The 57,671-nt window shown below is 57.8% G+C and carries 49 protein-coding genes and 3 tRNA genes (2 of these 52 cut by a window edge); 20 read left to right on the top strand and 32 right to left on the bottom strand.

Translation table 11 applies throughout. The features are described from left to right. The 4 genes from JAO29_RS17170 to JAO29_RS17185 form a co-directional block, all read right to left on the bottom strand. A protein-coding gene (locus JAO29_RS17170) for a pilus assembly protein TadG-related protein (protein WP_334269483.1) crosses the window boundary here: on the bottom strand, positions 1-441 show its 5' end (the start). It extends 1,359 nt beyond the left edge of the window; the window shows 441 of its 1,800 coding nt (coding positions 1-441); the start codon lies at positions 439-441; the stop codon falls past the left edge of the window. Continuing rightward, the gene (locus JAO29_RS17175) at positions 431-880 is read right to left on the bottom strand and encodes a TadE family protein (RefSeq protein ID WP_334269484.1); all 450 of its coding nucleotides are present in this window, start codon (positions 878-880) and stop codon (positions 431-433) included. Before JAO29_RS17175 ends, JAO29_RS17170 begins: the two co-directional genes overlap by 11 nt. A gap of 17 nt (positions 881-897) precedes the next feature. Next, positions 898-1,458 (bottom strand): TadE/TadG family type IV pilus assembly protein, encoded by a 561-nt coding sequence (locus JAO29_RS17180; protein ID WP_334269485.1) that lies wholly within the window; start codon positions 1,456-1,458, stop codon positions 898-900. Positions 1,459-1,704: 246 nt separating this feature from the next. Continuing rightward, positions 1,705-2,952, bottom strand: coding sequence for a hypothetical protein (locus tag JAO29_RS17185; RefSeq protein ID WP_334269486.1), 1,248 nt, complete (start codon positions 2,950-2,952; stop codon positions 1,705-1,707). 299 nt (positions 2,953-3,251) lie between these two features. Between JAO29_RS17185 and JAO29_RS17190 the strand changes: the two genes are divergently transcribed. The 4 genes from JAO29_RS17190 (at position 3,252) to JAO29_RS17205 (ending at position 10,302) form a co-directional block, all read left to right on the top strand. Next, positions 3,252-6,113: a TonB-dependent receptor gene (locus tag JAO29_RS17190; RefSeq protein ID WP_334269487.1), complete on the top strand. Its 2,862-nt coding sequence runs from the start codon at positions 3,252-3,254 to the stop codon at positions 6,111-6,113. A gap of 74 nt (positions 6,114-6,187) precedes the next feature. Next, a complete protein-coding gene (locus JAO29_RS17195) occupies positions 6,188-7,447 on the top strand; it encodes a YdcF family protein (RefSeq protein WP_334269488.1) in 1,260 nt (419 codons plus the stop codon). Between the two features lie 50 nt (positions 7,448-7,497). Continuing rightward, the gene (locus JAO29_RS17200) at positions 7,498-8,514 is read left to right on the top strand and encodes a hypothetical protein (protein WP_334269489.1); all 1,017 of its coding nucleotides are present in this window, start codon (positions 7,498-7,500) and stop codon (positions 8,512-8,514) included. 252 nt (positions 8,515-8,766) lie between these two features. Then, the gene (locus tag JAO29_RS17205) at positions 8,767-10,302 is read left to right on the top strand and encodes a protein adenylyltransferase SelO (protein ID WP_334269490.1); all 1,536 of its coding nucleotides are present in this window, start codon (positions 8,767-8,769) and stop codon (positions 10,300-10,302) included. 121 nt (positions 10,303-10,423) lie between these two features. Here JAO29_RS17205 and JAO29_RS17210 read toward each other — a convergent pair whose 3' ends face one another. The 3 genes from JAO29_RS17210 to JAO29_RS17220 all read right to left on the bottom strand — a co-directional run bounded on the left by JAO29_RS17210 (position 10,424) and on the right by JAO29_RS17220 (position 13,290). Beyond that, complete coding sequence (locus JAO29_RS17210) at positions 10,424-11,308, bottom strand: SDR family oxidoreductase (protein WP_334269491.1); 885 nt, start codon at positions 11,306-11,308, stop codon at positions 10,424-10,426. Positions 11,309-11,347: 39 nt separating this feature from the next. Continuing rightward, complete coding sequence (locus JAO29_RS17215; RefSeq protein ID WP_334269492.1) at positions 11,348-12,538, bottom strand: zinc-dependent alcohol dehydrogenase; 1,191 nt, start codon at positions 12,536-12,538, stop codon at positions 11,348-11,350. Between the two features lie 89 nt (positions 12,539-12,627). Beyond that, positions 12,628-13,290, bottom strand: a complete 663-nt coding sequence (locus JAO29_RS17220) for an SRPBCC family protein (protein ID WP_334269493.1) — start codon at positions 13,288-13,290, stop codon at positions 12,628-12,630. Positions 13,291-13,664: 374 nt separating this feature from the next. Between JAO29_RS17220 and coxB (JAO29_RS17225) the strand changes: the two genes are divergently transcribed. From coxB (JAO29_RS17225) to JAO29_RS17245, 5 genes are read left to right on the top strand one after another with little or no spacing between them, the layout of a single operon-like run. Next, entirely contained in the window at positions 13,665-14,675 is a 1,011-nt protein-coding gene (coxB, locus tag JAO29_RS17225) for a cytochrome c oxidase subunit II (RefSeq protein WP_334269494.1), read from the top strand. After that, the gene (ctaD, locus tag JAO29_RS17230) at positions 14,672-16,618 is read left to right on the top strand and encodes a cytochrome c oxidase subunit I (protein WP_334269495.1); all 1,947 of its coding nucleotides are present in this window, start codon (positions 14,672-14,674) and stop codon (positions 16,616-16,618) included. Before coxB (JAO29_RS17225) ends, ctaD (JAO29_RS17230) begins: the two co-directional genes overlap by 4 nt. Next, the gene (locus tag JAO29_RS17235; RefSeq protein ID WP_334269496.1) at positions 16,603-17,226 is read left to right on the top strand and encodes a cytochrome c oxidase subunit 3; all 624 of its coding nucleotides are present in this window, start codon (positions 16,603-16,605) and stop codon (positions 17,224-17,226) included. Before ctaD (JAO29_RS17230) ends, JAO29_RS17235 begins: the two co-directional genes overlap by 16 nt. A gap of 12 nt (positions 17,227-17,238) precedes the next feature. Next, positions 17,239-17,622, top strand: a complete 384-nt coding sequence (locus JAO29_RS17240) for a hypothetical protein (protein ID WP_334269497.1) — start codon at positions 17,239-17,241, stop codon at positions 17,620-17,622. Between the two features lies 1 nt (position 17,623). Next, positions 17,624-18,562, top strand: coding sequence for a cytochrome c oxidase assembly protein (locus JAO29_RS17245; RefSeq protein WP_334269498.1), 939 nt, complete (start codon positions 17,624-17,626; stop codon positions 18,560-18,562). Positions 18,563-18,622: 60 nt separating this feature from the next. Here JAO29_RS17245 and JAO29_RS17250 read toward each other — a convergent pair whose 3' ends face one another. The 13 genes from JAO29_RS17250 to JAO29_RS17310 form a co-directional block, all read right to left on the bottom strand. After that, on the bottom strand, positions 18,623-19,438 hold the full coding sequence (locus JAO29_RS17250; protein ID WP_334269499.1) for a GlcG/HbpS family heme-binding protein: 816 nt from the start codon (positions 19,436-19,438) through the stop codon (positions 18,623-18,625). Positions 19,439-19,457: 19 nt separating this feature from the next. Continuing rightward, positions 19,458-20,501 carry a cytochrome c oxidase subunit II gene (gene coxB / locus JAO29_RS17255; protein ID WP_334269500.1) on the bottom strand — a complete coding sequence of 348 codons (1,044 nt, stop codon included), beginning with the start codon at positions 20,499-20,501 and terminating at the stop codon, positions 19,458-19,460. Further along, entirely contained in the window at positions 20,502-21,035 is a 534-nt protein-coding gene (locus tag JAO29_RS17260; protein ID WP_334269501.1) for a c-type cytochrome, read from the bottom strand. It abuts the gene before it with no gap. Next, positions 21,023-21,868 (bottom strand): quinoprotein dehydrogenase-associated putative ABC transporter substrate-binding protein, encoded by an 846-nt coding sequence (locus JAO29_RS17265; RefSeq protein WP_334269502.1) that lies wholly within the window; start codon positions 21,866-21,868, stop codon positions 21,023-21,025. Before JAO29_RS17265 ends, JAO29_RS17260 begins: the two co-directional genes overlap by 13 nt. Beyond that, the gene (locus tag JAO29_RS17270; RefSeq protein WP_334269503.1) at positions 21,852-23,693 is read right to left on the bottom strand and encodes a PQQ-dependent dehydrogenase, methanol/ethanol family; all 1,842 of its coding nucleotides are present in this window, start codon (positions 23,691-23,693) and stop codon (positions 21,852-21,854) included. The genes JAO29_RS17265 and JAO29_RS17270 overlap by 17 nt, the downstream gene beginning before the upstream one ends. Then, positions 23,681-24,088 (bottom strand): c-type cytochrome, encoded by a 408-nt coding sequence (locus JAO29_RS17275; protein ID WP_334269504.1) that lies wholly within the window; start codon positions 24,086-24,088, stop codon positions 23,681-23,683. The genes JAO29_RS17270 and JAO29_RS17275 overlap by 13 nt, the downstream gene beginning before the upstream one ends. Beyond that, positions 24,085-24,498 carry a hypothetical protein gene (locus tag JAO29_RS17280; RefSeq protein ID WP_334269505.1) on the bottom strand — a complete coding sequence of 138 codons (414 nt, stop codon included), beginning with the start codon at positions 24,496-24,498 and terminating at the stop codon, positions 24,085-24,087. The genes JAO29_RS17275 and JAO29_RS17280 overlap by 4 nt, the downstream gene beginning before the upstream one ends. After that, positions 24,488-25,114: a cytochrome c oxidase subunit 3 gene (locus JAO29_RS17285; RefSeq protein WP_334269506.1), complete on the bottom strand. Its 627-nt coding sequence runs from the start codon at positions 25,112-25,114 to the stop codon at positions 24,488-24,490. The genes JAO29_RS17280 and JAO29_RS17285 overlap by 11 nt, the downstream gene beginning before the upstream one ends. Then, entirely contained in the window at positions 25,111-26,988 is a 1,878-nt protein-coding gene (ctaD, locus tag JAO29_RS17290; protein ID WP_334269507.1) for a cytochrome c oxidase subunit I, read from the bottom strand. The genes JAO29_RS17285 and ctaD (JAO29_RS17290) overlap by 4 nt, the downstream gene beginning before the upstream one ends. Positions 26,989-27,230: 242 nt before the next feature. Next, positions 27,231-29,549, bottom strand: a complete 2,319-nt coding sequence (locus tag JAO29_RS17295; protein ID WP_334269508.1) for a xanthine dehydrogenase family protein molybdopterin-binding subunit — start codon at positions 29,547-29,549, stop codon at positions 27,231-27,233. A 36-nt stretch (positions 29,550-29,585) separates the two neighbouring features. Next, on the bottom strand, positions 29,586-30,590 hold the full coding sequence (locus JAO29_RS17300) for an FAD binding domain-containing protein (RefSeq protein WP_334269509.1): 1,005 nt from the start codon (positions 30,588-30,590) through the stop codon (positions 29,586-29,588). A 52-nt stretch (positions 30,591-30,642) separates the two neighbouring features. Further along, positions 30,643-31,311: a (2Fe-2S)-binding protein gene (locus tag JAO29_RS17305; protein ID WP_334269510.1), complete on the bottom strand. Its 669-nt coding sequence runs from the start codon at positions 31,309-31,311 to the stop codon at positions 30,643-30,645. Positions 31,312-31,678: 367 nt separating this feature from the next. Further along, positions 31,679-31,754 (bottom strand) — tRNA-Thr (locus tag JAO29_RS17310). Positions 31,755-31,899: 145 nt separating this feature from the next. Here JAO29_RS17310 and JAO29_RS17315 point away from each other — a divergent pair. After that, positions 31,900-33,096: a glycoside hydrolase family 18 protein gene (locus tag JAO29_RS17315; protein ID WP_334269511.1), complete on the top strand. Its 1,197-nt coding sequence runs from the start codon at positions 31,900-31,902 to the stop codon at positions 33,094-33,096. Positions 33,097-33,147: 51 nt separating this feature from the next. Beyond that, the gene (locus tag JAO29_RS17320; RefSeq protein WP_334269512.1) at positions 33,148-34,386 is read left to right on the top strand and encodes a DUF5009 domain-containing protein; all 1,239 of its coding nucleotides are present in this window, start codon (positions 33,148-33,150) and stop codon (positions 34,384-34,386) included. A gap of 120 nt (positions 34,387-34,506) precedes the next feature. Here JAO29_RS17320 and JAO29_RS17325 read toward each other — a convergent pair whose 3' ends face one another. The 3 genes from JAO29_RS17325 to JAO29_RS17335 all read right to left on the bottom strand — a co-directional run bounded on the left by JAO29_RS17325 (position 34,507) and on the right by JAO29_RS17335 (position 39,366). Then, positions 34,507-35,985, bottom strand: a complete 1,479-nt coding sequence (locus tag JAO29_RS17325) for a glycoside hydrolase family 28 protein (protein ID WP_334269513.1) — start codon at positions 35,983-35,985, stop codon at positions 34,507-34,509. A gap of 437 nt (positions 35,986-36,422) precedes the next feature. Beyond that, entirely contained in the window at positions 36,423-37,586 is a 1,164-nt protein-coding gene (locus JAO29_RS17330) for a DUF6599 family protein (RefSeq protein ID WP_334269514.1), read from the bottom strand. A 133-nt stretch (positions 37,587-37,719) separates the two neighbouring features. Next, positions 37,720-39,366 (bottom strand): aminotransferase class V-fold PLP-dependent enzyme, encoded by a 1,647-nt coding sequence (locus JAO29_RS17335; protein ID WP_334269515.1) that lies wholly within the window; start codon positions 39,364-39,366, stop codon positions 37,720-37,722. 401 nt (positions 39,367-39,767) lie between these two features. On the opposite strand from JAO29_RS17335, the gene JAO29_RS17340 reads away from it, so the two are divergent. Both JAO29_RS17340 and JAO29_RS17345 read left to right on the top strand, forming a co-directional pair. Next, positions 39,768-40,625: an alpha/beta fold hydrolase gene (locus JAO29_RS17340; RefSeq protein WP_334269516.1), complete on the top strand. Its 858-nt coding sequence runs from the start codon at positions 39,768-39,770 to the stop codon at positions 40,623-40,625. Positions 40,626-40,701: 76 nt separating this feature from the next. Beyond that, positions 40,702-41,397, top strand: a complete 696-nt coding sequence (locus tag JAO29_RS17345; RefSeq protein ID WP_334269517.1) for a hypothetical protein — start codon at positions 40,702-40,704, stop codon at positions 41,395-41,397. 496 nt (positions 41,398-41,893) lie between these two features. Here JAO29_RS17345 and JAO29_RS17350 read toward each other — a convergent pair whose 3' ends face one another. The 4 genes from JAO29_RS17350 to JAO29_RS17365 all read right to left on the bottom strand — a co-directional run bounded on the left by JAO29_RS17350 (position 41,894) and on the right by JAO29_RS17365 (position 46,298). Then, positions 41,894-44,107: an N-acetylmuramoyl-L-alanine amidase gene (locus JAO29_RS17350; RefSeq protein ID WP_334269518.1), complete on the bottom strand. Its 2,214-nt coding sequence runs from the start codon at positions 44,105-44,107 to the stop codon at positions 41,894-41,896. A 204-nt stretch (positions 44,108-44,311) separates the two neighbouring features. Continuing rightward, positions 44,312-45,364: a YheT family hydrolase gene (locus JAO29_RS17355; protein ID WP_334269519.1), complete on the bottom strand. Its 1,053-nt coding sequence runs from the start codon at positions 45,362-45,364 to the stop codon at positions 44,312-44,314. Then, positions 45,361-46,167, bottom strand: a complete 807-nt coding sequence (locus JAO29_RS17360; RefSeq protein ID WP_334269520.1) for a DUF72 domain-containing protein — start codon at positions 46,165-46,167, stop codon at positions 45,361-45,363. The genes JAO29_RS17355 and JAO29_RS17360 overlap by 4 nt, the downstream gene beginning before the upstream one ends. A 56-nt stretch (positions 46,168-46,223) precedes the next feature. Next, positions 46,224-46,298, bottom strand: a tRNA-His gene (locus JAO29_RS17365). Between the two features lie 69 nt (positions 46,299-46,367). Between JAO29_RS17365 and JAO29_RS17370 the strand changes: the two genes are divergently transcribed. After that, a complete protein-coding gene (locus JAO29_RS17370; RefSeq protein WP_334269521.1) occupies positions 46,368-46,907 on the top strand; it encodes a DUF4112 domain-containing protein in 540 nt (179 codons plus the stop codon). Positions 46,908-46,948: 41 nt separating this feature from the next. Continuing rightward, positions 46,949-47,025 (top strand) — tRNA-Pro (locus tag JAO29_RS17375). Positions 47,026-47,074: 49 nt separating this feature from the next. On the opposite strand, the gene JAO29_RS17380 is transcribed toward JAO29_RS17375, so the two are convergent. The 4 genes from JAO29_RS17380 to tyrS all read right to left on the bottom strand — a co-directional run bounded on the left by JAO29_RS17380 (position 47,075) and on the right by tyrS (position 53,685). After that, entirely contained in the window at positions 47,075-49,231 is a 2,157-nt protein-coding gene (locus JAO29_RS17380; RefSeq protein ID WP_334269522.1) for an amylo-alpha-1,6-glucosidase, read from the bottom strand. 12 nt (positions 49,232-49,243) lie between these two features. Beyond that, positions 49,244-51,148 (bottom strand): malto-oligosyltrehalose trehalohydrolase, encoded by a 1,905-nt coding sequence (gene treZ, locus JAO29_RS17385; RefSeq protein WP_334269523.1) that lies wholly within the window; start codon positions 51,146-51,148, stop codon positions 49,244-49,246. Positions 51,149-51,398: 250 nt separating this feature from the next. Further along, positions 51,399-52,346 carry an oxidoreductase gene (locus JAO29_RS17390; RefSeq protein ID WP_334269524.1) on the bottom strand — a complete coding sequence of 316 codons (948 nt, stop codon included), beginning with the start codon at positions 52,344-52,346 and terminating at the stop codon, positions 51,399-51,401. A 91-nt stretch (positions 52,347-52,437) separates the two neighbouring features. Then, positions 52,438-53,685, bottom strand: a complete 1,248-nt coding sequence (tyrS, locus tag JAO29_RS17395) for a tyrosine--tRNA ligase (RefSeq protein WP_334269525.1) — start codon at positions 53,683-53,685, stop codon at positions 52,438-52,440. Positions 53,686-53,762: 77 nt separating this feature from the next. On the opposite strand from tyrS, the gene JAO29_RS17400 reads away from it, so the two are divergent. Together JAO29_RS17400 and JAO29_RS17405 are read left to right on the top strand one after the other, a co-directional pair. Further along, positions 53,763-54,173, top strand: coding sequence for a DUF3253 domain-containing protein (locus JAO29_RS17400; protein ID WP_334269526.1), 411 nt, complete (start codon positions 53,763-53,765; stop codon positions 54,171-54,173). Positions 54,174-54,664: 491 nt separating this feature from the next. Beyond that, entirely contained in the window at positions 54,665-55,099 is a 435-nt protein-coding gene (locus tag JAO29_RS17405; protein WP_334269527.1) for an MmcQ/YjbR family DNA-binding protein, read from the top strand. A 10-nt stretch (positions 55,100-55,109) separates the two neighbouring features. On the opposite strand, the gene JAO29_RS17410 is transcribed toward JAO29_RS17405, so the two are convergent. Beyond that, positions 55,110-55,517, bottom strand: coding sequence for a DoxX family protein (locus JAO29_RS17410; RefSeq protein WP_334269528.1), 408 nt, complete (start codon positions 55,515-55,517; stop codon positions 55,110-55,112). An 87-nt stretch (positions 55,518-55,604) separates the two neighbouring features. Between JAO29_RS17410 and JAO29_RS17415 the strand changes: the two genes are divergently transcribed. The 3 genes from JAO29_RS17415 to fabZ form a co-directional block, all read left to right on the top strand. Then, positions 55,605-56,408 (top strand): SDR family NAD(P)-dependent oxidoreductase, encoded by an 804-nt coding sequence (locus JAO29_RS17415; protein ID WP_334269529.1) that lies wholly within the window; start codon positions 55,605-55,607, stop codon positions 56,406-56,408. Positions 56,409-56,431: 23 nt separating this feature from the next. Continuing rightward, the gene (locus JAO29_RS17420; protein WP_334269530.1) at positions 56,432-57,283 is read left to right on the top strand and encodes a hypothetical protein; all 852 of its coding nucleotides are present in this window, start codon (positions 56,432-56,434) and stop codon (positions 57,281-57,283) included. 68 nt (positions 57,284-57,351) lie between these two features. Then, on the top strand, positions 57,352-57,671 hold the 5' portion of the coding sequence (gene fabZ / locus JAO29_RS17425; protein WP_334269531.1) for a 3-hydroxyacyl-ACP dehydratase FabZ. The gene runs 217 nt beyond the window's last position; the window shows 320 of its 537 coding nt (coding positions 1-320); it begins with the start codon at positions 57,352-57,354; its stop codon lies off the right edge, out of view.

Genomic DNA, 57,671 nt, shown 5'->3' on the forward strand with positions numbered 1-57,671 from the left:
CGATGCGGAAGAAGGCGGAGCCGTGATTCCGGACACGGAGGCTGGAAACGTCCATGAGACGGTATTCCAGGCTGAACTGGAGCTGGCCCCTGCCTTCGCCCCTGCTCCACTGTATCCATTGAATTTTGCGTAAGCGCACATGGCAGCCGAGGGCGATGACACACAGTCACTGGGGGTCCCAGGGGTAAAACCCATTGAGCTGAGTTGCAGGCCGCCGGCCTTTCCGAGCAGATCCATTGCGCCAGCCTGGCAAGCCGCATCGGCAGCTGTCTGTGTGCCCTGCCTGTGATACCAGAGGTTTGCGAAGTCCACTCCGAATGCAAGGCCGGCCAGAGTCAGGCATGAAAACAGCAGGATGAGTTCAATGATTGCCTGCCCTGCCTCGCTCGACCGCCCTGCACACCCGCGTTCCGCCAGCGCCTCTCTTTCTCTAAAAAACAATGCGTCCCCCGGCTGTCGCATACATGGAATACGCCATACTCGAGCTGCTGACGATCGGCAAATACCTGTATGTGGCGGTCACGACCACTCGGGAGGGGGGCGCCGAAGAAGCGTCTGGATACAACACCGTAACGTTGACGGCCTTGAGAATGTTCAGATAACGCCCCGCATTATTTTGTACGGTCGATATCACATTGGCCGCGCTTGAATCCGAGCAGCCCGCGCTGGGGCCACTGCAGGCAGCACTGTCCGATCCGTGGACAATGGCATATCGCACGCCGACACGAACCGAATCACTGAGCACAGACTGCGCATAAGCGTACAGGCAGAGTTGAAATGCGGCGAAGGTGAACGGAAGGGCAAGAAGAAGCGCGAGGGAGGTCTCTATCGAGCTGGACCCGAGAGGATCGCATAAGAGTCTTCTCAGATGAACAGACATGCGTACTGCCTTCCTCATCAGTCCATCACCCGCATCGAAGTATATCGATGGAAAGCCAACGTCGGAACCAGCGGAATGTTGAAAAATGTCAGTGGGATAGGTGGCTGCACCGTGTACGTGATGTCGACCCGGTTGAGCAGGAATGTGGGAGCTTCAGGATCGATCTGCGACGCCAAGGACGTATTCGTAGATACACTGGGCCCATAACTGACGCACTGCGTCGCATTGCCGGTGATTCCAACGACCTTGGAACAGACGTTCACGCTTGCGCCTGACACGGCATTGCTGCCCAGGTCTGCCACTGCGAGTGCCGCTACCGAAGAAACAGACGACGAAGGGCCGGCTACCGGGAGCGAAATCTGACCCGGCGACTGATAACCCTGGATGGAGTACTGGGCGGCATTGCGAGAAGACGAGATCAGGGTTGCACTGATGATAAAGAAATAGGCAAACTCGACCGCGTACGCTGCACAGAGCAGGACCAGTGGTAGAAACACGGCGACCTCGATCAGGCTGCCGCCGTCTTTGCTCCGCCCAAAGTGCGAAACAGCCGATCTGATTGTTCGATGAGAGATCATTCCCAAAAATTCTTCAATCACATGCTCTCGGCGCCCCGAATCAGATTCAGTTTGCCCGGCATTCACCTTATCGCTCTTCGTTCAAGGTCACTATTGCACCACAGCGGCATTGTCTTGCGGCGACGTGCTCTGGTAAATTACCCATCGCGAAAATCGCGCAACTTATGGTGTTTCCCTTTCCGCAAGATAGACCCCCAGTGCGTCCGAAGAAATAGTTCGTCAGCACCGTGGGAGCCTCTCGAGCCGCTAAGGATGGGTGCGGTAGGAAAGGATGTGAAAGGGGCCGGCGTTGCCGTTTACGCTATTGGACTCGACAAGGACCTCGAAGTGCGGCAAGCTGCCGTCGGGGCGTTTGAGTTGATTAAGGAAGGGAAGGAGGGCATCGTCGTTGAAAAGGAAATCGGTGATGGCCTCCGTGCCCGCCATGGAATTGCCTTCGACGATCAGGGCGTTCCCGTTCCGGTCGAGATTGGAGATAAAGGCCAGGACGCCAAGGACGTGGTGCTTTGGGTCTGAGGCTGAGGCAAAGTAGCGGTCAGGCTCTCCCGCCTTTGGCTGGCGATTGATGAAACTATAAATGTGATGGAGTCCGTCGTCCGAGCCGTAGAAGTTCATCTGGGGCTCGTAGAGCTCGACCCAAGGGTTGGCGCCGCGGGCTCCCGAGAGAATGATGTTGCCCTGTTTGAGTTCGTCCACGCCAAGATCGCGAGCATATCTCAGGATGAGGCGATCGGCGGAAGCAGAGGGAAGCTGCTGAATGCGGCGAAAGAGGTTAAGGTCGACAAAAGAGGTGTAGCGACGATTGGCGATATCGCGAATCTCGTCGGCTCGATCTCGAGGCAGACCCTGCAGCTCCTGATTGAAGTTGTGATCGAGATAGTCGGCCAGGGTAGTGTCCTTCTTTGTCATCCAGTGCAGAAGCACCAGACCGTTATCGGCGGCTACAAAGGTCGTTGGACGAGAAGACTGAAAGATGCGGCTCCAGAGAGGGTGGGGTGGCGGCGAAGCGGAACGCTGAATGCGATGATGGCCGGACCATAGAACAACGGAGAGGCCCACGATGGTGAGCCCCATGAGACAGCAGGGGAGGAAAAGAGGATTCGTAATCCACCGGGTCCCCAAAGACCTCTCTGCGGATAGTGGAAGCTCTTTGACGGGCGGAGAAGCGAACGAGTTCCTGACGATGTCCGACACATCCGGCGCAGTGCGGTCGAAGCGCACGATGTACTCGCCTTTGGGTACGGTCACACGAAAGCTGTCGTCGGGGAAGTCCGAGGCACACTGCTCAAGTCTCTGCCGCAGGCGCACCATATGTGAGCGGACGATGGTGTCGACACTGGGATCAAATCCGTCGCCACGTTCGAAGACGTCGACAGCAATATTTTGTTCGTTGAGAAGCGCGGTGCGTTCAAGCAGCGTCTGTTTCGCAAGATAGAGCAGGAGCTGCGACAGTCGTGAAGACTTGGAAAAGCGCGCGGAGTTGACGATCCGCAAGGTTGCCTGCCAACGCTCGTCTTCTATTAAGGAAGATGGCGCGTGCGATGACAGTTCTGGCAGAAGCGCTGGCACTTGTTAAGTATGGCGAATACTTATGAAATCTTTGTAAACCCCGATACGGGGCGAGTACAAAGCTGGTTTGTTTTCAGAGACTTCCGTCTTTGCAACATTGTGAAATCACATTGTTACGGGTGAATTGAGACTGTCTAGCGGACTGGTGGCTCTCTAGCGTTGAGAGCAGTAGAGCGCGTTGGCCGGTAATTCCGCCGGGCGATCGCTCGAATCGGAGAGCCAGCATGAATCGAAAACTTTGCCTTCTTTGTATCACCCTCTTCCTGGCGTTTTCCCGACTCTCACTCGGTCAGGCAAACGCTGTGGACGCAGCAGTCAATGGCTATGTGCTCGATCCTTCGAAGAGTTCAATTACCGGATCGCACATTACACTTATTAACGTTGGCACTGGAGTGTCGCAGGAGACTACGACTGACTCCAGCGGCTACTACCGTTTCCCTTTGGTGCATGTAGGCACGTACCGCTTGGAGGCCACGGCGGATGGTTTCCAGAAGACGACGCATGAGGGAATCGTACTCAGTGTGGGTCAGGAAGCCCGGATCGACATCTCCCTTGCGGTGGGGAATGCTTCGGAGACGGTGCAGGTAGATGCAGGGACGAGCCTGATGGATACCGGCACCTCGACAGTCGGAGCGGTTCTCGATCAGCATGAAATCGAGAATCTTCCGATCGTGTCGCGCAACCTGTTTAATTATCTTCTGCTCTCGCCGGGTGTGATCGGCATACCGACAAATACGTTCTCAACAACCCAGTTTACCTTCGGCGGAACAGAGCGTTCGCAATGGAACCTGGACGGTCTGGACAACACGCAGCATGGTTCCAGCCGGCAGATTCGATTGATTATCGTTACACCCGAGGCCGTAGCCCAGACCCAGACACTTTCCAGTGGCTATTCCGCTGAATTCGGTCGCGCAGCGGGTGGACAAATCAACGTTGTGCTTAAGTCTGGAACAAATCAGTTCCACGGTTCGGCGCTGGGCCAGTGGAGACCGCTGGATTTACAGGCGATTCCGACCTTGGCCCAGTCACAACCCGACCGTAGCTGGTGGGATGTCGCGTTCACGTTGGGCGGTCCCATCATCAAGGACAAGCTCTTTTTCTTCGGGCAGTTCGAAAATAATCCCTATACGCTTCCTCAGGCGATCACGATCACACCGGCCAATGCTGCCGCACTGGGGCTGGCGCCGGATCAGATTGGGACGGCACCCTTCGGTGAGACCTATCGCACCCTCGTCGGTAAAGTGGACTTCAACCTGAATGCGAAGAATAGCGGTTATGTGCGTTATGCGCGCTTTACCAATGAACAGCCTAACAACGCGAGCGGACTGAGCATTGCGGATCGCGGGTCGCACTATACCGATCATCAGAATGGCGGCGGAATGCAGCTGGCGACTGTGCTCTCCGATCATCTACTGAACGAGATGCGATTTGGAGTGATTCAACGTGACACGGGAAATTTCCCGTTGGTAAATGGGTCTCAATACGGCAACGCGTTAATCAATATCAGCAGCGTGGCCAACATTGGATACAGCCCGTTGACAACGACGACCACGACGGAGCGCAGCACGAGCGTGCTGGATAATGTCACCTGGACACGCGGAAGACATACTATCAAGTTCGGTGGTGAGTATGATCATGAGCTCTTCGCCAATCTCTCGGGAACAGCTCCCACGTTTACCTTCAGCGGCCTCGCATCCTCTGGCAGTCGTCCGGCGGTGAGTTCGCTGGATCAGTTCCTCGATACGGTTTCCGGCAAGATCGATCCGGCTACGGGGAAGCCATTTAGCTATACCTTCCTCACGACCAACAGCGGTAACCCGGACATTCGGATTGCCTTCAACTTCATTAACTTTTTCGCGCAGGACGAGATTCGTTTCAGCCAGAACCTGAGCATTAATGTAGGAGCTCGTTACGAAGCGATCCTGTTTCCGACCTTCGATGCACAGGCTCCCTATCCGCTGTCTCGAAGCATCCCGAACGACTACACCGACATCGCTCCACGCATCGGGCTAACGTGGTCGCCGTTCGGATCGAAGACAGTGGTGCATGCGGCGTATGGAATGTACTATGACGTTCCAGGGCTCGGCACCTTCTATAACGCGGCACAGGTGAATGGTCATCGCCTGTTGAGCTATCAGGTAGCAGGAGGAACGGCGGGAGCTCCGGTGTTTCCAAATACGCCGGATCTGAGCGGATCAGCTTTCCAGGTGAAGCCAAGAATCACGGCCTTCGACCCTGGCTTTCACAATGCATATCAGCATCAAGCGAACCTCCAGGTCCAGCAGGATCTTGGGCACAACTATCAGTTGACGGTCGGTTACCAGTTCGCGAGCCTGCGGCACGGGCTCTACTACACTGACACCAACCTGACTCCGAGTGGGACCAATCTGGCTGACGGACGTCCTGTCTTTCTGGGAACAAACAATAGACCCAATACCAGCTTCGGTGCAATCAACCTGATTCGCAGTGGAGCGAACACGAACTTCAATGGTGGATTTTTGAGCTTACAGAAGAGGCTCTCACACGGTTTTGAGTTCACCTTCAACTATATGTACTCCCATGCTCTGTCCGATAACATCGGCGAGGGCGGCAGCATCAGCGACCCAACCAACCTGCGGCGCGACTATGGCAACGCGGATAACGACACCCGACACAACCTGGTTATCCAGGGAATCTATCAGACATCATTTGCTTCGCGCTCGCTACGCTGGGCTAACGGTTTCGAGATTTCTTCGATGACGTTTCTCAACTCCGGCTATCCGATTAATCCGATCGCTGGCACCGACCTGAACCAGGACGGGGTAATCAATGATCGTTTGCCCTTCGTAGGCCGCAATAGCCTTCGTGGCAGCGGACTATCGCAGGAGGACGCACAGATCAAGCGGTACTTCAACTTCGGTGAGCGATTCCATCTGGCAGCGTTTGCCCAGGCGGAGAATCTACTGAATACCAACAACCTGAACTGCAACACGACCACCGGCTGCACCGGGGCGGTTATCAACGCGCAGAATGCAAGTAACTTCCTCACGCAGACCTCTGCGCGCACATCTCGTAATACACAGTTCGGACTGAGCCTGAAGTTCTAGGACTCGCAACCTGGCTGACGCAGAGGACCCGGGGTCTTCTGCGTCGTCATTCTTGTATTCGGGGAGTTTTTCGCATGCGGCTTAGATTCATTGCATCGTCGATTTTGATGACGACTCTTATGTTCACTTCGGCTGGACTGGTAGGTCAGGTCCCCCAAAAGCCTCTTCATCTTGAGCATGCAGTTCAGGATAAGAACTTCTACCTGCTGTCGGCGATCGAAGACAACTCCAGGGTATCGGCTGCACTTCTCGCTGATAAAGATTTGCAGGAGATCGCCCCAGAGCGGACGGAATATCTCAATCTTGCATTGCGATCCTGCAAGGGAGACGCTGTCTGCACAATGAGAAGTTTCCTTTGGACTGAGGAGGAGATCCGCATCGTCTCCTTCGCTCTTGAGCGGCTTTATCGGGATTCCCCTGCATTGCAGGAGATGGTTGACCAGGAGCTTCGTCCCAGTGGGACGTATATTCTTTATCAAAACAAGGGTGGAGCGGAGCTTCTGTCCGCCTCGTGGGAGATATGCGCTCGCGGTATGAATAATGTGATCGCTGTCTATGGCCAGGGCGCGGCTCCTCGCTATCCGCTGATCGATTCCATCTCGTTCGATGTGAACTCACAGGAATTTCGGCAGAAGATAACAGCTCTGGCACAGCAGCCGGCTGCGGAGTCTCCAAACTCGGAACTTTTCTTCGCCTCCTCCCTCAAGGCCGCGCTTGAGTTGTTGGCGATGAATCGCCGCGATGAGGCAGGGCGCGAAGAGCCGATGGAGACAGGAGGGAATGCCGCTGCGATCAAGGCTCTTCCCGGTGTCGCCTGGAAGAAGTATCCATATTCGGTGATCGTGGTTCCGGGCGCAGGACCGAGTGATCCTGATACGGCGCTCTCCGAAGCTGGCCGGGCTCGTACAAAACTCGCCGCGGAGGCCTATCACGCAGGCAAAGCTCCGTTCGTCCTGGTCTCAGGAGGCTACGTGCATCCTTCGCAGACACGTTTCGCAGAGGCTCTGGAGATGAAGAAGGCTCTGTTGGCGGACTATGGTGTTCCTGCGTCGGCGATCCTGATCGATCCTCATGCACGGCATACGACGACGAATCTGCGAGACGCGGTACGGGAGATCTATCGTTACGAGATTCCCATGAACAAACCCGTAATTGTGATCAGCGATAAAAGACAGATCGACGGGATTGCAAGCCAGGCCTTTCGGTACCGATGCCTGAAGGAGATGGGCTATCTGCCTTATAAGATTACCGACCATCCGTCCGACACGAGCGTGGTCTTTCTTCCGAAGATAGAGTCACTCCAGCAGGATCCCCTCGATCCTCTTGATCCATAAGCCGCATGTGTAAGGGATTTAGCTTTTCCAAGAACAGATTGGAGATGAAGATGAATGGTAAATCGTCGACCGCGATGCTGCTGATCGCTATGGTATGCCTTCCGCAGGCGGCTTATCCCTGGGGTGCTCGCGCGCACTCTGTGATTGATCGTACCGCTGTAGATCTGCTGCCGGACGATGGACCCGTCTTTTTGAAGAAGTATGTGGACTATATTGCAGGAACAGCGGGCATCCCGGATTCATGGCGTGGGGCGTCGGAACCGTTCTCGAAGATCGAAGAGGATCCTAATCACGGATGGTTCCGTGAACAGTTTGCCTTTATGAAGGTGATTCCTCGCTCCAGGTATGAGTTTGTGCTGGAGCTGTACCGCGAAAACCTGCGAATACGAAAGAGTGATCCTGAAGAGGCGAAGCGAATGAACGTGCGCTGGACAGGGACACTGCCTTATGCAGCGGCGGAGGTCTACGGACACTTGGTGGCGGACATGCGCCTGCTGAGGCGAGAGCGGGCGGCAGGCAGGGATACGGCGTTCCTGGAGCAGACCTGCGCTTTTTATGTGGCCTGGATGGGACATTACATCGGCGATGGGGCGCAGCCACTGCACGATACGATTCATCACGATGGATGGCAATGGCCAGATCCGAAGGGATATACGCGCGACCCCAAGATTCATGGGCGTTTCGAGTCGGCCTATGTGGATGCGATCGGCCTCACCGAACAGGACATCGCTCCCCGTCTGGGCAAACCGGGACATCTTCAGGGGGATGTATTCGAACTGATCCTTGCTCATCTCGATCAGGCGGGAGGTAACGTCGAGGCCATTTATCAGATGGATAAGCGAGGGGCCTTCAATAATCCGCAGGATCACGAGGCTAAGGAGATGGTCTACAGCCGAACTGCAGCTGGAGCCGGGATGCTCCGCGACCTGGTCTACCGAGCGTGGCTCGAGAGCGCGCTCTCGCCAGTCCCTGAGAAACCAGGTCCAATCGATGTGACCAATCCACATTACAATCCGGAGACGGGTTCGGCTCCCGCAACCATCTCGCCGGATGTGGCACCCCGGTAGGCGGTGCTCACGGGTATCCAGGAAGGATCCAGGCTCTACCCATGTCGAAATCTTCATCGTGAGATCGCCACCATGGAATTGGCAGGGTTAGTTGCTGTCAGCTGAATCACCGCACGAACATCTTCCATAAAGCGGAGGAAATCCTCGTCGCGGGTCCCTCCAGATGTTTCCCTTTCGGCCGCCAAATAGTCGGCCTGTAATCTGGTGCTGTCGCTCCCGAAGCCAAAGAGGCGATGTCGCATCCAATGAGATATGAACTCGCTGGATCATCTTTCGGTAACATCGTCACCTGACTCCCGTCAAAATGCCATCCGATTTGGCTTCGATAACAGTTATGCGCGATTGCCTGGGCACTTCTATGCCCGCCTTGTGCCCACACCCGTGTCATCGCCGCGTCTGATCAAGGTGAATGCAGAGCTGGCGAGGAGCCTGGGACTCGACCCTCATGAACTCGTGACTGACAGAGGGATCAACATCCTGGCAGGCAACAGCGTCGGCGAGGGATCAGAGCCTCTGGCGATGGCATATGCGGGGCACCAGTTTGGGTATTTCGTACCCCAGCTCGGCGACGGCCGTGCAATTCTGCTTGGCGAGGTCATCGGGCTTGACGGCGTACGGTACGACATTCAACTGAAAGGCTCGGGGCCTACGCCCTTCTCCCGCCGCGGAGACGGCAGAGCGGCACTGGGGCCAGTGCTGCGTGAGTACATCGTAAGTGAGGCGATGGCAGCGCTGGGAATTCCGACCACGCGAGCTCTGGCTGCAGTCACCACCGGAGATCGGGTGCTACGCGAGACAGCTTTGCCCGGTGCCGTTCTGACTCGGGTAGCAGCAAGCCATCTCCGCGTCGGGACCTTCCAGTACTTCGCCGCGCAGGACGATGTAGACGGAACGCGGATACTCGCGAACTACGCAATCGCGCGACATTACCCCGAGATCGCACAATCGCCGCGGTCATACCGGAATCTCCTCGATCGAATTATCACCCGTCAGGCAAACCTGGTTGCACAATGGATGCTCGTCGGCTTCATTCACGGAGTAATGAACACCGATAACACCTCGATCTCAGGCGAAACAATCGACTACGGTCCGTGTGCCTTCATGGAGGCATACGATCCCGATATGGTGTTCAGTTCTATCGACCGCCAGGGTCGCTATGCCTACAGCAACCAGCCCCACGCTGCACAGTGGAACCTGGTGCGTCTCGCCGAAGCACTGCTCCCCTTGTTCGAGCAGGAGGAAGGCAGCAAGGAAGCCGCTCTTGCCTCGGCGCATGATGCGCTTGGCTCCTTCGGACCTCAATTCGAGGCAGCTCGTATCTCAGGCTTTCGTCGCAAACTCGGCCTCTTCACAGAAGACGACGGCGACGCGGCCCTCGCTCAGAGCCTGCTGGACAGCATGGCGACCAACCATGCTGACTTCACACTGACCTTTCGAAGACTATGCGATGCTGCCGCAGGTGCAGACGATTCGGCTGTACGCGCCCTGTTTGCCGATCCCGTAGCTTACGATTCATGGGCAGCTGCGTGGCGAAGCCGCCTGGAGAAGGAATCCATCACGAATGAAGAGCGCGCGACTCGCATGCGGAGGGTGAACCCCATCTTTATTCCGCGCAACCATCTGGTAGAGGCTGTAATTACTGCAGCTGTCGAGAAGCAGGACCTACAGCCGTTTGAAAGATTGTTGGACGTCGCCGTGCGACCATACGAGGACAGAGCCGGCCTCGAGTACTATGCAACGCCCGCCACCCCTGAACAGTGCGTTCGCGAGACGTTCTGCGGTACGTAGTTCGACAGACCCGCCACACATGAGAATGGATGGTGGGTCCGTCGCATTCAGGCGGAAGAGCATTGCTTACGCTTTTCGCGCCGTCACCAATGCTCTTCCGCAGCCGCAGCAGGCTTAGTTCCTAATAGGGAGTTCGCCCACCGGTCGCAGCGTAGACTTCGCCGGTCGCGTAGCTGGCATCGTCAGAAGCAAGAAAGACGAAGATGCGTGCCAACTCGATCGGTTGAGCAGGACGCCCGAAGTCGGTATTACCTCCGAAGTTCTTTACCTTCTCTTCCGGCATAGTAGAAGGGATCAGTGGAGTCCAGACAGGTCCGGGGGCAACGGCATTGACGCGTACCCCCTGCTTCATGGCGAGGCCGGCGATGCTCTTGGTCATGCTCAGAATGGCGGCCTTCGTTGCCGCATAGGCTATAAGCTGTGGGCTTGGATCGTAAGCCTGAATCGACGTCGTGTTCAACACCACGCCACCGGGTGGTAGCTTCTTCAAGGCCGCCTGCGTCATGAGAAAAGTACCGAAGACATTGGTGCGAAATGTGTGCTCGAACTCCTCGGCTGAAAGCTCGTCAATCTTCTCATGCGACATCTGGTATGCAGCGTTGTTGACTAGGATATCGAGATGGCCAAACTCCTTGATTGCTGTCTCAACCAGCTTCTGCGGGGTCTCTGGATCACGCAGGTCTGCTGCCAGCTTGGCCACCTTCACGCCGGCTGCTGCGATCACCGATGCGGTGTCATCAGCGTCAGCCTGCTCCTCGGGAAGATAGGAGATCAGCACGTCGGCTCCCTCTTTTGCGAATGCGATCGCGACGGCCCGCCCGATGCCGGAATCACCGCCGGTGATGATGGTTGCACGCCCTTTCAGCTTCCCTGTGCCTTGATAACTGGTTTCTCCGTGGTCCGCAGCTGGATCCATCTTGTGGACGCTGCCAGGGTGCGTCTGCTGCTGCTGCGGGAACGGGGGCTTCGGCCCCATCTCACGGGGGTCGCGCGTGGATGTGTTCACGGTAATTCCTCCGGGTTGATGTATCTGGTTCAGTGCGGCTCAGGCGGCGGTTTCGGCCCAGGGATCAATGACGATCTTGGTAACGTTGTCTTTCTTGTCACGCCAGATCTTGTACATCTCCGGTGCCTCATCGAGCGTAATGCGGTGCGAGATGATTGAGCTCGGATCGATCTCCCCCTTCTCCACACGCTCCAGCAGAGGCCGCATGTAGCTATGCATATTGGTCTGGCCCATCTTCATCGTGATGCCCTTGCCAAACGCAGCGCCGAAGTTAACTTTGTCGAGCATCCCTCCGTAGACGCCCGGGATAGAGAGAGTACCGCCCTTGCGCACGCATTGGATCGCCTGACGCAATACGATGGGCCGGTCCGTCTCCATCATGACCGCAGTCTTGACCTTGTCGTAGAGTCCCTGCAACTCAGTAGAATGCGCTTCCAACCCTACAGCATCGATGCACGCGTCCGGTCCTATGCCGCCGGTGATGTCTTTAAGCGCCGTAATCACATCCAGATCCTTCTCCGAATAATCAACCGTGATTGCTCCGAAGCGGCGGGCCATCTCAAGACGTTCAGGAATGCGGTCGATCGCGATCACGCGGGCCGCGCCCAGCATGAATGCGCTGGCGATCGCAAACGTGCCGACCGGTCCACATCCCCAGATCGCGACCGTATCACCCTCCTGTATCTGCGCGTTCTCCGCTGCCATGTAGCCGGTTGGGAAGATATCGGAGAGAAACAGAACCTTTTCGTCGGGCAGATCGTTTTCAATCTTCAGGGGGCCTACGTTGGCAAACGGTACTCGAACATACTGTGCCTGGCCGCCTGCATAACCACCCATCATGTGCGAGTAGCCGAACAGCCCCGAGCCGGAGTAGCCGTACGCTGCTTCCATCAGGTGCGCCCCAGGATTGGTGTTATCGCACGCTGCCCAGAGACTCTTCTTGCAGAAGAAGCAATTCCCACACGCGATCGTAAATGGCACGACGACGCGGTCACCCCGCTTCAGGTTAGTTACCTCTTTGCCCACCTCTTCGACGATTCCCATAAACTCGTGACCGAGAATGTCGCCCGCCTCCATCGTGGGGATAAACCCATCGTAGAGGTGGAGATCTGAACCGCAGATTGCGGTGCGTGTCACCTTCAGAATTGCATCATGGGGATTCAGAATCTTGGGGTCTTCAACGGTCAACGTCTCGACGTTACTGGTTCCCATCCAGCACACAGCTTTCATTGTTCAACTCCATATCCTTTGTGAGTGGCTCTCTTGCGGCGCTCTAGCGCACCTGCTCATCCGATCCTGATCGGTTGCTACATCAGCGACTAGCTTGCGATCCGTTCCTTACCTTCTGGCGTCGCAACTGTCTCTCCATAGAGTGATCGCTTCATATCGCCGATAACTCCGCGGGGCCCATGCGGCTGACCATGAATGCGGGGAATCTCTCCCGTCTCGGCAAGCGCTTTGAAATGACGAAGGTTTTCGATGACCGCCTGCTTGGGGTTACGTCCGGTCAACGTCTCCCATGCGCTGGTCAGCTTACCCATACGAAATTCCTGCAACACCGTTACTACCGTGCCTCGTCCAGTCGGAGATTCTTCGAATATCACCTCACCGGCGTTATCGGAATCCCCACCGATAGACCGCCATGCGATACGTTTTGCCGGCTCATCATTTAGAACCTCGGAATCCCACTCGATTCTTGCGCCATCGTCGCCGGAGCGCATCACCCAATGAGAGGTCTTCGCGCCGGTAACGCTGACTCGTTCGATCTCCTCCTGCCATAAAGGAGCCTTGGCGACGTCGCGCCACATCTCATAAAGCTCCTCAGCAGATACCATTACCAACGCGCTGGTTCTAACCCACTGCTTGCCATCCTTATCCTCCGGCGGAGGAAGGTAACGCCCATTGAGCATGATCCCAGCCCGCCCGGTCTGCGGGGTCTGGTCGGCATAGGTTGATCTGTCGGGTGGATTTCCCATTCCCATAAGGTCTCTCCTGGCCATGAAAGATGACTTGCAGAGAGACCGCGGCTGCGGCCTTCTGCAACCATAGACGCAGAAAGTTCCTTCTATGTGGTCTACAGCCGCGAGATATTTGCCGCTGAAAGGTTTTGCAGTCTCTCGCCTGCGGTGCCGAACGTTGGGTACCTTACCGGATAACCGTATCTTCGATCGGTAGATAACGCGTCCAGCAGAAGCAACCACATACTTTTTCCAACCATCTTTGTCTTGAGGATCGTATAGACAGCAATAGATAGTAATAGATAATTCGTGACCTCCGGCTCATAAGGTCGCCCTCGCTAAGAACACTCCTGGGCATTCGAAATAGCCGCTCACACCTGTTTGCGGAGAAAAAGAAGATGCTGTGCCGTTCGGCCAGACTCTCGATGGCACTTCTGGCCTTCCCCAAGAATCAGACACCGCTCGATCCAGCAGGCCCTCAGGCGCGGCATATCGAGCACACCTTCTTACTGATCTTCTGGATCACTTCCATCGTCTATGCCATCGTCATCGCTGTGCTCGCGATCGGGGTTCTCCGCGCACGCAGCCGTGAAGCTGGAATACCGGCCCCCTTCACGCCCGATCCAGCAGTGGAAAAGAAGGCCGCTCGGATCGTGGGTGGCGCCCTCATAGCAACCGTCATTCTCATCACAATCATGATGGTATCCAGCTTTGTGACCAGCCACCGCACGGCGGCTCTCGCAGATCAACCAGCGCTTCGCATTGATGTCTACGGCCATCAATGGTGGTGGGAGGTTGTTTATCCCAATGGCGCAGCTCCGTCCCGGGTCATCCATACTGCAAATGAGATCCATGTACCCGCCAACACCGTCATAGACATTCACGGCACCTCACGTGACGTCATTCATAGCTTCTGGGCTCCCAACATCCATGGCAAAAAAGACCTTCTGCCCGGATACGAGAACGATCTGACGTTCAAGGTGGACAGCCCTGGAGTCTGGCGCGGCCAGTGTGCCGAATACTGCGGAATGCAGCATGCTCAGATGGCTTTCGACATCGTCGCACAGTCGCCAGACGAATTTGAGGCATGGTATCGGCAGCAATTGAAACCTGCCGCTGACCCCTCCTCGCCTGAGGCCGAACGTGGCCGCACCGTCTTCCTCTCTCAGGCATGTTCCCTGTGCCATACCATCCGAGGCACGATTGCGGGCGGCACGGCTGCACCTGATCTGACTCACCTGGCCAGCCGCTCAACCATCGCCGCCGGGGCCCTCAAGAACAACGTCGCGAATCTCACCGCATGGGTTCTTGATGCGCAGAAGATAAAACCCGGCTGCCGCATGCCACCTAATCTGATGAACTCAACCGATCTGAACGACCTGATCGCCTACCTGGAGACGCTGCAATGAGCGAGCAGCGCGCGGAACTCATCGAGATCGACGTCTCGGCGGAGCGTGAGGTCGCTCTCGCAGCGGAGTTGGAAGAGATATGGCAGGAGCCGCCCGGATTTCTCGGCTGGTTCAAGGCCGTCCACCACACCACAATTGGAAAGCGCTACATCGTCACTGCATTTTGCTTCTTTCTGGCAGCCGGTCTGCTCGCCGGAGCCATGCGTCTGCAACTTGCCTTTCCAGAACTCCACCTGATGGGTCCGGATCTCTACAACCAGATCTTCACCATGCATGGGACCGTGATGATGTTTCTGTTTGCTGTTCCCATGATGTTTGAGGCGCTCAGCGTCTATCTGGTACCTCTTATGGTGGGAACCCGCAACATCGCCTTCCCCCGTTTGAACGCCTTCAGCTATTACCTGTTCCTCTTCGGCGGGCTGATGGTGTTCGCCTTCTTCTTTGTAAACTCTGGTCCCGACCGGGGATGGTTCTCCTACGTCCCTCTGGCTTCGCTCCGGTATGCGCCGGGCAAACGGGCAGACGCCTGGGCCCAGCTAATCACATTCACCGAGGTCTCTGCTCTCTCCGTCGCAGTGGAGATCGTCGTGACCGTCTTCAAGCTGCGGGCTCCGGGCATGTCGCTCAATCGCATTCCGATCTTTGTCTGGGGGCAAGTCGTCACAGCATTCATGGTTATCTTCGCGATGCCGGGTGTCGTGGTCTCCAGTACCATGCTCCTCCTCGATCGCACCTGTTCCACTCAGTTCTTCAATCCCGCCAATGGTGGCGATGTACTTCTATTTCAGCACCTCTTCTGGTGGTTCGGACATCCCGAGGTGTACATCATCTTCATCCCGGGTACGGCCATCGTTTCCACCATCGTCGCTGCCTTCGCGCGCCGTCACGTCTTCGGGTATCTGGCACTGGTGCTCTCCCTCATCGCGACAGGCTTCATTGCATTTGGCTTGTGGGTTCACCACATGTTCGCGACCGGAATTCCCCAGATGAGCGAGAGCTTCTTCACCGCCGCCAGCATGATGATTGCGATTCCCGCAGGCACTCAGATCTTCTGCTGGCTTGCAACCATCTGCACGGGCAAAGTCATCCTCAAGACACCCATGTGGTGGGTGCTCGGCTTCTTCTTTGTCTTCGTGATCGGCGGGATGACAGGTATCTACGTCGCCTCCGTGCCCGTCGATCTGCAGGTGCACGATACCTATTTCGTCGTCGCACACTTCCACTATGTGCTCATCGGTGGCGCGGTCTTCCCTCTCTTTGGTGCCTTCGCCTACTGGTTCCCGAAGATCACCGGACGCATGCTGAGCGAACGTCTCGGATTCTGGAGCTTCAGCCTCTTTCTTATTGGCTTCAACATCACCTTCTTCCCCATGCATCTCGTTGGACTGCGCGGAATGCCTCGACGCGTCTATACCTATCCTCTGAACGCCGGGTGGCGCCTGCTCAACCAAGTGGAGTCGGCCGGATACATCTTGCTCTTTGCCGGCGTGTTGCTCTTTCTCATTAACGTGGTGCGCTCGCTGCGCCACGGCCAGATCGCAGGCCCTAATCCCTGGGACGCAGGCGGACTCGAATGGGCGGCGGCATCACCCCCTCGCAGCTACAACTTCCTGCATATTCCAACTGTCAATGGCCGCGAGCCTCTATGGGATGCCCGACCAGATCAACCCGTCGTCATCGGACTTCACACTGATGTTCGTGAAGTGGTCACCACGCGCATCATGGACGCCGAACCTGAAGGACGGGATGAGATGCCCGGACCGACCATCTGGCCCTTTATTGCCGCCGTTGTCACGACCGCCATGTTTGTCGGCAGCATCTTCCGCCCGCTCGCCATCGGTATAGGCTCCGTCCCGCTGGCCATCGCGCTGATCGGCTGGTTCTGGCCTACACGCGAGGAATCATCCCGTCGCAGAAGGAGAGATATATGGCAGCAGGAGTAAGCCAGCGTCGACTCGCCCTCGACGTCTCACGTCTGCCCGACGTCACCTTTGCCATTCGCAGCGTGACATGGTGGGGAACCATCGGCATGATGGCAATCGAGGGCGGAGTCTTCGCTCTCGCCGTCGCCTCCTACTTCTATCTGCATTCGCGCACTGACCGCTGGCCGCCCACAGGACATCCGCCGGACCTGCTGTGGGGCTCGCTGAATACCGCTGTCTTCCTCCTGAGTCTGATCCCAACGGAATGGTATCGCCGTCGCGCTCACAAGGGCGACCTGCGCGCAGTCCGTCTGGGTCTGATCATCGCCTCTTTGACAGGAGTAGTGAATCTAACGATCCGCTATTTCGAGATGAAACATCTTAATTGCAACTGGAGTGGCGACGCTTACGGTTCCATCGTATGGCTATTGATAGGGCTGCACATCACCCACCTTCTGACCGACTGGGTGGAGACACTGGTTCTTACCGTGCTCTTCTTTTCACCACACGTCGAAGGCAAGCGATTCGTCGATGCGGAAGAAAATGCAAGTTACTGGTACTTCGTCGTGCTCACATGGATTCCCATCTACCTGGTGTTGTACTGGGCACCGCGATGGCTGGTGGGATGAGAGGAGGTGCAGATGCCGCAGCCTTTTAGCATCTTTCCCGGAACTGAGAACGAAAGCCTGAACTTCAAGCTGTGGTTGGGAGTCTTGTTGCCTCCGGTGGCCGGAGGTCTCAATACCGTAGTGGGATACATGGTCAGCAACTACTCCTGCAACGTCCATAATCGTCACCTTGTGATGCTGGTGAACGCGATCGCCTTCGGGCTGTGCGTCATTGCCGCCATCACCACCACGTCCGTCCGCACACGTGTGGAACAGCCAACCGACGATCTTTCGCCGTCGCTCCTGCACACGCGCCGTCTTCTCCTCTATCTCGGCTATTGGTTCGCTGCGGGATTCGCTCTCTTCATCCTCGCCGGAACTATCTCTACCTTCATCCTGCGGCCCTGCGACCTCTGACATGCCACATCCCTTGCTAGCCGCCCTTTTGCTCTTCCATCCGGTTGCCACAGAGGATGGTCCGCTGCCCACGCCGGCAGACCTGTGGGCTTGGCGAAACTGGACGTGGGAGCTTTCCATTACCCTCCCGCTGGCAATCGGTCTAGCCTGGTATCTAATCGGTGCCATACGTCGCGGAGACACGTCTCGCCTGCTCTGGCGTCACATCGCCTTTCTCGCCAGCTGGGCTTCGCTCTGCGTCGCACTGGTCTCCCCGCTCCATCGTCTTGGTGATGCACTCTTCAGCGCGCACATGCTTCAGCATGAGATTCTCGTGCTGATCGCTGCACCTCTTCTGGCCGCTGCTCACCCGGCCGTAACCTTCCTCTATGGCTTTTCCTCGCAGCAGCGGCCCACCGTTGGCAAAGCGGTCGCAGCCATCGAGCGCCATAAGTTTGTCACAATACTGATGAGTCCCCTCGTCGCCTGGCTGGGCCATGCGGCCGCTCTGTGGCTTTGGCACATCCCTGCGTTATACCAGGCCACCCTATCCTCCGATGCCGTCCACAGCCTGCAGCACCTCAGCTTCTTTATCACTTCGCTCATCTTCTGGTCCGCTCTTTACGGTGCGGGACGATCTTTGATGAGCTACGGCGCCGCCGTCTTCTATGTCTTTGGAACCGCCGTGCACTCGGGAGCTCTCGGCGCTCTCCTCACCTTCTCCACCGTCCTGTGGTATCCGCTCTACGCCGGGAGAACCGCAGTCTGGGGTCTCACGCCACTCGAGGATCAGCAGCTTGGAGGACTTATCATGTGGGTTCCCTCCGGGGTCGTCTTCATCGTCGTCGGCCTGGTCCTCTTTGCTCGATGGCTCAAGGCATCCAATGACCGCCTGGAACACAGCACGCTGCTCGGTGCCCATCGGACATCCAAGCCGGTGCTGGACGAAACAACCGGCTAGGATTGCCTTGGCGCATCCGCCAACTCTGCGTGGGTAGCAACTCAGTTTCAGTGCGTATGTTCAGCGCGCACTGCCGTGTGGTCCGGTAGGAAAGTCCTTGGAAAGGTCCTTGATAATTCCCTCCGCCTGGGTTCCCCCTTTGCAGGATGGATGGCCGAAACCGCTCGGACTTGTGTTGTTCTGCCAGTCGAGGATCATATTGTCGTTGTGTTCCGGAGTCGGTCCCATCGGCACGGCATCGAGGTGCAGTTCGTGTCGCACCTTCCACGCAATGACATGATCTGTACAGGACGTATCGCCGCTTAGCCCAAGGCCACCTACAATTTTTCCGTCCGGAGAGTACAACGGCAGCCCTCCCGCGAACACGATGATCCCTCCGATCGCCTTCCCGACCATAGGATCGTTGATCGTTCCGAAGGAGACCGGGTCACCCACTACTGCATTCGGATTCGGAGGCTGGCTGGTCGTCAGACTGTAGAGGCTCTGACCGGGCTGCGCCGCCGCGTACACATTTGCGGTGGAAAGAGCATAGTTTCTTCCGCTCAAACCATTCGCCGTATTTGCCTTTTCCGCAGCGATCACACGGCTTCCGGGCCATTGGTCCGAACGCGTGGTTCCACTAAACACGATCGAGCATACGATTCCGTCGCGATTTACAACTGCGGCCCACTCCTGATTTCCCATACCGCCATTCTTAGAAGCCCCCTGGCTGACGACACCTTTGACGATCCCTTTGAGCCTCGCGGCATCCGGAAGGCCGCTGCAATCCGGCTTGGCCTGAGCTTCGCAGATCGAGCAGATGCCAAACACCATTAGAGCCAGAAGTATCGTTCCCCTCTTAGCGTTCCTTCCACCAGCAAGATTTACTCCGGACATAACCCTCTCTCCTTGACTGTCATTGCAGTTGGCGTAGGTAAGCAACCAGATCGTGCAGCTGTTCCCCCGAAAATTGCGTCAGATTCGGCATCTCGGCGCCGGGCTTAAGCGATTGCGCATGCGTAATCCATGCCTCGAGATAAGCATCGTTGTTCTTATAGCTATTGGCCGCGATCAATTGCCGGCTCGCCAGGTGCGTCAGATCGGGTGCCACCCGCCCTCCGGCAATCGTGCCGCGGACCTGATGGCACATGGCGCACGGCCCTGAAAGAAAGATCTTCTGTCCCTCCACCGCATCTGCTGTGGTCGGTTCAGCGCCTGCTTTCCGTTGCCCTGCAAGCCATGCCTGATAGTCGGACTGCGGCTGCGCCACAGCCAGCAGGCGCATGCGGGAATGTTCCTCTCCGCAGAACTCCGCGCATTGTCCCTCGTACTCTCCCGCTTGCGAGGCCTCCAGCCGGATGTAGTTGGGCTGGCCGGGAATCAGGTCAACCTTTCCGTGCAGCGCCGGAACCCAGAAAGAATGCATGACATCGCGTGTCTCCACCTCGATATTCACAGGACGCCCCACCGGCAGATGCAGCTCGTTTGCCGTGGTGAACTGTTTCGAAGGCTCGTCATTCAGATAGTGGATCTCCCACCACCACTGGTGGCCTATGATCCGGATCTCCGGTTTCATGGTGTATTGCATCTGAGAGTGCTTCCCGGCTCCATGCATGCCGTGAATGGGAAAGTCACGCAATAGTTGCAGACCCAGCACAAACAGCACACCCAGCACCAGCAGAGGAACAGCGATACCGCCGATGGCTATCCATGCCTGCCCTCCCGTAACGCTGATCGGTTCATGTTCAGCGAGCGACCCGCGCCGCCTGTAGAAGGCGTAACCTACCAGTCCCCACATCACGAGGGTGATGATGAGAAACAGGATCGTCATGAACCATGAGAGACCGGCAATACTGCGGGCTGCTGGCCCATGACTCTGAAAGGTGGACTGCACCGACCGGCACCCGTTGAGAGCGATAAGCAGAGCTGCCAGGCCCACCGCACGTGTCCGGCCCCCCATCTACTTCACCTCACTCGCGCTGGTTTGTGGTGCGACGGTTATTTCGCTTCCATGGGGATCGGGAACCATCTCATCCGCCGGTTCAGTCGGCGGGTCGGGCTCCTGGGGAGTTCCCATTGTCTGGATATAAGCAACCAGTTGCCAGATCTGCGACTCAGGAATCTTCGTTCCCCATGCAGGCATCCCATTGGAGCGTCCATGAGCGATTGAGTCAAAGATCTGATCGTTACGGTTCCCATAGAGCCACACGCGGTCGCGGAGACTGGGTCCCATACCTCCTCCTGCATGGCCCCCATGGCACCCGGAACAGTTGTACCAGTCGAACAATCTTCGTCCGTCCTGTTGCGCGACGGCATCCTCGCTGTAAGGATTCGTGCGGTAGTGTATCTCGTGCACCTCACCGGGGATTGGACCCGTTACACTCGCAACCGTAGCCTTTGCCGCAGCGGCCACGGAAGTCGAATTGGATGCATTGCGGCACCCGGTAAAACTCGTGATCACCAATCCCGACAACAACGCAGCTAATATCCGCATACTTCACTCTTCCTGATATCGCTCGAAGACGATGGAATGTTGGGTTGAGGAACCCCGTACGACTGCAGGATCTTTGCGATCTCCCCTCGACGCCTCTCCAACTCGGCGTCAAGGGCATCTCTGAGAGCCGTCTCGTCCCTTCTCACACCGATGGCTATCTCGAAATGAAATGGAAGACTCTGCTCGCGCGGGCCCTCTACTACCGGCGTGAGGGACAAAGGAACCGGAGAATGTTGCGCGAAGTATCCCGCCAGAGGACCCCAGACCACCGCAACATCCACCTGCTTATCCGCAACTGCCTTCAGAAGATCGGTCGATGGGTCCTTTTCATTGAGATTGCCGAAGATGCTGATGCCTACGAGATTCTTCGTGATCCCTCGACTTGTCAGCGCATAGACAGGGGGAAGGCTGTCTCCCTGCTCGCTCAATACATGCACCCCAATCTTCAATGAGCGCAACCGCGGATCGTCAAACGACGAAATGCGAAGATCCTGGTCTTTGCGCGTCACGAAGACGTAAGAAGAGCGATAGTAGGACCGCGTAGTCTCCAATCCCTTCATGCCCACCGGGACGCCCATCACAACATCACATAAGCCCTGGTTGATAGTCTTACGGAAAAAATTATCCCGCTGCGGGAACCAGAAATAGTGAAGCTCCTCATTTAGATCTCTCGCGATCAACGCAGCAATCCTGTTCTCAAATCCCTGCTTTTGCACATCGGAGTAAGGGAGATTGCCTGGATCCGCGCATACCCGAAGCGATTGAGCCGACAGCACCGGCATGATCGCAAGGGACCCTAGCAGTAAGCCAAATGATTTAGTAACCAAAGACATAAAGCATGTCTCCAGGTTGAGTCTTCGCCTTAATCTGCTTCATCGCTCCCACCACACCGAGCGCAGCATAGGGATCGTCGGTAGAGACTGACGGTAGCGCCGTAGCCCCCATCCATCCCCCCACGCCCGAGTAGATAGCGACGTATTGCTTACCGTCCGGCCCGGTAAAGGTCATCGGATTGCCAACAATTCCCGAGCCCGTCTTGAACTGCCAGAGGATCTTGCCCGTCTTCGTGTCCACGGCCCGGAACCAACCCTCCATGGTTCCGTAGAAGGCAAGATCGCCTCCCGTCGTGAGAACACCGCTGTAGACCGGGAGATCCGGATCCTTGATGCTCCACACCTTCCTGGCATTCGCCACATCCCACGCGATAAATTCTCCCTGGTAACCTCCTGGCCCGGGATACATCCGCACGCTCGCTCCCAAGTACGGCGTACCCGCGATATAGTTCACGGCTGTGCCTTCGTAATCCATGCATGTGTTGTGAGCGGGGATATAGAGATAGCCGGTCTTCGGAGAGAACGACGACGGAACAAACTCTTTTGCTCCTGTCGAAGACGGACAGATCCCTTTTGAGTACTTTCCAAAGTGGGTCTGCATCGACGCGTTCGTGTCCACCACGCCCGTCTTCAGATCGAACCCATTCGCCCACGTCACCGGTTCGAACTTCTCTGCCGACAGCAGCTCTCCCGTCTCGCGATCCATCACGAAGACAAAGCCCGTGCGCCCCGGATGAACCAGCAGTTTGCGCATCTTTCCATGCCACGGCATATCGATCAGGACGTTCTCCATGATCTCGTCGTAGTCGAAACCATCGTGCGGCTCTACCTGGTAGGCCCACTTCGCCATTCCTGTCACAGGGTCCCGGGCCCATATCGTGATGGACCACTTGTTATCTCCTGGTCGCATGTCCTCATTCCACACGCCCGGATTGCCGGTCCCGTAGTAGATGAGATTCAGCTCCGGATCATAAGAGACCCATCCCCAGATCGTTCCGCCGCCAAGCTTCCATTGCCCGGGTGTCCATGTGCTGAGGCCCAGATCCTTGCCGCGATCCTTCGCGTAAAAAGGATGAAAATCGCTGCCGATCTTCACGTCGGCGTCCGAGCCTGTACTGTAGGCCTTCCACAGAATCTTGCCGGTCTTGACGTCCAGTCCCGTAAGCTGGCCGCGCACGCCCAGCTCACCTCCACTATTGCCCACGATCACAACGTTGCGCGCGACGACAGGAGCCATCGTCGTGGTCTCGCCGAAGTGGATATCTCCTACCTGCGTCTTCCACACCAGCTTGCCGGTGTTCGCGTCGACCGCTACCGTGTGAGCGTCGAGGGTGTTGTAGATGATCTTTCCATCCGCGTAGCTTGCTCCGCGATTGACTACATCGCAGCAGGCGATACCAACTGAGGTAATATCCGGATTCGGCTCGAAGATCCATTTCTGGGGGAAGCCCGGTTTACTCAAATCCAACGCAATCAGATTGTCCGGATACGGTGTCACGATGTACAGCGTGCTGCCTACCACCAGCGGTGCTCCCTCATGCCCGTGCGGGATTCCGGTGCTTACCGTTCCGACGACATGAAGGTTCTGAACATTGCCTGTGTTGATCTTGTCCAGAGGACTGTAACGCGTGTTGCCGTAGTCTCCCGCCGGCATCGTCCACTGCCCATCCGCGACCGGCGAGACGATGTGCACATTGGACATCGCTCCCGGGACATTCGTCGTCATCCCATTACTCTGCGCAATTGCTATCGACGATCCTGACAGCAACAGGGTCGTCGCGGCAAATGTCCCGGCATACCTTAGAGTCTTGATCATTCGATCCATCGTGTTCCTTCCGGTCCTCGCAGGGTATAGAGATAAGCGGCGATGTCAGTCGCCTGATCCTCCGTCAACCCCAAATCGGGCATCGCGGTCTTTGGTTCCACCTCTCGCGGATGTTCGATCCAGCGGATGAGGTTCGAGGGTGAGTTCGGCAGTTCACCTGCAATCATGGTGCGCTCGCTGAAGTAGATAAGCGGCGGCCCCACCAGACCACGGGCGCCTCGAACTCCGGGAACGATATGACATGCACCACAACCGTATTGGTCGATGAGCACCTTTCCATGATTCGGATCGCCACCCGTTACCGCGATATAGGGATGGGTCACCTTCCCTCCGTTACAACCCGCCAGTGCGAAGGCCCCGGTCGCCACAAACGTCAGGAAAGCTCGCATCCTCATCGCGCCCTCCAGCAGAGATCGAGAAAGAGAGGCGGCAAAGCGAGGCAGCAGATTCCGAAGCCCAGTGTCACACTCACGATCACACCCAGGAGAGCCATGAACTCTCGCCGCTCCACCGCGTCAGCCTCCAGGATGTGCCGCCTACCCGAGAGATCGCGCCAGTTACGGTAGGATGTGAATCCCGCCGCTATGGTGATCCCGAGCAGCACCAGAGCAAGTATTCCGAGAACCACTGCGGCGCTTCGTTGCGTCTCCGGAACGCCGAAGTCTTCCTGGTGCGTACACGAGCGCCAAGTGATCAAGATATCCAGGCATCCGAGCGCGAACCATGAAAAGGCCGAACCTGCGAAGCCGAACCACAGTCGCCGAGGCTGAACCTGCTCATGCACCACCGTCTTTTCATCGGACATGGGGTGCTCCCTGAAAGTGCGGCGCAACATAGAGCAGCGCCACGATAAAGATCCATACGAAGTCAACGAAGTGCCAGTACAGCGCGACTGCCTTATATGCTTTATGAGGCGTACGCAGCGTTGCACCGTATCGCGGCAGCACGCCCACATACATCAACAGCAGAAGACCGACCACGACATGCGCCGCATGCAAACTGGTAATCGTGTAAAAGATCGAGCCATAAGAGTCGCTGTAGGGTGTCAGCTTCTTCCAGTGCGAGACGTATTCGATCACCTGTAGTCCCATGAAGCAGAGCCCCAGAAATACCGCTCCCCACAACGCGGCCCGTGCCGCTCCGAAACGTTCTGTTTTGAGCTGTCGCTCTCCCCAGACCAGAACGAAGCTACTGCTCAGCAGAATCGCCAGAAGAATCAACGGATACTTCAGCTCCGGTGGAGTCTCGAGAGCCCATCGATCTTTGTTGGTGCCGAGATAGTAGTAGGCGCCGAACATGCAGACAAACAACATCAGCTCGGTCGCTATCACCGTCCACATGGCGTAGATTCCTCGCTCCTGATCCAGCGGAAGCGTCGACAAGCTTGTCCGCGGAGGCGGAACCTGAACTGCAGAGCTCACACGACCTCCTTCTCGGTTCTCGGCCACATCCAGAAACAGCCGATCAGAAAAGTAGCAATCACGAAACCGAGTGCCACCCATACCATCTGCACAACCAGTGTGGCGAAGAAGCCGAGCATGGTCAGCCCCATCAGCGCAGGCGCCAGCGACTCCTCCGGGATGGTTGCAATCCCAACCGGCTCCGCATCCAGCCATGTGGTCGTCGGCGTAAGTCTTCCCTCATCGAGCACGCGATCGCACTCTGGATCGGCACTCTCATCAAAGTCGTCCCACAACGGGTGCCGCGAAGCTACAAGAGGGATATGAACTGATCCATAGGAAGCAGGTGGTGAATCCGTATCCCACTCCAGCCCGTCGGAGTTCCAGGGATTTCTTCCCGCGTCGGGAGTCTTACGCAGGCTGCGCAGAAGGTTGATGATGCTGAGTAGAATCCCGATGCCAAGAACGAACGAACCGATCGTCACAACCGTGTTCCAGCCATCGAAGCCCAGCCCCGGCTTGTAGGTAAAGATCCTCCTCGGCATCCCCAGCAGACCGAGGATATGCATCGGAAAGAAGCCGACGTTGAAGCCCAGAAACATGATCCAGAAGCTCCACTTCCCCAGCCTCTCGCTCATCATCCTGCCAGTCATCTTGGGCAGCCAGTAGTAGAAGCCCGCGAATACGGGAAACAGGTTCGACCCGATAAGCACGTAGTGGATATGCGCAACGACGTAGTAGGTGTTGTGCACCTGCCAGTCCACAGGGATCACGCCGGTAAAGACGCCGCTCAGGCCCCCGATGACGAGCATCACGATGGCGCCCAGTGCGTAATGCATCGCCGCCGTTGCAACCGGTCGTCCCTTCCACACGGTCGCCACCCACGCGAAGACCTGGATGGTCGTGAAGATCGAGATGGTCATGCTTCCGGCGGAGAAGAAGCTCATCGCAATGTCCGACATGCCGACCGTGAACATGTGATGGAGCCATACTCCAAAACCAACCACCCCGGTAAGCACAGTTGAGATTGCAATGAACGGGTATCCCACCACAGGTCTTCGCGAGAAGACCGGCACGATCATGGAAAGCATCCCTGTCGCCGGAAGGAAGATCACGTAGACCCACGGATGACCAAAGAACCAGAAGAGCTGTTGCCACAGGAACGTACTACCCCCGTTCGCAATTCCGAAGAAGTGCGTCCCCCACCGCCGGTCCAGTTCAAGAAAGATACATGCCGCTGTAAGAGCAGGAAGTGCGAACAAGATGACAAACGAGATGGTGAGCGTGCTGTAAAGAAACAGAGGCATGCGGCTGATTGCCATTCCCGGGGCACGCAGCCGCAAAATCGTAACGATGAAGTTGATGGCTCCGCCTGTAGTCGAGATCGTGAGAAAGATCAGCGCGAGCGCATAGATGTCCATGCCCAGTCCGGGCGAATAGACGGTGAGAGTATAAGGCACATAGGCGAACCAGCCGGCATGCGGAGCCTGCCCAATCGCCGGAGCCGTGTAAAGAAAGATTCCCGAGAAGAGATACGTCCAGTACGTGAACGCATTCAGTCGCGGGAATGCCATGTCTCGCGCACCGATCATCAGGGGAACGAGATAAACAGCGAATCCCGAGAGGATTGGAGCCGCGTACCAGAAGATCATGGTCGCGCCATGCATCGTGAAGATCTGGTTATAAGCTTCGGGAGTAAGCAGCCCCATGTTGGATCGCGCAAGCTGCAAGCGCATGATCAGCGCTTCCAATCCTCCGATAACCAGAAACGCGAAAGCCGTGACCAGGTAGCGTATCCCCAGCTCTTTGTGGTCCACCGTAGCGAACCATCCATAGACGGATTTTGGCGTCTCCCAGAGAGCCGCGAGCTTGCTCTCCAGCGCAGTCGTGGACATACGCGTTCCCGTTATGCAAAGTGAAGCAGTGATGTTCGCGTGCAATGGCTGCGGTGCGGCGCTGCGCTACGATCTATGACCTGTAGCGAAAATAAGCAGCGGAGCCCATTATTTCGGAAGATGCCGTAACAAATCGGAGCGTTGTCTGCTTCTGCAACTTTGCACACGCACCTGTGCGTCGGCGATCGCACATAGCGCTACCCTTATCGGCAACCCTGCGCAGCCTTTCCTGCGAAGAGCAATTACGCCTTCTTTGAAGATGCTCCCGCAGGAGAGAGCAGATCCTCAATCTTCACAGGCACCTTGCGCACGCGAATACCCGTCGCATGATAAACAGCGGCGGTTATCGCGGGAGCGATTCCGGCCAGACCAATCTCGCCGATGCCTCTCACACCATACTCGCCCATGATGGGATCCGGTATATCAAGGAAGTGGACATCGATGTCCGGCGTGTCCGCGATAGTCGGAACAAGATAGTCTGCATAATTGTCGTTGACGGGATGACCATTCTTCGGGTCGTAAATCGTCTCTTCAAGCAATCCCATTCCCACGCCCATGACGACAGCTCCGGCCATTTGGTTCGTTGCTGTGCGCATGTTGATGATCCGGCCGCCGTCGACCACACTTACCACCCGGCTCACGCGAAGGCGTGCGATCCCGGGATCCCACTCCACCTCTACAAACTGAGCACCGAACGAGTGAGTCGAATAACCGCGAGCCTTGGGATCCGCCCCGAGTCCACCCGACCGTCCCCGGCCATCAGCAGAGCCAACGTTCGCTGCCTTCAAAATCTTTTCGAATGGCACGGCTGAGGCATTGCCTGCGTCCTTCAAACAGACGCAACCATCTGCAATTACCAGCGAGTCTGGATCCTTCCCTGCGAAGGGAGAGGCTTTGTCCGTAGTAGCCACCTTCATCACAATCTGCTTGGCCGCCTCCACCCCGTCGACAACTGAGGGAAGAATCGTAGAGGTCGCCGTAGAGCCGCCCGACGTCGGTCCGGGAGGTAGATTGCTGCTGCCAAGAACAACATCGATCTTGTCTACTGGAACTCCCGTCTTGTCGCTGACGACCTGTGCGATGACGGTATACGTTCCCGTGCCAATATCCTGCGTGCCCGAACTGACGCGCACTGTACCGTCGCTGCGAAAACTCACAGATGCCTCGCTTACACCGCGATTGGCTCCCCATGAGGCACATGCGACGCCCCACCCTAAGATCAGATCGCCCTTCCGCATCGAGCCGACTTCAGGATTTCGCCGCGACCAGCCAAACTTCTCTGCTCCAAGTTGCAGACACTCTTTCAGGTGCCGAGACGAAAACGGCTTATTCTTCTCTTCATCCATCAGCGTATCCAGCGAGAGACGCAGTTCTACCGGATCCTTCTTCAGCTTGATCGCCAACTCATCCATAGCCGACTCGAGAGCGAACAGGCCGGGAACCGCTCCCGGCCCGCGCATCGGTGTCGGGGTACCGACATTGCGGCGCACCAGCGCGGACGTAACGGCAAGGTTCGCCGTGCTGTAGAGGAACGGCGTTGCCTCACCACAGTTCTCACGAATATCATCGCCAAACGATGTGTGATTCCGATAGTCGTGGCGCAGTGCCAGCAACTTGCCGTCTGCGGAGGCGCCAAGCCTGATGCGTTGCTGCGTACGAGGGCGGTGCCCTACGTTAGAGAACATCATCTTGCGGGTGAGTGTAAGTTTTACCGGACGGTTCAACTGGCGCGCTGCAGCCGCCGCAATCGCCGAATGTGGCCAGGGGAAGAGCTTTCCGCCAAAGCCCGAGCCGATAAAGCGCGAGATGACCTCAACGTTCTCCTTCGGTGCTCCGAGAACCTGTGACATGACGGTCTGATGGTTCATCACGCCCTGCGACGACTCATACAAGGTGTAGCCCTTGCCATCCCACACCGCGACCGTGGCGTGCATCTCCATCGGGTTATGCGTCTCGACCGGAGTCGTATACGTCTCATCCACCTTCACTGCCGCGGAGTCGAATGCCGCATCCGGATCTCCGCGATGGCTCAGGACCTTGGCTCCGCCCGGCTTGCCTTCTGCAGGCAGATGGTCGTCAAGGTCAGTCGCGACATTGAAGTCCTGCGGATCGTACGTTACCTTCACACTCGCTGCGGCCGCCTGCGCCTGCTGGAAGGTCGTCGCAACCACGGCAGCCACATACTGGCCCCAGTAGTAAACCGTCTCATCTTCAAACGGTGGGCGGTTCTCGCTGTTACGTCCGCCAGAGGCGTTGCGGTAGAGCGGCATGATGTTCCCGTGGTGCATCACCAGCAGAACTCCCGACATCTTTTCAGCGGCCGTGCTGTCGATGCTGCGAATCTTGCCGCTCGCAATCGTCGCCCTTACCGGAACACAGTACGCGAGATTCGGAAAGTTATAGTCCGAGGCGTACATCGCGTTGCCTGTAGTCTTTAGCGGGCCATCGACGCGCGGGAGCGCTGCTCCGATGATCTTTGACGGAGCATTCTTCTCCATCTGCTGCGCCGGCGCAGGACCTTCGTCGGATTTGATGAACTCAACAAACTCGCGAAACAGCATAGAGACGTCTCCTCTTGCGCGTGAATCTCTTCCCGTTTAGGTGGTGGCAGTCGTCGTAACGAGTGCGCGAACCAGACAGCGCTTCGCCAGCTCCACCTTGAATCCGTTCTCGCTTGCAGGCCGTGCGCTCTTTAGCGCCGCCTCCGCAGCCTTGCGGAAGGTGGCCATATCGGCGGTGCCCCCCTGTAATGCATGCTCAGCCTCGGGAGATCGCCACGGTTTAGTGCCTACGCCGCCCATCGCTACCCGGGCGCTTTCAATCTTCTTGCCGTCCAGCTTCAACACAATCGCAGCCGAAGCCAGCGCGAACTCGTATGCCGCACGATCTCTCAGCTTCAGATAATGAGACTTTGTCCCCGCACTCGGCGGGGGCAGGGTAACACTTACAATCATGTCCCCCGGTTCCAGCACGGTCTCGCGATGCGGTGTGGATCCTGGAAGCAGATAGAACTCGTGAATCGGAATGGTGCGCTTACCGCGGGGACCTTCTACCTGGATCGTCGCTTCGAGAGCGGTCAACGCCACATTCTGATCCGAAGGATTGCTCGCAATACAGTCTTTGCTCGTCCCCAGGATCGCCAGTGTGCGGTTGTGGCCTTCGATCGCCGAGCATCCACTGCCCGGCTCGCGCTTGTTGCATGCGTGCGCCGTGTCGCGAAAGTAAACGCATCGCGTGCGCTGAAGCAGGTTTCCCCCCGTGGTCGCCATATTCCGCAACTGCGGAGACGCGCCCGACAACAGCGCCTGCGACAGCACCGCGTAATCCCGCTGCACCGCAGGATGCAGGGCTACGTCGGCGTTTCGTGCCAACGCTCCAATGACCAAACCTCCCTCAGGTGTGGGCTCAATCTTCTCAAGGGGCAGAAGGTTGATGTCCACCACCTGTTTCGGGCGCTCGACATTGAGCTTCATCAGGTCGATGAGGGTAGTGCCGCCAGCTACAAAGCGGACATCAGCCGACTGCTGCGCCGTAGACGCCTTCGCGCCGAGCTGAATCGCCTGATTGAGACTGGTAGGCCGGCTGAATTGAAAAGCATCCATCCTTCGCTCCGATACAGTTTCGACCAACTAAGATCGAGATTGTTTATCCGCGTTATGCGCGTTTCCGCGCGGACTGTACTGCCGCAATGATGTTCGGATACGCTCCGCAGCGGCAGATATTCCCGTACATGGCTTGCTTGATGTCTTCATCCGCTGGGCCGACCGGCTCTTTCAGCACGGCAACAGCCGACATGATCTGTCCGGAGGTGCAATAACCGCACTGATAGGCATCATGCTCAACAAAAGCAGCCTGTACCGGATGAAGATGTCCCGGCTGCCCAATCCCTTCAATGGTCGTAATCTCGTCGCCCGGATGCATCACCGCGAACGACAGGCACGAATTCACTCGGCGTCCATTCACGTGCACAGTACAGGCCCCGCACTGGCCATGATCGCAACCCTTCTTCGTACCCGGCAGGTCCAGATTCTCCCGCAGGCAATCAAGCAACGTCGTCCGCGAATCCACGCGGAGCTGGTGCTGCTTTCCATTCACCTTCAAGGTGACCGGGATCATCCCCTCCATCGCCTCGGCCTGAGCTTCCTGTTGAACAGCAGGAGCCGCCGCGGCAGAGGCAAGCAGAGGAGATGCAGTGGTAGCGAGACCAGCTGCGCCAAGATGCGAAAGGAAGGAACGCCTGCTCAGGCGCCCGCTGACGGTCTGCTCAGAGGCAGTTCCCTGCTCCTGCCGGTCGTCATCTGGATCTTGCGGATTCTTTGCCATGGAAAACCTCGGTCAGGTGAGAGTGCGCCGTCCTCTTGTCAGACCATTCTCCACAATATGCACCTGTCAATGCAAGGCAGGAGGCCCTGTCACAGAACAACGGAACGTAAGTCCCTCCGCTGCTTCACTTGTATCGCCCCACGAAACGCGTAAGGTGACCGGCCACTCCTGAATAGGAGGCAGAAATTACGAACTGTGGTCCTCCTCGCTCTCTTCTGCTTCGTCCTCGGATCAGCGCAGCCGGCGAGAGCTCCTTGTCTCGTAGGGCCCATTCTCAACAGTCCCACCAAAGAACACACCACCAGCTCACAGCAGTAGGACTGCGGAACTTCTTCGCACACCAGCAATATGTCAGATCGGAGAATGTTGGAGCCGATGAGCGGATTTGAACCGCTGACCTACTGATTACGAATCAGTTGCTCTACCAGCTGAGCTACATCGGCGCTTTTCGAGGAACTCCACGCAAGCCACCCGCCTGCGGGATGGTAGACCCTTCCCAGCACAAGTAAGTTTACCGGGAATACCTTGGCGACGCAACGGCCGCATGCCCGATGCTCCCAGCCTCTAATGGATTACCCTCGATGCACCATGCATCGTTCCATTCCTGCGCTCTCCAGGCTCGCCAGCGCCTTTTTCCTTCTCCTCTCCATGCCTGCACTCTGCTCGTCTCCGGACTCTGCTCCTCCGCCTTCCACTTCCTCCTCGCGCGAGATCATCGCCTACGTCTTTCCTCAGAATCGCGTCCTTCAACCGGATGAGGTCAACGGCCGCCAGCTCACCCGGATCAACTACGCCTTTGCGAATATCAGGGATGGACAGATCGCCGCAGGCTTCTCTCACGACGCAGAAAACTTCGTCCTGCTCAATAATCTCAAGCGCTCCAATCCCGAGCTCAAGATCCTCGTCTCCGTCGGAGGATGGTCATGGTCCGGCAACTTCTCCGATGCTGCTCTCACCCCACGCTCCCGCGAGCGTTTCATCGCCAGCGCAGTCCGCTTTATCGAGCGCTACAAGCTCGACGGCCTCGACATCGATTGGGAGTATCCCGCACAACCCGGCGCCGGAAATACCTTCCGCCCGCAGGATAAACAGAACTACACCCTTCTTCTTGCGGAACTGCGCCACCGCTTCGATAAGGAGCAGGCTCGCCTGCATCGCCACCTCTACACCTCCATCGCTACCGGAGCCTCAACAAAATTCCTTCAGAACACCGAGATGGATAAGGTGCAACGCTACGTCGATACCGTCAACCTCATGACCTACGACTTCTACGTCGGCGGTCCAACGACCGGACACGACGCCCCTCTCTTCCGTAACCCATCCGATCCCAAGCACGTCTCCGCCGATCGCTCCGTCACCGAATACGAGCAGGCCGGGGTGCCCGCCAGCAAAATCGTCCTCGGCCTTCCCTTTTATGGCAGAAGCTGGGGCGAAGTCGAAGACAAAAACCACGGTCTCTTTCAGCCCGGCAAAGCGGCACGGGGCGTTCACTTCTCCTATCCGGATCTTCCCAATCTCCTCGCAACCGGATACGTCCGCCACTGGGACAACGAAGCCTCGGCGCCCTACCTCTACAATCCGCAGACACGCGTCTTCGTCACCTACGAAGATCCCCAGTCCATCGCGGCCAAATGCAGGTACGTGACCGCGCATCAGCTCCGAGGCATCATGTTCTGGGAGAACTCCAACGACACCACGGGAATCCTTCTCAAAGCCGTGCACGCCGGGCTCACACCGCCTCCATCCCCAGCCCCACGTTCTGCAAGGAATTCTGCCTCTGAATAAGGTCAGTGGATCGCCTTTACCTGCATTACTCTGATCGGGAGAACAGATCACATGGCAACCGCTCAGCTGGGGACCCAGACCGCATCCACGACCCTTCGCGCGCCGCGTGTCTTCTCCATCGACGTCTTCCGCGGTCTCACCATGGTCGTCATGATCTTCGTCAACAATCTCGCATCGGTGAAGGGTCTGCCGTGGTGGACCTATCATGCTCCCGGCAAAGTGGATGCCATGACCTACGTCGACATGGTCTTCCCCGCGTTCCTCTTCATTCTCGGCATGGCCATCCCCCTCGCCGTGGAGCAACGGCTCAGTAAAGACCCGTCACACACCAGCCTCTGGAAACACATCGCTCTGCGCTCCATCTCGCTGCTTGTCCTCGGTCTCATCCTTACCAACGCAGGCGCGGGCGATCCTGCTCTCATCCATATGCCTCCAGGCCTCTGGGCTATCCTTGCCCTGCTCGGTGCAATTCTCTTCTGGATGGTCTATCCGCAGGCCGAAACTCACAAGAATCTGGTCAAGGCGCTGCGCCTCACCGGCCTCGCGCTCATGATCGTCATGTTCGCTATCTTCCGCCGAACCCTGAAAGACGGCAGCGTCGCCTGGATAAGAACCGCCTATCCCGAGATACTCGGCCTGCTCGCCTTCGCATATCTCACCACCTGCCTGTTGTACATTCCGACCCGGCGCTGGCGATGGGCGCCGTTCCTCTGGCTCATCCCACTTACCGTTTTCTGCGCCCTCTGCTGCGCGCATTGGATCGAGTTTCCTCGGCACGCCGGACTCTATCTCTGGCCGTTCGGTAACGGCTCCGACACCCTGATCTCGATGGCAGGCGTCGCCACCTCCACCATCTTCGTAGGCGCGCAGAGTCATCGCTGGCCCACCTTCCGTTCGAAGGCGACCTGGGCAGTCGGCTTTGCCGTCGTCACGCTCATCGCCGCGCTTCTGCTCACCCCGCTCGGTATCTCCAAGATTCGCGCCACGCCAACCTGGTCCCTCTACAGCGTCGGATCCAGCATCCTCATCTTCACCCTGCTCTACTGGATCTGTGACGTCCGCCACCACACCCGGTGGGCTGCCTTCGCCCGTCCCGCCGGATCGAACACGCTGTTGACCTACCTTCTGCCCGATCTCTGGTACTTCGCTATCTCGCTTCTGGGCATCACCTGGCTTCGAACCCACTTCGCCTGGGGAATGCCCGGCGTGATCCGCGCAATGGTCTTCACGGCATGCATCATCGCCGTCGCCGCCGTGCTCACCCGACTTAAGCTGAGACTGCAGCTCTAACGCAATTCCCAACGGCTCGTCATTCTGAGCGTAGCGAAGAATCCCTGTATTCCTTCCGCGCCAGCACTCCCGCCCGCCCAAAGAACACAACCGCACGGCTGACTCGAACCGTTCCTCACCTCACTGCATCGGGACAAACTTGCCTTCACATCCATACGGCTGAATCTGTTTCGGAGCGGTCGGCGACACTACCTTAATATCAGTCCCGCTGAAGTCGATGTTGGTTCCCCCCGGTCCCAGCGTCACCGTCGCAAAATGCCCATGCACATCAGACGGAGAGATGTCCTCGACGTGAACATTGTCCAGCGTCACCTGTGTCGTATGTCCCTGCAGGCCGGCAATCAGAACATCCCCCTCGGTGGTGCTGGTTACATTCTGAATCTTGATCGCTTTGTAGTCGGGAATCCGATCGCCCTTGTACTTCGGATCTTCAAACGGTTCCGTCGTCTGGTTCGTGTAATAAGGACTGATCGCGATCGGATTCTTCACATCCCTCATGCAGATGTTCCGATATGTCAGATCGTGCACCGCCCCGCCCCGGGTCACGTTGCTCTTGATACGGATGCCGCTCGTCGTGTGATCCTCCGTCAACCCGTCCACCAGCAGAAAGCTCTGTCCCGTATAGGTTTCGCTTCCGATCGACATCCCATGTCCCGAGTAAAAGTGATTGTCGATCACGCTCATATGCGACACGCCCGTCTTGATCGCAATATTGTCGTCCCCATTGTCGATCCAGCTATGCGCAATCGTGACATTCGTCGAGCTGCCCGGGTCGATCCCGTCCGTGTTTCGCGCGTCCGTCCCGCGCACTGTCGGGGTCAGCAGGTGCACCCCCCACGCCGTGAAGCCATTCGTCTGGTTCACACTCACATGGAAGTTCGTCGAGTTATGCAGCGTAATCCGGTACAGCACCAGGCCGTCCGCATGCGAAGCCACAATCATCCTCGGCGTGAAGTACCTCTCATTCTTCGGCTCCGCCTTTCGCGACATCTGCCACCAGCTGTAGTCCTTGTTCAGGATCTTCGCGTATCCCCGTCCGTCAATCACGCCCTCCCCCATGATCCCGACGTCCTTCGCATTGTTCACGCTGATCAGCGGTCGGCAGCCACCATGCACAGGCGCAGGATGCTGGGGAGCCGGAAACACAGCTGGCGGAGTTCCCGTCGCGATCGTCCCACACAAACCCGGCGTCGCGCCTTCTCCCTTCACCTCCGCGCCTTCTTCCTTCACTTCCGCGCCTTCTCCCTTCACCTCATAGACTCGCGCATCGCGCGATCCGAACAGCGTCACTCCCTTGTCCACCAGCAGCGTCACTCCTTCGCGCATCTCGAGTGGGCCCGTCAGAAACGCCTCTCTTCCACGCGACGCCGAAAGCTCTACCGCCATCCCCGCCTTGCAGTGATCCAGAGCCTTCTGGATCCTCTCCGTATCCAGCTTCGTCTCATCGCCCTCGGCGATATCGTTGTTCACCTCGCGCAGCTCCGCCTTCAGCTTCGTACAGGACCGCGGAATCTTCGGCTCCATCACCTTCCGGGTATCCTGGGCCCCTGCCACTCCCATACAAAAAACTGCAATCATCAGCCCCAAACGGAACGACATTGGTCCGACCTCCTCGAGATGCACAGCTAACCCTAACATGCTCAGCAGCTTTCATACTCCGCCTCTGTTCGGCGAAGCAGGCTGCTTGTTCTCTGGGATGCCTGAAAGGCGCATAGAGCCGACGCCTTCTCTTAGCTCCAAAAACATGAAGAGGCCGCCCGGCAACAGGGCGACCTCTTCTTTAGGGAGAATAGTTCCAACGGAGGCAAAGCCATCAGAACTTTCTGGCGAAATACTATGTTTGGCAAAATGACGTGTCAAGGTTTAAACCGACGCATCGCAAATGCCTATTTTTCAGGAAGTTAATGGGGTTATCAAGTAGGTAACCTTGAAGGAAATATTCGCCACCTGTTCGCTTTCATGGGGTAACCACCCAGCGAAACAGATGTCAAATCAGGCGGTTAGCACCCCGCCTGCACCGTCGTTGGTGCATTCTCTTAGCCTTGAGAGCTTCCACTCCCGCCATCCATCTGGATGGGCGAAGGCCTTCCACTCAGGTCAATCCGTAGAAACTCCGGCTCCATCGCCGCAGGCTTACCCTGCAGCACTCGCACCGCCGCTCTTCCGGCCCCCAGTGACAGTCCAAGCACAACCGCAGCCAGCGCTCCAAACCCGCAGAAGATCGCAATGCTCGACAGCAGGCTGTAGGTCTTCCGCACCTCTGTGTGGAACTGCGGCGGCATCGGCTTGTTCCACGTCACCTCAACTCGAGGATGGATGCCCTGCACCAACGCCTTCGCCTCTGCTAATCCCCACTCGCCGGTCGTTAGCATCAACAGGTTCCCCGCGCGCCGCATCACAACCGTGCCCGCGGACTTCCCCTCATCGTGAATCTCTTTTTCGACCGCCCGCAACCGATCGCCCGCGATCTCCGGCGTGGGATAGAGCAGCATCGTCAGCTTGCCTCTGCCCGCATACTTCGCCGTCACAGCCTCAGCCGCCTTCTCAAAGCCCAAGATTGAACCCGGCAGCGCGCCCCCCGTCGCCTCGTAGCTCACCGGCCCCACCGCATACTTTACGGAATCATGTTCCAGTCCCTTCGGTGGCAGCAGCGTCGGAAGCGTCGGTGCAATCCCCTTCGGCCCGCTCACCTTCGGCAGCCCTACCTGAATCCGGTTCAGCAGAGCCTCCATCCTGGCGCCCTTGTCTCCGTCCGCAACGACCACACTGGCACCGCTGCGAAACAGGTAGCGATCGCCGTTAAGGCTGGTCTCGTCTCCCACTCCGATTCCGCGGTAGGCCGAACCCGGCTTTTTGAAATAGTCGTAAGCAGCGTGCGCTCCGGTCGCGTCGACAAACTGCCGCGCTGTAACCCGAACCGTCGGGCCTGCATTGCCCACCCGATAGACTGCTTCCTCATCGCGCTTCAGTCCATCTTCTTTCAGAACCGAATCAAGCTTGGGATCCGTCTCCACCGTCGCAGGAGCCGCACTCACATCCTGGCGAACCCAGTCACCCGCCTGTTGCGGAAGCAGCGGTGCAGGAGGCTCCACCAGCATGGTCTTTCCACCCTGACCCCAGCAGCTGATCGACGCGCCTGCAAGACAAACCCATACCATGTGCCGCGCCAGTCCCTGAAATGTCCGCCTGCTGTCTCCCATAAAACACCGTCCTGCTGAAGGCCAGATTACACCACAACGGCCCTCAGCAGCACGGCCCTCCCCGCTCCTCTCCGGGGTACAGCGGCATGCAGAATGCGCATCCTCTTTTGAGGGATCCTTCCGTGCGGCAAGCCTACCCCCGCACAGCCTCCCACTCCGCCACACCATATTCGGCCAGAGTCACTGTGCCCGACATCCGATTACCATCTACCTTCCCTGTAAAGTGGCAAGGCAGCGGATATCCCACCACCGGCAGAACGCTGTTCAGAGCAATCTGGTTCGCATGCACCGAGCCCGACATCGTCGTGTTGTAGATCTCGCCGTGCTGATCGCCCGTTACGGAGTTTCCATCCTGCTTCAGCACAAATTGCTGTTCTCCCGTACCTCGTAGATAGTGGATCGTCACCGCCCAATCTCCCGCCACCGGCGCCGGAGCTCCCGTCGGAATCACCGGATTCTCATAGTGCGGAGGATTCTTCAGGTGCTTGTAGATCGTGTCCGCCACAATCTTCACCTCCGCCGGAGTCATGATGTAGACGTTGATCGAGACCGAGCTCTCCATGTGGTCCGGACGCGCCCCTGTGCCTCCCAGAACAATGCGCGGCGTGCCCTCATCCAGCAGCTTCACCATCTCGGTTCCGGTGATGCCGACGACGTTGGCATCCCAGCTGATCCGCACGCCCGGGCTGCGGTCGATCGTTCCCTTGGGCGTCGCCGGATAGGTTGTCGCCTTCACAGAAGGTAAGCCCTGCATACGGTCTGCAATCGACTGCGCCCAACCCATCCACATGGCCTGTTCAGCCTCGTGGTCGCGCTTTCGCCATGCCCGCACCGCGGCCAGCAGCCCCATCGCCTCTTCCTTGCTGCACTTCATCGCGCGGCCATAGTTATGGTGCGGTGCTCCCTGAAAGTACGCAGCCTTGCAAAGATCCTTCTTTCCAATCAGCAGCCCCGAGGACTGCGGCCCGCGCATGTTCTTTCCGCCGGAGTACGCCACCAGGTCCGCTCCCGCCTCAATGTGCGGATTCGGCAGATCCAGCTCCGTCGCCGCCGCATCCACAAACACCGGAACCCCATGCTCCTTCGCAATCGCCGCCAGGTTCTTCGTGCTCATCGGCGTGTCGTCCCACTTGGGATTTGCCAGGATATACATCATCGCCGTGCGGTCGCTGATCTTCTCCCGCAGCTCCTCCGGCGAAGAAAACTCCACCATCTCCACGCCACACATCCGTACGCCAATGTCATACGGATTCCGTGACGTCTTCGGGATCACGACCTGGTCCTTCTTCTTAATATAAGGAAGAGCCTGCGACTTCTCGACGTCCGTTCCCGCAATGCACGCCACGGTCGAGATACACGTCGCCGCCGCCGTTCCCGTCGTCGCAATTCCCCACTCCGCGCCGCTCAGCTTCGCGAACTCCGCGCCCAGCGCCTCCATCATCTCGTCCATGCGAACGTGATAGAGCGAGGCGTTGTACATCGCCTGCTTCACCTCGGGCAGCGACGTCGATCCGCTGATCGCCGTAATCGTGCCCCGGCAGTTGATCAGCGGCCGTATACCGATCCGGGTAAACATGTTGTCGTAAAAATCGCCGTCCGTAAAAGGAACCTGGTCCTTGCCCAGGATCTGCCCCGGCTTGAGCGCACCCTCTTTGCCCCCTTTTAAAGGAGCAGCCACAGCTTGCAGACCTGGAGCCATCGCTCCCGCCGCCCCTGCCGCTGAGATCATTCCCGTCTGCTTCAAAACCTCACGGCGCGACCAGATCCTTTTTTCCGCCATCGTGCTTGTCTCCCAAAGTTAGTTGTGTGGATTTCCGATCCACTCTACGCAATCCGGCCCATCCTTCAAACGGACAGATGACCTACACGCTACTCCAACACCCGCAAATACCATCCCGAACCCTCACCCCGAACCAGAAAGCCACCAACAAAGAGAAACAGAAACCAACCACCAGAACCCCCTCCCACAACGCAACTCTCCAGAACCAATCCCCAAAACTCGACAAACCATCGAAACTCGCAAGCCTGACAGCCCCACCAAAAGTGTCATCCTGAGCGAAGCCTCTCGCAGCCACATCGCGAGAGGCGCAGACGAAGGATCCGCGGTTCTCCCTCCCATCCCACCAAAAGACCCCATAAAAGCCGGTTGATAGACCACTCAGCAGGACCTACCCTTTCTGCATGAAAATCCTCGACGTTACGCTGGTGCTTCTCTCACTCCTCGGCACCGGGTCCGTAACCGCGCAAACTTCGGCGGTGGCAAATCCACCCGGCGCATTCCTCGATCTCGACGGATCCCGCCTCTACTTCGAGGAGTGTGGCGTCGGACCGAAGGCTGTGATTCTGCTTCACGATGGCGTCGTCAACTCAGCCGTCTGGGACGATGTATGGCCCTCTCTCTGCAAACACTTCCACGCCATCCGCTATGACCGGCGAGGATACGGCCGCTCGTCAGCGACGACAAAGCCCTACTACGAAGCCGATGATGTAGCCGCTCTTCTTCACGCACGGAACATATCTCAGGCCGCACTCGTAGGCAGCTCGCATGGCGGCAACATCGCTCTCAGCGTGGCGCTGCGCTACTCCTCGCAGATCAGCGACCTTGTGCTGGTCGGCCCTGAGGCGGAAGGTTTCCCTTACTCAGAGCACTTCATCCTCAAGCAGATCGAGTTTCAAAAAGCGAAAGACCCGACCGAAGTGCGCGTCCAGAACACTTACTTCATCGCTCCAGGCAACGACGCTGCCCGCGATCATCTCCGGCGGCTGCTCAACGCCTCTCCGCAGGATCATAAACACAACGACATGCCTCTTCCGGAAAAGCCTGTCTTCCCCTATGTGCAGGGGCTCCGGATTCCCACTCTCATCCTTATAGGATCCGCAGACATCGCCGACAATCAGGCCGTGGCAGGCGCTCTGGTCATGTCCATACCAGGAGCCGCTCGCGTCGTGGTTCCCGATACAGGGCACCTGATGTACCTGGAAAAGCCGGAGGTATTCTCTTCCCTCGTAATTCAGTTTCTCTCCTCTCACGGCTTCTGAAGTCTCACGCCGGATGCTAAAACTTGTACGCGGTTGTTGCGTTGCGTCCAGGCGCCGGCCAACAGTGAAACCTCTTATGAATCGAATCCTCTTTGTCCTTCTGACCGGCACGCTGCTTCCGGCCTCTGCGCTCGCACAGTCCCACCTGCCCAGGGACTACAAAGGCACACCGTACACTGATGCCAAACAGCGCGTCCCACAAACCATCCCCGGTCGCGTCGAGTGCGCCTTCTACGACAACGGCGGCGAAGGCGTCGCCTTCCACGACACCGACGCCGTAAACCACGGCTCCGGCCAGCTCAACCCCGCCGACGGCTCCTACCTCCATGAGTTCCGCATGCGCGAAGGTGTCGACATCTCCTACACCAAGTTCGGCAACTCCCCCGACCGCATCGACGACAACCCCTGGACCATCGTCCCTCCGCCTGCCAACCAGCTTTACGTCGGCTGGACCGAGCCCGGCGAGTGGTTCTCGATCACCGTCGACGTCCACCACGCCGGAACCTACACCGCCGACCTGCTCTACACCTCCAACCGCGGCGGCTCCATCTCCATCGACCTCAATGGTAAGCCCGCCTCCGGCCCACTCGCCATCGCCTCCACCAGTAATCTCGCTGATCCGGTCGCCTGGCGGCAATGGCACCACTGGAACCTCGCCCCCGCTCTCGTGAAGCTTCAGCTTCCCGCCGGACGCAGTCTCCTCACGATCCATGTCCTTACAGAGGGCCAGATGAACTTCGCATGGCTCGACTTCAAAGCCGTCTCCCGCTAAGACAAAGCTCTTCACCGCCGACAAGACCCAACAGGCCAGGAGCCTCCAACAAACCGGGTACCCCATCTTCGGCGCGGCTCCATCGCGCCTAGGGTGGGCTCATTCGAGCAAAGCTCGAACCCCTTCCACAAGCGAATCACTCAAACGATCCACCCCTGACACCCCACCAAAGTGTCATTCTGAGCGAAGCCTCCTCGCAGCTCCATCGCGAGAGGCGCAGTCGAAGGATCTGCGGTTCCCCCCAAACTCTTGCCACGTCCTGACCGGTGTCAACCCCGTACCTCATTCATCTATTTGATCCAACGTGACATAGCGTTGCCGTTCAATTCAGTCCGGATTGATATCCTTAAAATACAAAAACACACAACATCGGAGCGGCCTCACAACCGATCCGGCCATCTACTTTGTTTTCAAGATTTTGCGGAATCAACCTTTTGTTTTCAAGAATTTACGACTTAGGTCCGGACCTAAGTTCAATGTTTTGAAGATTTGCGCATTATTGTACGGGAGGGGTACCCCGGCTTAGCGCCTGCGCCTGTTCCACCCGAGACTTCGCACCACTCAGACCGTCCTGGTACTTCGCCACACCTTTGAAGAGGCTCTCTGCCACCCGTTGCCGGTACTCCGGCTCGCGCAGCTGCTCCGCATCTTTCGGATTCGTGACGAACGAGATCTCCGCCAGGATCGAAGGCATATTCGCCCCGATCAGGACGACGAATGGGGCCTTCTTGACCCCGCGGTTCTTCAACCCCGTATTGCCGCGCTCAAGGCCCGAGTAGAGATTCTCCTCGACATCGGAGGCGAACTCTCTCGATTCGTCGATCTTCTCCTTCAGCGCGATCTTCTTCACCAGATCGCTCAGCTGATAGACCGACTGATCGCTCACCGCATTCTCGCGGGCGGCCACCTGCAGAGCATCCGGCTGCGAGGTAAAGTTCAGATAATAGGTCTCGACTCCGCGTGCGCTCGGATCGCGCGACGAGTTCGCATGGATCGAGAGGAACAGGTCGGCCTGCGCCTTGTTCGCGATCGCAGTCCTCGTCTCCAGAGGAATAAACGTGTCGTCCGAGCGCGTGTAGATGATCTCCGCTCCAAGCCGCTCGTGCAGGATCTTCCCAAGACGAAGCGCTACATCGAGTACAACGTCCTTCTCCTCCAAGCCATCCACGCCGATGGTTCCGGAGTCGTGGCCGCCGTGGCCGGCATCGATGACGATTCGTCCGATCTTCAAACCCAGCGCCCGCACCAGCGAAGTCTGCCCATCAGCCGTCGGGACTGCGGCCCGGGCCGGTTCGGCTGACTCCGCAATCTCGCTCCTGCTGCGCCTGCTGCGATGCGCCGTGCTCGCCGAGTTCGCCGCCGCTCCCTTCGTTGGAACCACCGCGATCGGCTTCGACGTCGGAAGGCTGGTAGCGTCCTGCCTGCCCGGCTGATGACTGATGTCCGCAACATCGGTCGTCGTGGCCGAGCTGCTCGTCGCCACAGAGTCCGGAACCGGATGTCGCGAGGTGGCCACCTGGTCCGTCTCTGTCCTCGGGGCCGGAACCTTCGCCGTGCTCTGCTTCTGCGGTGGCGTGATGACAGGCTCAGCCGCTCGGCTGCCCGCAAACTGCGACCGCACATTGCTGCCGTGGATGTCGATGATCAGCCGATAGGGATTCGGCAGCAGAAAGGCCGAGTATTCGGTGACGTCGTTCACGTCCAGCACGACGCGAGTCACGTCGTTTGAAAACTGCGCCGCCCGGACCTCCTTGAGGAACCCGTCATCGGTCACCGTGAATGTCTTGCCGACCAGCGATTGCGCCAGTCGCGTTCCATGCAGGTCGAAGTAGATGCGGTCAGGATTCGGAACTCTCGCCGCCTCGTAGGTGACGTCGTCGCCAAGATCGATCGCCACACGCGTGTAGTTGGGCGTGGACCAGTGCCTGATCCCGCTAACCTGCGCCAGCTCCCCTCGTCGCTGCTTTGCCGCGATCGCCACGTGCGAGATGGAAGGCTGACCCGTCGCATCCTGAGCCGGCTGGACGGAGGCTTGTGCCACTTCAACCGGCTGAGCCGCTCTCGTGCTTGCACGACGGCGTGCAGCTTCCGCAGCCACTGCCGCGCCGGTCGTAGGCATCGGAGCGAAACTAGCTCCTGATTCCGACGCGGAGGAAGCTGACTCGACGCGCGCCAGGTCGGTTCTTGCCGTCCGCACGGCAGCGGTGTCGATCTCGCGGCTCTGCTTCGCCGATCGGGGCCGCGCCGAGCCGCGCTCAAGCGATGCCAGGCCAGCCTTTGCCTCATCCACCCGGGAGTTGCCGGGATAGAGTTTTACGAACAGCTGATACTTCTCTCTCGCCGCACCTGGATCGTGCAGCGCGTTCTCGTAGATCTGAGCCTCTGCCAGAAGCGCAGCCATGCGAAACGAGCTTCCCGGATACTGCGTACGCAGAAATTCGTATTGGCCGACTGCATCGGTCAGGCTCTTCTCGTCACCGAGGTCTCGTCCCTGCTCGGCCAGCAGCTCCGCAACCGAGTTGACTGCGGCGGCAGCATACTTGTCGCGGGGATCTTCGTGATAGATGTTGCGGAACAGGTCGAGCGCCCGGCCGTAGTCTTCCTTGGTTCTCTCGTGCGGAGAGATCGCCTCCAGAGTCTCGCGTCCCTGCACCGCCTTCTCCCATGGCGATAACGACGCCGCATGCCTGACAGCCGACGCAGTTCTCACGCTGGAAGATGCAGCTCCGGCGAGCCCGGGACAGGCTAGTCCGGCCGCGCAAACGGCACACCAGAGACCGATCCTCCGTACTTTGTTGCATACAGACATGGCACTCTAAGTTTAAGAGGCTGAGCCGCCTGCTCTTACTGTGAAAAGGTATGCGGGTATTCCCCGCGATACCCCCAAAATAAAGAGCGACCCGCCAATCTGGATTCAGTTTTCGGAGTGTTCCAGCAGAAACCGCAGAAGCGTATGTTCGGCCCAGTAACCGTCGTACTTAGAGGCTGGATCCGCCGGGGCAAGGAAGGCGCAGTGGCCCCCGTGAGCTGTCTCGACGAAGCGGATGTTGCGATTGGCGGCAATCTTGTCGCGACTCTCCGGCAACAGGCGAATGAAAGGATCATCTGCGGAGTTCAGAATGAGCGTGGGAACCGCGATGCGCTCCAGAACGCGGGCGCTGGCTGCGCGGTAGTAGTAATCATCCGCGCCGGTAAAGCCCGAATAGAAGGCGGTGATGCGCTCGTCGAACTCGCGGATGGAACCGATCCTGTCCGCACGGCTGGCGTCGTAGACATCCGGAAATAGCGCCACCTTGCGGCGATAGCGCGCCACCAGCGCATGTAGAAACTTCATCTCGTAGACACGATTCTGCGGCGAGTGCAGCGCATCGGCAGACGGCCCAAGATCGATGGCCGGAGAGATCCCAATCACAGAGCGCAGCGTGCGCGGAGCCGACGTGCCCAGATCTCCGGCGAGCTTGAGGGCAAGGTTCCCCCCCATCGAATACCCGACCAGGGATACGGATGTGAGACCGTAGAGCTCTGTGAAATGACGCATCACCGCGCTCAGATCTCCCGAAAGCCCTGAGTGATAGAGGGTTGAGCTGAGCGCCTCTGTTCCCCCGCAGTTCCGCATGTTCATTCGAACAACATTTGCGCCCGCCTGCCACAGCTTGTTCGCATTGCCAACAACATACTGCGAGTTGGAAGACCCCTCGAGCCCATGGACGATGATGGCTGTAGGACGCCCAGCGCGAAACTCTGCCGGTTGCCAGTGGCAGTCGCAGCGAATACTACTTCCTACCCGCCCGTCGCGAGAGGGCACCACCTCGACCAAAACCGTCTCGGCAGGTGGGAGCAGGTCGGAACGCCGCAAAAAATTTCCGAGGATGGTCTGCAGGTGTCCGTTGGAAAAGAATCGACGCGGCATGAACTCCGAGGCGTGGGCCACATGCTGCGGCGCGATCCATTCTTTTGTGCTGCTCACGAATGCTGCGCCTTTCCAGCGGTCACGATGCCTTCGACAAACGACAATGCATTCAGAGCACCGGTCGGCTCATCTTCGTGCTTGAAGTAGACGTATACATCACGGTCCAAGGCCAAGGCTCGAAGACGTTCCACAAACGCCGCAATCTCTTCCGGCCTGTACGCTCCGTTACGACGCAGGCGGAAGCTGGCGATCGTGCTGGCCGTGTGGACCTCCGGCGTTGCAAGTTCGTCACTCTCGGCGACGCAGAGAGCGGCGTTACTCGAACGCAGGACAGAATAGATCTCCTCACAGAACCAGGACGGGTGACGAAACTCGAACGCGACCGAGGGCGCGCCCTCTCCTTTGAGGGACGGAGCAGCGAGAAACGTCTGCACCCGTGCGGCATCCGCCTTGAGGTTCGGCGGAAGCTGAAACAGCAGAAGACCGAGCTTGCCCGCCTGCCGCACCGGCTCCAGCACCGCGAGGAAGGTGGCGAGATCGGACTCGCAGTTTGCAAGCCGCTTGATGTGCGTAATTCTCTGAGGAGCCTTGAAGCTGAAGCGAAAGAAACCAGGTGTCGCCGCAAGCCAGTTCTCAAGCATCGCTGCCGTTGGAAGGGCGCGGAAGGTGTAGTTCACCTCAACCGAGCTGAGCTGCCTGGAGTAGAACTCCAGAAATCGTTTGGCAGGAGTTCCCTCAGGGTAGAAATCGGGTTTCCAGGTCGGATAGGCCCAGCCGGAGGTTCCGGCAAAGATCCGTGAGGAAGCCGCCATCGCAGCGTTTTCATCGGTGGGCAGCGGGGCTTGCGGGATTCGGGCCACGGCGTAAGAAGGGACTTCCGATACGGGGACCCCAAATATCTGAGACTTGAAGATTTTGGGGCGGCTAGTGGGGTTCGAACCCACGACATCCGCTGCCACAGAGCGGCGTTCTGCCACTGAACTATAGCCGCCGTATCGCTATCAATTGTAGCATTCACTTGTCGAAGACAGAAAAATCCTCGCGTCGACCAGGTTCTCCTATGCAACCTCCCTCTCAGCCCGAGATCCTCACTCCCCGAACCCGCAAAGGCCGCGGGGTCTTCGACGACGAAAATCTGGACATCCTCTCGCACATTTTGGACGACTTCATCCGGATTCCCGGAACCTCAATCAGATTAGGCCTGGACGGAATCGTTGGGCTGATTCCGGGAATCGGGGACATCCTCGGAGGCATAGCCTCCTGCTTCATCATCTTCGCGGCCTGGATGCGCGGCGTTCCATACGTCATCCTTGCACGCATGATGGCGAACGTCGTCATCGAAGTGGTCATCGGAACCATTCCCCTGGTCGGAGACGCCTTCGATATAGCCTGGCGAGCCAATCGCCGCAACTACGCTCTACTGACGGGCAGCCTCTACGAGCCTCGCAAACACACCATCCAGAGCTGGCTGTTTCTGATTGCGCTGGTCGCGGTCCTGGGTCTGCTGATACTGATTCCCATGGTGCTTCTGGCATGGCTGGCGAACGGCCTGATGCATGCTTTGTTCGGCGTCGAGGTCCACTTTCCTACGTGGCTTTAATTGCGACAGTGCGCACATCGGTACGGTAGACTAATGGGAGTCGGGGCGTAGCGCAGTCTGGTAGCGCATCTGCTTTGGGAGCAGAGGGTCGGGGGTTCGAATCCCTCCGCCCCGACCATTCCTTCCGCACGCTGTGCGCTCATCGCCACAGGGAATGCGACCCAAAATCATCTACCTTTGTGAGCCGGAGATGCATCGCGGGGTTTTGCGAGATAAGAGCGAAGCACCTCCGCTACACTCCAGGCCTGAGCCATGCAGCCGCGTGGCGTAAAAGGTGGGTCCGCGTCGAAGATCTCGCTGATCGTACCGACTCCGTCGTCACAGAGTTGATCTTTGAAGGCCCGAAGAAAACCAGCAATCGACTGATGATCCTCGGGGTAAGTCCGACGCCATGCATCGCAGAACGGGCCGATCAACCAGGGCCAGACCGTTCCCTGGTGGTAGGCGGCATCGCGTGTGTACAGATCACCATCGTACCGGGCTTTGTAGTTTGAATCGTCCGGCGAAAGAGAGCGCAGCCCTACGGGGGTGAGAAGCTGCGCCTTTACCACGTCGAGCACAGCCGTCCACTTGTCCTTTGCGAGTACGGGATACTTCAGAGAGAGCGCGATGACCTGGTTGGGCCGAATGGAAGGGTCATCGTGAGGATCGACTAATTGGCCGTCCTGCTCTCTCGGTGAATCGACAACGTCGAAGAGGCATTTGAGCTGAGGATTCCAGAACCGTCTCTGGAATTCCGCATACACTCGACCGGCCTCTTCGGTGAAACGCACACAATTTTGATCGTCCTTCTTGATCAGCGAAAGCCACTCCGCCGCGAGACGAAGCGCGTTATACCAGAGCGCATTGAGTTCAACGGCCTTGCCGCGCCTGGGTGTGACGACCCAGTCTCCGACCTTGGCATCCATCCAGGTGAGTTGGTATCCGACGGCGCCCTGCCGTAGAAGTCCGTCTGCCGGATCGACACCGATCCCGAAATCTGTGCCTCGCTGATGCCATTCAATAACGTCAACCAGGTGGGGCAGCAGGAATTCCAGGGTCTCAGCATCTCCCGTCGCGGTGAAGTAACGGTCCACTGCATGGAAGAACCACAGTGTGGCATCGGCAGTATGGTAGAGGCCCGATTGCTGGCCCTCGGGGAACATGTTCGGAATCAGGCCATCCCGTATGTAATTGGCAAAGGAGCGCAGAATGTACTCTGCCTCCTTCCAACGTCCCGTGCAGAGGGTTAGCCCGTCGAGAGAGATCATGGTGTCTCGTCCCCAGTCGGTAAACCAGTGATAGCCGGCGATGACACTCCGGGTCTCGTCGCCAAGCGAATAAGCACGGACCTGGTCGGACAGGCGGCCCATCGGAGTGATCAGGAACTGGTCGGCGGCGAGGACCAGTTCGGCCGCGAAGCCTTCTCGTGCAGGTTCGGGAGCCATGCGGAGGAGTCTTCGCCTGCGTTCGATCTCGGCCGCAAACGCCGCTTCTGCGCTCAGCGCCTGCACCTGAACCCAATCTTCGCTGGAGAAGGTGAGCGAAACCTGCTCCCCTGTCTTCAGCTCACTGCACATAACTCCCGGCGACCAGAGGTTGCCCTGCCAGTCATACCCACGGCTCTGCTCGATGCGATAGCGAAGATTTCGAATCTCTCGAGCGTTTATACGAAAGCTAGTCTGGCCTCCCTGCCACGAGAACTTCAGGACCGGGAGGTCGGGCCCGGCAAAGAGTTCGAAACCCTGCTCGACCGCCGAGAAACGATATTTTTCAGGAAGCGATCCTTCCACTGTCCCTTCGTGCGGTCTTATATGAAGTGCTGGCTGAACTTCGAGTCGCGCACTCCCTGCGAGAAGGGAGTATTTGATGTAGCTGGTGTTTTGCCGGTGAACCATGCAGATGCGCTTTTCTAGCACGGTCTCGCCGATACGAAATGTCCAAACAGGCAGGCCTGTCTCCAGCCGAAAGTTATGAAGATACGGACTAACCGGCTCATGAACAGGAGTAACAGGTTCATTCTTCGTCGACTCTGAATCGATGGACTCCCGGCTGGCGAAATCAAGGCAGCTGAGTGGATACTCCTTTCCGTCGATATGAATCCGCTCACGAAGATCGTTGACCATCATCATTCGGCCGAGGGGAGCGGGAAGGGCACCTATAAGCCACCCATGGAAGCGTCGCGTGTTGAATCCGCCGATGGTTCCGGAGGCATATCCGCCAAGGCCGTTGGTCACGAGCCATTCTGCGTAAAGTCCACGCCGGGTTCTCGCCTGCTCGTCGAGGTTTTCTAATGTAAGGGGAACATCTCTGATGATTGGTTTGGGTCTAAAGATTGACTTCATAGGGTCCTGTAGTCATGGTTCTGATGTGAGATTGGAAGGGATAAGAAGACTCGTGGCTTTTTCAGCAATGTGCCAACTCTCGGGCGTAACAGGGCTCATGGCAAAGGTGCCACCATACTCAATCTGCTCGCTGCTCCACACACACTGCCACTGTTTACCAGTCGGAGGAGCGAGTAGAGGCTCGGGCAAGTGAGTCAATTCCAGAAAGGGGCCAAAATTGACTACAAGAAGCCGGTGACCCTCATCCTGATCAGCAAAATATCGGATAACAAAACAGTCGTCCGTAAGTACTGCACCATCAATTTGCCTCCTTTGTATGTTCCGTAAGACGGGGTTCTCGCGGCGAATGCGAAGCAGATCAGCAAACAGCCTCTGAGTTTGGCGGCCATCCACGCGCTCTCTCTCTTTGGGGTCGAGCTTACAAGCGTCGAAAGTTGCCCGGTCACCGGGATTGGGAATGACTGCCTTAGGGTCCGGTAGGCTCCGGATGGATTCGAACTGCTCCAGAAAATCGGCCCGGCCAGCGCGAACTTTTTCGCAGAGGTCTTCGCGTTGATTGCAGAAATAAAGGAAAGGCTTCGTCGAGCCATACTCCTGCCCCATAAAGAACATGGGAGTTCCCGGAGTCAGCAGCCAATATCCAACCATGGCACGGTAGAGACGAGGGCTGGAAGAACCAGGGAGTCGCGTCCCCTGGAGGGAATTTGCGATCTGATCATGATTTTCCAGAAAGGTGACAGCCTGCCAAGGCTCCACTCCAACAAATGGTGTTCCACGTGGCGCTTTCTGCCAGGAATAGAACTGCCCCTGAAACAGAAAGCTCCATTTCGCAGCCGAAACGAACTCCTGCGCCTTCCCCAGATGATCCGTGTAATACGCTTCCCGTTTTCCGGTCAGCCGTACGATTGCAGAATGATGAAGGTCGTCGTTCCACATGCCGTCGAGCCCTGATCCACCCTCGGCAACAGAAGCCAGTTGATGGCACCACTGCCGCTCACACTCGCTCATAAGAATGATCTCCCTACCCTCTGCTGCAGCACGAGCGGCGCAGGAGATCTCGGTCAATATGTGCGGGTGACAGTCTCCCGAATCCACCATCGCCTGGGTAGCGTCGAAACGCAAGCCATCGAATTGAAACTCACGAATCCAGTATCGGGCGTTTTGAATGAAAAATTCCCGCACCGGTTCGCTGTGTTCGCCTGCGAAGTTCGGGGCCTCGCCCCATTCGCTTGGATGGTCGGAGGCATAGAAAGGAGAGTACTGCGGCAGGTAGTTGCCGTCGGGACCGTAGTGGTTATAAACAACGTCAAGGATGACCGAGAGTCCCGCGCCATGGGCAGCTTCGACCATATGACAGAGGTCGCGCGGGGTCCCATAGTGATGATGCGGCGCAAAGAAGAAGACGCCATCGTATCCCCATCCGAACTCTCCCGGGAACTCCGAAACAGGCATGATCTCCAAGAGGGTGATTCCGAGCTCCCGCAGACGGACAAACTCACGTTCTGCTGCTTGATAGGTTCCTTCCGGAGTGAAGGTACCGATATGGAGTTCGTAGATTACCTGATCAACTAACTGTAAGTTAGACCTCTCACGAGGCTTCCACGGATAAGCAGACAGATCAACAATCTCGCTCCATCCATGCGGTCCCTCTGGTTGGAATCGTGATGCGGGATCAGGAAAGGGCCCCTCGCCATCGACAAGATATTTGTAGTGCTCAGAGGCTCGAACCGATGAGATTACCGCGCTGAAGTAGCCATTCTCTTGTGGAAGAAGAGGGTAGGACTCTCCGGTCCTCAGAACCACCTCCACTGACTTTGCAACGGGCGCCCAGACCCTGAAATGCGTGCCATCGGAGAGAGGCAACGCTCCGAGACAATGCACCACTGGAGATTCACGAAGCTTTTGTGAAGTCCTCATCTTGCGTAACTGTTTCCTAAAGGGAGATCCCGGCACAGATAAGGGCGCGTACGCAAACACGCCCTCGACTACCCGCCTATTAGGATGCGGATTCGCTCCGCAGAATTGCATCTCATTGATTTTTCGGTCTAAGGAAGTAATCTCGTCGAGCATCGCTCTTTTTGAGGCGAAACTCCGCTCCGATCACCGACGCCGCTCATCCGGACGAACTCTGATCACCAGACCAAGACAAACTTCAGTGCAGGCACCTTTAGACGAAGTCAACACCTGTCAGATCGCTGCACTTTTCCCACAACCGTGAGGCCAGTGCCTCATCTTGCGCGTGGGCCGCGACCTTCGCCGGCCCCACGGTCTCGCCCCGCATCTCTGCAAACTCCTGCGGGCCATAGTAGCCGCCGTTCTCTGCGTCGGGAGCAGTCGCGGCATACAGCGTAGGCAGCGCGCCCTCTGCTTCGTCATTCAAAAACATGCCAATGACATGCCCGATGATCGTCCGCAGACTTCTCGTCAGGGAGGATCGGCCATCGGTGCGGAAGAGAGCTGTGGCCGCCACCCCTGGATGGGCGGCGATGCTTCGCACCCGTGACCCCGTGGCTTGCAGGCGTCGGCCCATCTCCTGCGCAAGCATCAGGTTTGCAAGCTTCGACTGCTGGTAAGCCCGCATGGGGGAATAGGACCGCGAGGACTGCAGATCCTCAAGGTCAAGATGGGTGCGTTTATGAGCAATCGAGGCGATGGTCACGATACGAGGCGCTTCTGCGGTCTCGGCAGCGGCCCGCTGAATGGCTGGCCAGAGAAGACCGGTCAGGGCGAAATGGCCCAGTACGTTGGTCCCAAACTGCATCTCAAATCCGTCTGCGGTGAGAGTCCGGTGAGGCACCGCCATCACGCCTGCGTTGTTGATCAGCACATGCAGCGGCCGCTGGCGGTCGAGCTCCCCCGCGGCAAACTCCCGTACCGATGCTAGCGAGGCAAGATCGAGCACTCCCGCTTCGGCCCGCACTCCCGGAGCCTCTTCCCGGAGCCGCGCCAGCGTCTCCTCGCCCTTACGTCGGTCACGGCAGGTGACGATCAGTTCAGCGTCCTTGCGGGCCAGCTTCATCGCCGCAGCAAAACCAATGCCGCTGTTAGCTCCCGTGATCAGGAAGCGCCTGTTCGTCAATGAGGGAATCTGCTCTGCCTTCCACGAGCCTGTCATAGGTGAGATTTGGACGCGCTAGATCAGAAGGCGTTGCAAATTCTCTTGCCACGCTCTGCGGAATCTTCTCTTTACCTGATTCCTGCCGGGACTACGTCCATTCCACACGGACGGATCGCTTCCCCAGCCGAAGGATCGGCTTCGAACCGAGTTCCTCCATCTGGATGGTCCGGGCGCTAATCTTCGCGCCATTGATGCTTACCGCATTTTCGCCGAGCTTGCGTGTAGCCTCTCCCGTCGACGTGGCCAGTCCTGTCAGCTGCAACAGCCTGGGAAGACGCAGTTCTCCTCCGTCGGCTGCAAACAATCCTTCAGCGTCGCGAGCGACCTTCACGACGGGAACACCTTCACTCACAGCCCGCTGCTGGAACTGGGTGGCCCAGCCCTCGGCGGCCGCATCCGCAGCTGCCGGAGAGTGGAAGTCTGCTGTGATGGTATGCGCCAAGTTCTTCTTCGCCTGCATCGGGTGCAGACTTCCGTCTGTAACTTGGGCCTGCATCGCGGCAATCTCCGAACCTCGCAGATCGGTCAGCAGTGTCCAGTACTTCCACATCAACTCGTCCGAGATGGACATCAGCTTGCCGTACATCTCCGAAGGAGGCTCGTGAATCCCAATCGCATTGTTCAGCGACTTCGACATCTTCTGTACGCCATCCAGACCTTCGAGGATGGGATTCATCAGGATGATCTGCTGCGCCTGGCCGAAGTGACGCTGCAGATCGCGCCCGCGCATCAGGTTGAACTTCTGATCGGTCCCGCCAAGCTCGACATCGCACTGCAGGGCGACGGAGTCGTACCCCTGCGCGATGGGATAGATCATCTCGTGCAGCGCAATCGGCTGCTCGGCATCGAAGCGCTTGTGAAAGTCTTCGCGCTCCAGCATCTGCGAAACAGTAAACTGCGCCAGCAGCCGTACAAGGTCGTAGTAGCTCAACTTGTCCAGCCACTCAGAGTTGTAGCGGACCTCGGTCTTCTCCGGATCGAGGATCTTGAAGACCTGCTCCTTGTAAGTTTCTGCGTTCGCCTTGATCTGCTCCGGGGTCAGGGGCTTTCGCGTAACGTTGCGTCCTGTGGGGTCGCCGATCAGCGCCGTTGAGTCGCCGATCAGGAAGATCACCGTGTGGCCAAGCTGCTGAAAGTGGCGGAGCTTACGGATCAGCACAGTATGGCCGAGGTGCAGGTCGGGAGCCGTCGGGTCGAAGCCAGCCTTAATCCGCATGGGTTTGCCGGACGTGATCGACTGCTGGATACGCTCTTTGAGAGCCTCGAGAGGAATGATCTCCGATGCACCCTTGGTGATGAGATCAAGTTGTTCTTCAACGGAGGGAAATGTCGACATGGTCGTTTTTAAGTATAAAGAGACGAAGAGTCGCTGAGGAGAATGGTTCCTGAGCGGCAAGCCCATCGAAGGTGGAGATGCCCGATCCAAAGCCGAGGCCCGACCGCATCACGGTTCCAAAGGACAAGATCTGCAAGACCTGCAGACGGCCCTTCTCCTGGAACGAAAAGCGGGCGCGGGACTGGGACATCGCCAAATACTGCAGTCCGCAATGCAGAGGAACGGTCGGCAGCGAGAAGATCGCCGAACTTGAAGACGCGATTCTTCAGTTGCTGGCAGAACGTGGTCCGGATAAGAGCATCTGTCCCTCAGAGGCGGCAAAGCTCGTTGGAGGCAGGGCCACACGGCACGATTGGGAATCCCTGATGGAGCCGGCGCGCGAAGCCGCTCGAAGGTTGGTAAAGACCGGCAGTGTGGTCATAACCCAGAAGGGAAAGATCATTGATCCTGCTCGCGCGAAGGGTCCGATTCGGCTTCGTCTGCTCTGAGACGAATCTCGCGATGCGGGCACGCGGAGTACCTGCTGTCCAGGATCGCACTGAGAGATGTGTGTGGATCGATTGCGACCGAACGGTAGCTGTAAATACCAGGGCAATGATCGAATCGGCTTCAATCGAGACCTCCTCGGACCCATGATTTGCTTCTTATAACCATGGCGACCGCGACCTCAAACAAAACCCGGGAATCCAGTCAGAAGAAGAGCGCAAAAAAAAGCGTGAAGCGTGCCAACGCGAAAAAGAGCAACCGCTGCTGGCCAGGATTTGAACCCGTCCCGGGAAAACGCCCCGGAACGAAAGGGAGCTGCAAACGCGAGCCCGGTCCGCACAGTAAAGCGACTCGTCGCGCCACTCAGAAAGCTGCAGCTGCTTCGAAGCTTGAAAAACGGGCCTGAAGTTGGTGCGGAAACCACCCGGCGGCAACGACTTAATCGAACTTTGCATCCGCGGATTCGGGCCCGCTCCTGCTTATACTTAGGCGCATGGACGTCGAACAGATTCGTTCGCTTCTGCTCGAAATGCCTCATGTAGTCGAGACCATGCAATGGGGAGCGAACCTTGTCTTCTGGGTTGGAGACAAGGCGATCGGCGGAAAGATGTTCGCCTTGGCGAACCTGGATGGAGATGGGCGTGCCGTGATCTCCTTCTGCGCCGGTCAGGAGCGCTATCCCGAGCTGCTCGAGCACGAAGGTATTCTCCCCGCCCCCTATCTCGCAAGAGCCTGGTGGGTTGCTATCGAGCGCTGGGACGTCTTCCGTACCGCTGAGTGGAAGACCGAGCTGACCGCCGCCCACGCCATTGTCGCTGCCAGGCTACCCAGAAGAACCCGCGATACTCTCGCTCTGCCCCTTCGTGAGCAAAAGCGGCTCATTAGCGAACGCAAAGCTGCATTGGCGGCCGCCGGAAAGAAGACCTGATGCCGCGGCTTCACAGGGTATGGTGGTTTCCGTCGACCTGGCTGTGCGTTCCATGCAGAACGGTCCCAAAATGATGCCAATGCGCGTAGATCAGGAACCCCTCCAGCACGGCAACAAATAACGCGGGACCGATTCCCTGCGGATTCATCGTGACATGGAACAGCAGCATCACCACAATGATCGGACCCAGGATTGTAAGCGCCACCCCGATATAGCGCCCCAGAAGCAGGAGCACTCCGGCGACGATATAAAGAATACCCAGGAAGGAAAACCAGCCGTACTTGAATAGAAGTCCGAGTAAGACACCGGCGTCTCCCGGTGGAGGCGGCATAGGAATGAAGTGGAGGTATAGGTTCAGCCCAAAGACCGTGAACACCAGACCCAACAGGATACGAGCGATAAGGACGGCGATCTTCACGAGCGATTCTCCTTTGCGGCGAACTAAGCTACGTGCAGGCGATCGGTCGAAGTTGCACCATCATATTGGATTCGATAGCGTCAGCGTATGGAAAAATTAACGGAGAAGGGCATCTCGCTCTCGCTTGCAGGGCGGACTGCGTTGATTACGGGGGGTTCCCGCGGTATCGGGGCCGCCACCGTTCGAATGTTCTGCCAGGCCGGTGCGCGGGTTTTTTTCAACTACCGCTCGGCAGAGGCGCAGGCCCGACAGCTGATTGCGGAGTGCGGTGGAGAACCTGCCTGCCAGGCTAGTCGCCAGGAGCTTGGAACTCCCGCGGATGGAACGGCTCTGGTTCGTGCAGCGGTCGCAGCTCTCGGCCGTCTGGATTGCCTGATCGTGAATCACGGTGTCTGGCCTCCTCATGACATTCCGATCGACGCGATGAGCGACGCACAATGGCGCTCTACCCTGGGGATCAATCTCGACAGCACCTTTGGCCTGGTGCGGGCGGCAGTCGCACAGATGCGGCAACAGGATCCCATCGGGGATACACGAGGCCGCATCGTCCTGGTAGCCTCCACCGCAGCCCAGCGAGGCGAAGCCTTTCACACCGACTACGCGGCCAGCAAAGGAGCTATGGTCAGCATGACCAAAAGCCTCTCCAGTGAACTCGCAAGCCAGGGCATCTATTGCAACTGCGTTGCGCCGGGCTGGGTGGATACAGAGATGTCCTCGGGTGCCCTGACGCATCCGGAGACGTCTAAAAAGGTGCTGGCAACAATTCCTCTCGCACGTCCCGCAAAGGTGGAAGAGATCGCCGGTCCCATTCTGTTTTTATGTACACCGTTGGCCGGCTTCATCTCCGGCGAAATCTTTAACGTCAACGGCGGCGCCGTGCTGGCTGGATGACTCCCGGGCCGCCTGGAGAACGCATGAACCTGTTGCTTGCCTTACTGCTTATCCTTGGCTTTGCCGTCACCCCTGCACGCATGTATGGGCAGGCTAGCGCCATTCCAAGCGCAGCCCCGACCGAGGCGAAGGGCATGACCGACGAGCAGCTCGGAAAGAAGCTGATGGATGAGATGGTGGAGGCTCTTGGAGGCGAAGCCTGGCTCTCTCGCAAGGATATGCAGGTGACCGGACGAACCGCAGCGTTCTTTCGTGGTGCTCCCAACGGCATTGTCATTGAATATCAGGGCTGGCGAAGATTTCCCGATGCCAACCAGGGTGGCGCTGAGCGCATCGGCTTTCTCACCGACCGGAGCATGATCCTGCCCGGCAAAAAGATCGACGTCGTTCAGGTATGGACCGGCGGCAACGGTTACGAGATCACCTATAAGGGGCGAACCACGCTCCCCAAGGATCAGGTGGCGGACTACTACCGGCGACAGGACCATTCCATTGAGAGCGTCGTGGAGAAATGGATCAAGGCTCCGGGCGTCATGATTCTTGCCGAAGGGACGACGATGGTGGAGCGTCGGATGGCCGACAAGGTCACGGTGCTGAGCGCCAATAACGATGCGGTCACTCTGGAGCTGGACGCTTCCACCCATCTGCCGCTGAGGCGAACCTTCAAGTGGCGTAACGAAACCTTCAACGATTTCGACGAGGAGTCGGAGACTTATTCCGACTATCACGCGGTTCAAGGGATCCCGACGGCGTACAACATCACCCGCTACCGCAATGGCGACATGATCAATCAGCGCTTTCTGACCAAAGTTGCATACGACCAGAATCTGTCCCCTGACCTGTTCAATCCTGATATCCTCCCCAAGAAGAAGTAACCGCCGTTATCACCCAAACCGGTTACGCCTTCGAAGGTCTGGTCGCGAGGTTTATACTCAGGTCTGCCATGACTGAATTGACTGAAAAAGCTGCAGTTCCGCCTTCGGCGACCGAGACGCCCCAGGCAAAGCAGACTATGGACATCCTCGAGATCATGTCCATCCTCCCCCACCGCTATCCCTTTCTGCTGATTGATCGCGTGGTAGAGATTGAGCGGAAACAGAGAATCGTTGCAATCAAGAATGTCTCCTTCAACGAACCACAGTTTCAGGGGCACTTCCCCGATTACCCGATCATGCCCGGGGTCCTGATGGTCGAGGCCATCGCGCAGGCGGGCGGGGCTCTGCTCCTGACGGAGATCCCGGATCGAGACGACAAGCTTATGGT

The sequence above is a fragment of the Edaphobacter sp. HDX4 genome, assembly GCF_036877565.1.
Lineage (GTDB): Bacteria > Acidobacteriota > Terriglobia > Terriglobales > Acidobacteriaceae > Edaphobacter.

Coding starts and splice junctions, on each gene's coding strand:
- JAO29_RS17175 (WP_334269484.1), bottom strand. CDS start 880: ATGTCTGTTCATCTGAGAAGACTCTTATGCGATCCTCTCGGGTCCAGC.
- JAO29_RS17180 (WP_334269485.1), bottom strand. CDS start 1,458: ATGATCTCTCATCGAACAATCAGATCGGCTGTTTCGCACTTTGGGCGG.
- JAO29_RS17190 (WP_334269487.1), top strand. CDS start 3,252: ATGAATCGAAAACTTTGCCTTCTTTGTATCACCCTCTTCCTGGCGTTT.
- JAO29_RS17195 (WP_334269488.1), top strand. CDS start 6,188: ATGCGGCTTAGATTCATTGCATCGTCGATTTTGATGACGACTCTTATG.
- JAO29_RS17200 (WP_334269489.1), top strand. CDS start 7,498: ATGAATGGTAAATCGTCGACCGCGATGCTGCTGATCGCTATGGTATGC.
- JAO29_RS17205 (WP_334269490.1), top strand. CDS start 8,767: ATGAACTCGCTGGATCATCTTTCGGTAACATCGTCACCTGACTCCCGT.
- JAO29_RS17215 (WP_334269492.1), bottom strand. CDS start 12,538: ATGAAAGCTGTGTGCTGGATGGGAACCAGTAACGTCGAGACGTTGACC.
- JAO29_RS17220 (WP_334269493.1), bottom strand. CDS start 13,290: ATGGGAATGGGAAATCCACCCGACAGATCAACCTATGCCGACCAGACC.
- coxB (WP_334269494.1), top strand. CDS start 13,665: ATGCTGTGCCGTTCGGCCAGACTCTCGATGGCACTTCTGGCCTTCCCC.
- ctaD (WP_334269495.1), top strand. CDS start 14,672: ATGAGCGAGCAGCGCGCGGAACTCATCGAGATCGACGTCTCGGCGGAG.
- JAO29_RS17235 (WP_334269496.1), top strand. CDS start 16,603: ATGGCAGCAGGAGTAAGCCAGCGTCGACTCGCCCTCGACGTCTCACGT.
- JAO29_RS17240 (WP_334269497.1), top strand. CDS start 17,239: ATGCCGCAGCCTTTTAGCATCTTTCCCGGAACTGAGAACGAAAGCCTG.
- JAO29_RS17245 (WP_334269498.1), top strand. CDS start 17,624: ATGCCACATCCCTTGCTAGCCGCCCTTTTGCTCTTCCATCCGGTTGCC.
- JAO29_RS17250 (WP_334269499.1), bottom strand. CDS start 19,438: ATGTCCGGAGTAAATCTTGCTGGTGGAAGGAACGCTAAGAGGGGAACG.
- coxB (WP_334269500.1), bottom strand. CDS start 20,501: ATGGGGGGCCGGACACGTGCGGTGGGCCTGGCAGCTCTGCTTATCGCT.
- JAO29_RS17260 (WP_334269501.1), bottom strand. CDS start 21,035: ATGCGGATATTAGCTGCGTTGTTGTCGGGATTGGTGATCACGAGTTTT.
- JAO29_RS17265 (WP_334269502.1), bottom strand. CDS start 21,868: ATGTCTTTGGTTACTAAATCATTTGGCTTACTGCTAGGGTCCCTTGCG.
- JAO29_RS17270 (WP_334269503.1), bottom strand. CDS start 23,693: ATGGATCGAATGATCAAGACTCTAAGGTATGCCGGGACATTTGCCGCG.
- JAO29_RS17275 (WP_334269504.1), bottom strand. CDS start 24,088: ATGAGGATGCGAGCTTTCCTGACGTTTGTGGCGACCGGGGCCTTCGCA.
- JAO29_RS17280 (WP_334269505.1), bottom strand. CDS start 24,498: ATGTCCGATGAAAAGACGGTGGTGCATGAGCAGGTTCAGCCTCGGCGA.
- ctaD (WP_334269507.1), bottom strand. CDS start 26,988: ATGTCCACGACTGCGCTGGAGAGCAAGCTCGCGGCTCTCTGGGAGACG.
- JAO29_RS17295 (WP_334269508.1), bottom strand. CDS start 29,549: ATGCTGTTTCGCGAGTTTGTTGAGTTCATCAAATCCGACGAAGGTCCT.
- JAO29_RS17300 (WP_334269509.1), bottom strand. CDS start 30,590: ATGGATGCTTTTCAATTCAGCCGGCCTACCAGTCTCAATCAGGCGATT.
- JAO29_RS17305 (WP_334269510.1), bottom strand. CDS start 31,311: ATGGCAAAGAATCCGCAAGATCCAGATGACGACCGGCAGGAGCAGGGA.
- JAO29_RS17315 (WP_334269511.1), top strand. CDS start 31,900: ATGCATCGTTCCATTCCTGCGCTCTCCAGGCTCGCCAGCGCCTTTTTC.
- JAO29_RS17320 (WP_334269512.1), top strand. CDS start 33,148: ATGGCAACCGCTCAGCTGGGGACCCAGACCGCATCCACGACCCTTCGC.
- JAO29_RS17325 (WP_334269513.1), bottom strand. CDS start 35,985: ATGTCGTTCCGTTTGGGGCTGATGATTGCAGTTTTTTGTATGGGAGTG.
- JAO29_RS17330 (WP_334269514.1), bottom strand. CDS start 37,586: ATGGGAGACAGCAGGCGGACATTTCAGGGACTGGCGCGGCACATGGTA.
- JAO29_RS17335 (WP_334269515.1), bottom strand. CDS start 39,366: ATGGCGGAAAAAAGGATCTGGTCGCGCCGTGAGGTTTTGAAGCAGACG.
- JAO29_RS17340 (WP_334269516.1), top strand. CDS start 39,768: ATGAAAATCCTCGACGTTACGCTGGTGCTTCTCTCACTCCTCGGCACC.
- JAO29_RS17345 (WP_334269517.1), top strand. CDS start 40,702: ATGAATCGAATCCTCTTTGTCCTTCTGACCGGCACGCTGCTTCCGGCC.
- JAO29_RS17370 (WP_334269521.1), top strand. CDS start 46,368: ATGCAACCTCCCTCTCAGCCCGAGATCCTCACTCCCCGAACCCGCAAA.
- JAO29_RS17380 (WP_334269522.1), bottom strand. CDS start 49,231: ATGAAGTCAATCTTTAGACCCAAACCAATCATCAGAGATGTTCCCCTT.
- treZ (WP_334269523.1), bottom strand. CDS start 51,148: ATGAGGACTTCACAAAAGCTTCGTGAATCTCCAGTGGTGCATTGTCTC.
- JAO29_RS17390 (WP_334269524.1), bottom strand. CDS start 52,346: ATGACAGGCTCGTGGAAGGCAGAGCAGATTCCCTCATTGACGAACAGG.
- tyrS (WP_334269525.1), bottom strand. CDS start 53,685: ATGTCGACATTTCCCTCCGTTGAAGAACAACTTGATCTCATCACCAAG.
- JAO29_RS17400 (WP_334269526.1), top strand. CDS start 53,763: ATGCCCGATCCAAAGCCGAGGCCCGACCGCATCACGGTTCCAAAGGAC.
- JAO29_RS17405 (WP_334269527.1), top strand. CDS start 54,665: ATGGACGTCGAACAGATTCGTTCGCTTCTGCTCGAAATGCCTCATGTA.
- JAO29_RS17415 (WP_334269529.1), top strand. CDS start 55,605: ATGGAAAAATTAACGGAGAAGGGCATCTCGCTCTCGCTTGCAGGGCGG.
- JAO29_RS17420 (WP_334269530.1), top strand. CDS start 56,432: ATGAACCTGTTGCTTGCCTTACTGCTTATCCTTGGCTTTGCCGTCACC.